This is a genomic window from Paeniglutamicibacter sulfureus (genome assembly GCF_039535115.1).
GTDB lineage: Bacteria > Actinomycetota > Actinomycetes > Actinomycetales > Micrococcaceae > Paeniglutamicibacter > Paeniglutamicibacter sulfureus.
This window is the reverse complement of the sequence record NZ_BAAAWO010000001.1, coordinates 2,571,098-2,626,544: the sequence shown is the minus strand read 5'-3', so window position 1 is coordinate 2,626,544 and position 55,447 is coordinate 2,571,098. Positions and strand designations below refer to the sequence as shown.

General features: G+C 63.4%; 54 protein-coding genes (2 of these 54 cut by a window edge). 22 read left to right on the top strand and 32 right to left on the bottom strand.

The genetic code is table 11. The features are described 5' to 3' along the window. A protein-coding gene (locus tag ABD687_RS11995; protein WP_310290907.1) for a PaaX family transcriptional regulator crosses the window boundary here: on the bottom strand, positions 1-792 show its 5' portion. It extends 138 nt beyond the left edge of the window; only the first 792 of its 930 coding nucleotides appear in the window; its start codon is at positions 790-792; the stop codon falls past the left edge of the window. Between ABD687_RS11995 and ABD687_RS11990 the strand changes: the two genes are divergently transcribed. Beyond that, entirely contained in the window at positions 721-1,683 is a 963-nt protein-coding gene (locus ABD687_RS11990; RefSeq protein WP_344760991.1) for a zinc-binding dehydrogenase, read from the top strand. The two genes, ABD687_RS11995 and ABD687_RS11990, sit on opposite strands and share 72 nt — an antisense overlap. Positions 1,684-1,917: 234 nt before the next feature. Here ABD687_RS11990 and ABD687_RS11985 read toward each other — a convergent pair whose 3' ends face one another. The 4 genes from ABD687_RS11985 to ABD687_RS11970 form a co-directional block, all read right to left on the bottom strand. Beyond that, positions 1,918-2,871, bottom strand: a complete 954-nt coding sequence (locus ABD687_RS11985) for a GIY-YIG nuclease family protein (RefSeq protein ID WP_310290911.1) — start codon at positions 2,869-2,871, stop codon at positions 1,918-1,920. A 251-nt stretch (positions 2,872-3,122) separates the two neighbouring features. After that, entirely contained in the window at positions 3,123-6,206 is a 3,084-nt protein-coding gene (locus ABD687_RS11980) for a type I restriction endonuclease subunit R (protein WP_310290914.1), read from the bottom strand. Continuing rightward, the gene (locus tag ABD687_RS11975) at positions 6,193-7,542 is read right to left on the bottom strand and encodes a restriction endonuclease subunit S (protein WP_310290916.1); all 1,350 of its coding nucleotides are present in this window, start codon (positions 7,540-7,542) and stop codon (positions 6,193-6,195) included. Before ABD687_RS11975 ends, ABD687_RS11980 begins: the two co-directional genes overlap by 14 nt. Continuing rightward, positions 7,539-9,500, bottom strand: coding sequence for a type I restriction-modification system subunit M (locus ABD687_RS11970; protein WP_310290919.1), 1,962 nt, complete (start codon positions 9,498-9,500; stop codon positions 7,539-7,541). The genes ABD687_RS11975 and ABD687_RS11970 overlap by 4 nt, the downstream gene beginning before the upstream one ends. A 369-nt stretch (positions 9,501-9,869) precedes the next feature. Between ABD687_RS11970 and ABD687_RS11965 the strand changes: the two genes are divergently transcribed. After that, entirely contained in the window at positions 9,870-10,961 is a 1,092-nt protein-coding gene (locus ABD687_RS11965) for a hypothetical protein (protein ID WP_310290921.1), read from the top strand. Between the two features lie 5 nt (positions 10,962-10,966). After that, positions 10,967-11,509 (top strand): hypothetical protein, encoded by a 543-nt coding sequence (locus tag ABD687_RS11960; RefSeq protein ID WP_310290923.1) that lies wholly within the window; start codon positions 10,967-10,969, stop codon positions 11,507-11,509. 229 nt (positions 11,510-11,738) lie between these two features. Here the strand turns inward: ABD687_RS11960 and ABD687_RS11955 are convergent, their stop codons facing one another. From ABD687_RS11955 to ABD687_RS11935, 5 genes are all read right to left on the bottom strand, one after another. Continuing rightward, positions 11,739-12,644: an AAA family ATPase gene (locus ABD687_RS11955; RefSeq protein ID WP_310290925.1), complete on the bottom strand. Its 906-nt coding sequence runs from the start codon at positions 12,642-12,644 to the stop codon at positions 11,739-11,741. After that, entirely contained in the window at positions 12,631-14,088 is a 1,458-nt protein-coding gene (locus ABD687_RS11950; protein WP_176704954.1) for a Mu transposase C-terminal domain-containing protein, read from the bottom strand. The genes ABD687_RS11955 and ABD687_RS11950 overlap by 14 nt, the downstream gene beginning before the upstream one ends. 3 nt (positions 14,089-14,091) lie before the next feature. Continuing rightward, on the bottom strand, positions 14,092-14,685 hold the full coding sequence (locus ABD687_RS11945) for a recombinase family protein (protein ID WP_176704955.1): 594 nt from the start codon (positions 14,683-14,685) through the stop codon (positions 14,092-14,094). 366 nt (positions 14,686-15,051) lie between these two features. Beyond that, positions 15,052-15,450, bottom strand: a complete 399-nt coding sequence (locus tag ABD687_RS11940) for a BlaI/MecI/CopY family transcriptional regulator (protein WP_310290929.1) — start codon at positions 15,448-15,450, stop codon at positions 15,052-15,054. Then, positions 15,447-15,998 carry a hypothetical protein gene (locus ABD687_RS11935; RefSeq protein ID WP_007273053.1) on the bottom strand — a complete coding sequence of 184 codons (552 nt, stop codon included), beginning with the start codon at positions 15,996-15,998 and terminating at the stop codon, positions 15,447-15,449. The genes ABD687_RS11940 and ABD687_RS11935 overlap by 4 nt, the downstream gene beginning before the upstream one ends. A 134-nt stretch (positions 15,999-16,132) precedes the next feature. Here ABD687_RS11935 and ABD687_RS11930 point away from each other — a divergent pair, with 134 nt between their 5' ends. Genes ABD687_RS11930 through ABD687_RS11920 form a run of 3 tightly spaced genes read left to right on the top strand, consistent with a single transcriptional unit; the run spans position 16,133 to position 18,191 of the window. Continuing rightward, positions 16,133-16,936 carry a DsbA family protein gene (locus tag ABD687_RS11930; protein WP_007273054.1) on the top strand — a complete coding sequence of 268 codons (804 nt, stop codon included), beginning with the start codon at positions 16,133-16,135 and terminating at the stop codon, positions 16,934-16,936. Continuing rightward, positions 16,936-17,844, top strand: coding sequence for a cytochrome c biogenesis CcdA family protein (locus ABD687_RS11925; protein WP_007273055.1), 909 nt, complete (start codon positions 16,936-16,938; stop codon positions 17,842-17,844). The genes ABD687_RS11930 and ABD687_RS11925 overlap by 1 nt, the downstream gene beginning before the upstream one ends. Further along, positions 17,841-18,191: a DsrE family protein gene (locus tag ABD687_RS11920; RefSeq protein WP_007273056.1), complete on the top strand. Its 351-nt coding sequence runs from the start codon at positions 17,841-17,843 to the stop codon at positions 18,189-18,191. The genes ABD687_RS11925 and ABD687_RS11920 overlap by 4 nt, the downstream gene beginning before the upstream one ends. A 68-nt stretch (positions 18,192-18,259) precedes the next feature. Here ABD687_RS11920 and ABD687_RS11915 read toward each other — a convergent pair whose 3' ends face one another. The 7 genes from ABD687_RS11915 to ABD687_RS11885 form a co-directional block, all read right to left on the bottom strand. Further along, positions 18,260-18,679 (bottom strand): DUF302 domain-containing protein, encoded by a 420-nt coding sequence (locus ABD687_RS11915; RefSeq protein WP_007273057.1) that lies wholly within the window; start codon positions 18,677-18,679, stop codon positions 18,260-18,262. 86 nt (positions 18,680-18,765) lie between these two features. Beyond that, on the bottom strand, positions 18,766-20,094 hold the full coding sequence (locus ABD687_RS11910; RefSeq protein WP_310290935.1) for an MFS transporter: 1,329 nt from the start codon (positions 20,092-20,094) through the stop codon (positions 18,766-18,768). Between the two features lie 54 nt (positions 20,095-20,148). Continuing rightward, positions 20,149-21,045, bottom strand: coding sequence for a sulfite exporter TauE/SafE family protein (locus tag ABD687_RS11905; protein ID WP_149619545.1), 897 nt, complete (start codon positions 21,043-21,045; stop codon positions 20,149-20,151). A gap of 65 nt (positions 21,046-21,110) precedes the next feature. Beyond that, positions 21,111-21,407, bottom strand: a complete 297-nt coding sequence (locus ABD687_RS11900; RefSeq protein ID WP_047117791.1) for a rhodanese-like domain-containing protein — start codon at positions 21,405-21,407, stop codon at positions 21,111-21,113. A gap of 90 nt (positions 21,408-21,497) precedes the next feature. After that, the gene (locus ABD687_RS11895) at positions 21,498-22,082 is read right to left on the bottom strand and encodes a rhodanese-like domain-containing protein (protein WP_071214387.1); all 585 of its coding nucleotides are present in this window, start codon (positions 22,080-22,082) and stop codon (positions 21,498-21,500) included. Between the two features lie 114 nt (positions 22,083-22,196). Further along, entirely contained in the window at positions 22,197-23,594 is a 1,398-nt protein-coding gene (locus ABD687_RS11890; protein ID WP_310290943.1) for an MBL fold metallo-hydrolase, read from the bottom strand. Between the two features lie 190 nt (positions 23,595-23,784). Continuing rightward, positions 23,785-23,961 (bottom strand): hypothetical protein, encoded by a 177-nt coding sequence (locus ABD687_RS11885; protein ID WP_310290946.1) that lies wholly within the window; start codon positions 23,959-23,961, stop codon positions 23,785-23,787. Positions 23,962-24,125: 164 nt separating this feature from the next. On the opposite strand from ABD687_RS11885, the gene ABD687_RS11880 reads away from it, so the two are divergent. Next, on the top strand, positions 24,126-24,383 hold the full coding sequence (locus ABD687_RS11880; RefSeq protein WP_022876876.1) for a metal-sensitive transcriptional regulator: 258 nt from the start codon (positions 24,126-24,128) through the stop codon (positions 24,381-24,383). Positions 24,384-24,750: 367 nt separating this feature from the next. Here the strand turns inward: ABD687_RS11880 and ABD687_RS11875 are convergent, their stop codons facing one another. Continuing rightward, positions 24,751-25,143, bottom strand: a complete 393-nt coding sequence (locus ABD687_RS11875) for a MerR family transcriptional regulator (RefSeq protein ID WP_071214385.1) — start codon at positions 25,141-25,143, stop codon at positions 24,751-24,753. A 186-nt stretch (positions 25,144-25,329) separates the two neighbouring features. Between ABD687_RS11875 and ABD687_RS11870 the strand changes: the two genes are divergently transcribed. Continuing rightward, a complete protein-coding gene (locus tag ABD687_RS11870) occupies positions 25,330-26,853 on the top strand; it encodes a SulP family inorganic anion transporter (protein WP_071214384.1) in 1,524 nt (507 codons plus the stop codon). Positions 26,854-26,976: 123 nt separating this feature from the next. On the opposite strand, the gene ABD687_RS11865 is transcribed toward ABD687_RS11870, so the two are convergent. Further along, positions 26,977-28,374, bottom strand: coding sequence for a hypothetical protein (locus tag ABD687_RS11865; protein WP_310290956.1), 1,398 nt, complete (start codon positions 28,372-28,374; stop codon positions 26,977-26,979). Positions 28,375-29,273: 899 nt separating this feature from the next. On the opposite strand from ABD687_RS11865, the gene ABD687_RS11860 reads away from it, so the two are divergent. Then, entirely contained in the window at positions 29,274-30,449 is a 1,176-nt protein-coding gene (locus ABD687_RS11860; RefSeq protein ID WP_425566782.1) for an IS30 family transposase, read from the top strand. A gap of 29 nt (positions 30,450-30,478) precedes the next feature. Here ABD687_RS11860 and ABD687_RS11855 read toward each other — a convergent pair whose 3' ends face one another. The 3 genes from ABD687_RS11855 to ABD687_RS11845 are packed head-to-tail and all read right to left on the bottom strand — an operon-like array spanning position 30,479 to position 32,096. After that, a complete protein-coding gene (locus tag ABD687_RS11855) occupies positions 30,479-30,661 on the bottom strand; it encodes a hypothetical protein (RefSeq protein WP_310290958.1) in 183 nt (60 codons plus the stop codon). Beyond that, positions 30,658-31,002 (bottom strand): helix-turn-helix domain-containing protein, encoded by a 345-nt coding sequence (locus ABD687_RS11850; RefSeq protein WP_302263505.1) that lies wholly within the window; start codon positions 31,000-31,002, stop codon positions 30,658-30,660. Before ABD687_RS11850 ends, ABD687_RS11855 begins: the two co-directional genes overlap by 4 nt. Beyond that, entirely contained in the window at positions 30,999-32,096 is a 1,098-nt protein-coding gene (locus ABD687_RS11845; protein WP_310290961.1) for a tyrosine-type recombinase/integrase, read from the bottom strand. The genes ABD687_RS11850 and ABD687_RS11845 overlap by 4 nt, the downstream gene beginning before the upstream one ends. 168 nt (positions 32,097-32,264) lie before the next feature. Between ABD687_RS11845 and ABD687_RS11840 the strand changes: the two genes are divergently transcribed. The 3 genes from ABD687_RS11840 (at position 32,265) to ABD687_RS11830 (ending at position 35,564) form a co-directional block, all read left to right on the top strand. Further along, positions 32,265-33,113: a DinB/UmuC family translesion DNA polymerase gene (locus ABD687_RS11840; RefSeq protein ID WP_310290964.1), complete on the top strand. Its 849-nt coding sequence runs from the start codon at positions 32,265-32,267 to the stop codon at positions 33,111-33,113. Positions 33,114-33,446: 333 nt separating this feature from the next. After that, on the top strand, positions 33,447-34,442 hold the full coding sequence (locus tag ABD687_RS11835; RefSeq protein ID WP_310290969.1) for an arsenic resistance protein: 996 nt from the start codon (positions 33,447-33,449) through the stop codon (positions 34,440-34,442). A gap of 447 nt (positions 34,443-34,889) precedes the next feature. Then, on the top strand, positions 34,890-35,564 hold the full coding sequence (locus ABD687_RS11830) for a helix-turn-helix domain-containing protein (protein ID WP_310290971.1): 675 nt from the start codon (positions 34,890-34,892) through the stop codon (positions 35,562-35,564). A 348-nt stretch (positions 35,565-35,912) separates the two neighbouring features. Here ABD687_RS11830 and ABD687_RS11825 read toward each other — a convergent pair whose 3' ends face one another. From ABD687_RS11825 to ABD687_RS11810, 4 genes are read right to left on the bottom strand one after another with little or no spacing between them, the layout of a single operon-like run. Further along, entirely contained in the window at positions 35,913-37,169 is a 1,257-nt protein-coding gene (locus ABD687_RS11825; RefSeq protein WP_310290973.1) for an MFS transporter, read from the bottom strand. A gap of 2 nt (positions 37,170-37,171) precedes the next feature. Next, entirely contained in the window at positions 37,172-38,161 is a 990-nt protein-coding gene (gene trxB, locus ABD687_RS11820; protein ID WP_310290975.1) for a thioredoxin-disulfide reductase, read from the bottom strand. Positions 38,162-38,204: 43 nt separating this feature from the next. After that, a complete protein-coding gene (locus tag ABD687_RS11815; protein ID WP_310290976.1) occupies positions 38,205-38,636 on the bottom strand; it encodes an arsenate-mycothiol transferase ArsC in 432 nt (143 codons plus the stop codon). A 3-nt stretch (positions 38,637-38,639) separates the two neighbouring features. Continuing rightward, positions 38,640-39,026 (bottom strand): ArsR/SmtB family transcription factor, encoded by a 387-nt coding sequence (locus ABD687_RS11810; protein WP_310290978.1) that lies wholly within the window; start codon positions 39,024-39,026, stop codon positions 38,640-38,642. Between the two features lie 118 nt (positions 39,027-39,144). Between ABD687_RS11810 and arsB the strand changes: the two genes are divergently transcribed. The 4 genes from arsB to pstS all read left to right on the top strand — a co-directional run bounded on the left by arsB (position 39,145) and on the right by pstS (position 43,439). Further along, the gene (arsB, locus tag ABD687_RS11805) at positions 39,145-40,236 is read left to right on the top strand and encodes an ACR3 family arsenite efflux transporter (RefSeq protein WP_310290980.1); all 1,092 of its coding nucleotides are present in this window, start codon (positions 39,145-39,147) and stop codon (positions 40,234-40,236) included. Then, on the top strand, positions 40,233-40,649 hold the full coding sequence (locus ABD687_RS11800) for an arsenate reductase ArsC (RefSeq protein WP_310290983.1): 417 nt from the start codon (positions 40,233-40,235) through the stop codon (positions 40,647-40,649). The genes arsB and ABD687_RS11800 overlap by 4 nt, the downstream gene beginning before the upstream one ends. Positions 40,650-40,673: 24 nt before the next feature. Further along, positions 40,674-42,149, top strand: coding sequence for an FAD-dependent oxidoreductase (locus ABD687_RS11795; protein ID WP_310290986.1), 1,476 nt, complete (start codon positions 40,674-40,676; stop codon positions 42,147-42,149). Between the two features lie 135 nt (positions 42,150-42,284). Beyond that, the gene (pstS, locus tag ABD687_RS11790; protein ID WP_310290989.1) at positions 42,285-43,439 is read left to right on the top strand and encodes a phosphate ABC transporter substrate-binding protein PstS; all 1,155 of its coding nucleotides are present in this window, start codon (positions 42,285-42,287) and stop codon (positions 43,437-43,439) included. Positions 43,440-43,579: 140 nt separating this feature from the next. Here pstS and ABD687_RS11785 read toward each other — a convergent pair whose 3' ends face one another. The 4 genes from ABD687_RS11785 to ABD687_RS11770 all read right to left on the bottom strand — a co-directional run bounded on the left by ABD687_RS11785 (position 43,580) and on the right by ABD687_RS11770 (position 47,446). Continuing rightward, the gene (locus tag ABD687_RS11785) at positions 43,580-44,194 is read right to left on the bottom strand and encodes a metal ABC transporter substrate-binding protein (protein WP_310290991.1); all 615 of its coding nucleotides are present in this window, start codon (positions 44,192-44,194) and stop codon (positions 43,580-43,582) included. Positions 44,195-44,269: 75 nt separating this feature from the next. Continuing rightward, complete coding sequence (locus tag ABD687_RS11780; protein WP_310290993.1) at positions 44,270-45,622, bottom strand: YibE/F family protein; 1,353 nt, start codon at positions 45,620-45,622, stop codon at positions 44,270-44,272. A gap of 145 nt (positions 45,623-45,767) precedes the next feature. Continuing rightward, the gene (locus tag ABD687_RS11775) at positions 45,768-46,577 is read right to left on the bottom strand and encodes a GNAT family N-acetyltransferase (RefSeq protein ID WP_310290995.1); all 810 of its coding nucleotides are present in this window, start codon (positions 46,575-46,577) and stop codon (positions 45,768-45,770) included. Next, the gene (locus ABD687_RS11770) at positions 46,574-47,446 is read right to left on the bottom strand and encodes a F510_1955 family glycosylhydrolase (protein WP_310290997.1); all 873 of its coding nucleotides are present in this window, start codon (positions 47,444-47,446) and stop codon (positions 46,574-46,576) included. The genes ABD687_RS11775 and ABD687_RS11770 overlap by 4 nt, the downstream gene beginning before the upstream one ends. Positions 47,447-49,094: 1,648 nt before the next feature. Here ABD687_RS11770 and ABD687_RS11765 point away from each other — a divergent pair. After that, entirely contained in the window at positions 49,095-49,517 is a 423-nt protein-coding gene (locus ABD687_RS11765; RefSeq protein ID WP_310290998.1) for a four-helix bundle copper-binding protein, read from the top strand. A gap of 243 nt (positions 49,518-49,760) precedes the next feature. Here the strand turns inward: ABD687_RS11765 and ABD687_RS11760 are convergent, their stop codons facing one another. Beyond that, the gene (locus ABD687_RS11760; protein WP_310290999.1) at positions 49,761-50,081 is read right to left on the bottom strand and encodes an ArsR family transcriptional regulator; all 321 of its coding nucleotides are present in this window, start codon (positions 50,079-50,081) and stop codon (positions 49,761-49,763) included. A 110-nt stretch (positions 50,082-50,191) separates the two neighbouring features. On the opposite strand from ABD687_RS11760, the gene ABD687_RS11755 reads away from it, so the two are divergent. The 5 genes from ABD687_RS11755 (at position 50,192) to ABD687_RS11735 (ending at position 54,627) form a co-directional block, all read left to right on the top strand. Continuing rightward, positions 50,192-51,310, top strand: coding sequence for a DUF418 domain-containing protein (locus tag ABD687_RS11755; protein ID WP_310291001.1), 1,119 nt, complete (start codon positions 50,192-50,194; stop codon positions 51,308-51,310). Continuing rightward, on the top strand, positions 51,303-51,695 hold the full coding sequence (locus tag ABD687_RS11750; protein WP_310291003.1) for a hypothetical protein: 393 nt from the start codon (positions 51,303-51,305) through the stop codon (positions 51,693-51,695). Before ABD687_RS11755 ends, ABD687_RS11750 begins: the two co-directional genes overlap by 8 nt. A gap of 188 nt (positions 51,696-51,883) precedes the next feature. After that, a complete protein-coding gene (locus ABD687_RS11745) occupies positions 51,884-53,416 on the top strand; it encodes a gamma-glutamyltransferase (RefSeq protein ID WP_310291005.1) in 1,533 nt (510 codons plus the stop codon). A 204-nt stretch (positions 53,417-53,620) separates the two neighbouring features. Then, positions 53,621-54,178, top strand: coding sequence for a Chromate resistance protein ChrB (locus ABD687_RS11740; protein ID WP_310291007.1), 558 nt, complete (start codon positions 53,621-53,623; stop codon positions 54,176-54,178). Positions 54,179-54,183: 5 nt separating this feature from the next. Then, a complete protein-coding gene (locus ABD687_RS11735) occupies positions 54,184-54,627 on the top strand; it encodes a YkvA family protein (protein ID WP_310291009.1) in 444 nt (147 codons plus the stop codon). A gap of 384 nt (positions 54,628-55,011) precedes the next feature. Here the strand turns inward: ABD687_RS11735 and ABD687_RS11730 are convergent, their stop codons facing one another. After that, a protein-coding gene (locus ABD687_RS11730; protein ID WP_310291010.1) for a multicopper oxidase family protein crosses the window boundary here: on the bottom strand, positions 55,012-55,447 show its 3' portion. The gene runs 1,091 nt beyond the window's last position; the window shows 436 of its 1,527 coding nt (coding positions 1,092-1,527); its start codon lies beyond the right edge, outside the window — the gene reads right to left on this strand; its stop codon occupies positions 55,012-55,014.

Sequence of the window (55,447 nt, the reverse complement as noted above, 5' to 3'; positions counted from 1 at the left end):
GCGGGCAGCTCCTCCTTTCCACGAATTGGGAAGGGCTTCCAGGGGAAGCCCCGGATCGAGGTACGGAAGGGTCCGCCAGTCGGTCACCATGCGGATATAGTCGACGAAGGCTTCCCGGGAGCCTTCCTCCGTTTGCTGGGCGTGTTTGCCCCACCGGGCGAGCAGCGGCGAATACTTGTCTATGAATTCCTGGTAGTGCGCCTCCAAGGTGTCCAGATCCCACCACTGGGCGACCTTGGCGCGAAGTTCTTCCGGGCCACCATGGTTGGCGTGGAAAAAATCGACAAATTGCAACAGGTCATTGTCTTGGAGGTATTCGAGGGCCTCGTCATAGACGTGCCCGGGTGCAACACAGAGTCCCGCGCTGACGGTGCCGAATCCCATGCGAGAGAGTCCGCTGCGGATTTTGTGTCGCTGGCCGCGTTGGGTTTCCGGGACCGAAAAGGAAACCAACAACCAAGGATCGGACGCGCGGGCAGGGTGGGGTGAAAAGATTCGTTCGTCTCCGACGCGCATGTGTTCTTCGAGCTCGGCCGAAAGTGCATAGCCGGCCTCGCCATTAATGCGTTCGCTGGTGAGCACTTCCCGCTTCTTGAGCCGGGAAATGGATGATCGAACGCTGGCTGGCTCGGCGCCCAGGTCCTGGAGAAGGTGCACAATTGCGGCCACCGCTATCGGCACGCCGGCAGGACGGGCATACAGCCCAAACACCGTCAGGATATGGCGATGGTGGGCGGCTTGCCCGCTTTCCCCGGTCAGACGGCCGGCGATGATTTCTTCAATTGCACGCATGCACTGAGCGTATCAACCAGGAGGCTACCAAGAGACGAGCGCCTTCGAGATGAACCCACCATCTCTGGACCAGCAAGCTGGAATTTTTGCTCGGTAGCGGCTGTCGGGGTCGGCACGATCACCACGGTTGAAGAGACGGAAGCAGCCATTGCCGGAGGTGCGGGCTTCATTGTCACCCTGATCACCGACACCGACACCGGCATCGTTGCCGCCGCGGTAGCGGCGGGCATCCCGGTCTACCCGGGCGGCATGACCCCCACCGAGCTGTTCGCCGGCTGGAAAGCCGGGGCCACCGCGGTGAAGATCTCCCCTGCATCCCAGGTGGGCCAGGGGTTCCTCAATGACCTGCGCGGTCTCTTCCCGAACATCCAGGCAGTCCCCTCGGGAGGCGTCGGCGTTGCCGAGGCAGTTGAATGGATTCGCGCCGGCGCGCTTGCTGTCAGCGTCGGCTGCCCGCTCCTTGGAGACGCATTCAAGGGCGTGGCCGATTCCGTAGGTGTTGACGAGACTTTCAATATCCTGCAAGGGGCAGGTCCGGGATCGCTCGGCCATGACGTGAGCGTGGAGGCGGCCGGAGCCGCAGCGAGCTTGCAGACGGTGCTGGATGCGACCCGTCGTGGCGGAACAGTTGTGCAGCGGGAGATCCTGCCCAAAGACAAGGTTTCGATCTCGCTTTCGGAGCTGGGCCTGCGCGAGCTGACCGTCTTCGGTTCGCAGCTCTTCGAGACCGAGCTGGACGAGGCGGTGGAGCTGCTGGCCGGTCACCCGTTCCTAGCGCAAATCATCAGCCACGACTTCCCACTCCACGAGGCGGAGGCAGCCTTCGCCATGGCTTTGGACTCTGCCGCGTCCTCGAAAGTGGTGATCAAGGTAGGCGCACTCGAGGCCTGAAAGCGGCCGGGGTGCGCCTCGTTCGCACAGGCGCATCCAGGCTGCCAATCATCCCTGTAACGACGGGGCTTTCTGAAACAAAACGCCTAACGACGGAGATGCCATATCACAGCGACGTATCCAGCGGATTCTGCCATAGGACTATTTCGAGATTTCATATGTGCGGTTATCGGCGGTTGAAGGGCGAAACCTCCGTAACCGGCCGTTCACAATCTGACGAAAATCATGGTTCGGTCAGTTCCTGTTCAGGCCGAAGGCGCGTGTCATCAGTGCCTCCTTGTAGTGGGACTCGGCGGTGTTCACCTCCGAGGAGGGCGTGCTGGGCCCGAACACGCGCAGGAGACTGAATACGAAGTGCCGGGCATGGTCCGTCTTCGTCCCTGCTGCTTCCCCGTCGGCGCTGTGGTGAGCGAGCTCGCGCAGGGCGACGTTCCCGCCGTGGCCGTCGCGCGCGTAGGCCGTCCATCGGCCAAGGATGCGTTCGGCGCCGTCGGCCTTGCCAACGTACTGCTTGCCGTTGGTGGAGTCCGTGATGAGGTAGATCCCCTGGACCTCGGACAGGGCGGCGCGCCAGTCGGCGTAGCGCGGGTCCTCCACCATGTCGCGCAGTTGGTGGTACGGGAGCAGCACGCCGTCGAACCCCGGGAAGGGCACCTTGTCCCGGTCCGCGATCTCCAGCACGGGCATGCGTGCGGCACTGGCGGAGGCGGCGCTGCGGTGCCAGCTGCGGGGGTTGTCCCATTCGACCACGAGCCGGTCATACAGGGGCGCCAGGAAATCCGTCGGGCGCAGGTCGAAGCACCGGCGCGTCTCGGTGCGCTCCGCGGCCACTTCGCCGTGATTCTCGAAGGTGCCCCAGAGGCGGGAGCGCCGCTGGCCGTCGGCGACGAGGATCACCCAGTACCGGGCAGGGTCCGCGGGGAAGCGGCGGGGCGAGACGAGTTGTTCCCTGGTGTAGGCAAGGACCCGCTCCTGCGTCAGGTCCTGGGGCCCGCGCAGGGCCAAGGGGTCGCTGGGCTTGAAGGCGTGCCGGATGAGATGCATGTCCGCCGACCGGACCCCCGGCCCGTGGTCTGCCCCCATGCCGGTGAGCACATGGCCCAGGGTGAGGGATGCGAGGGAAGCCGCCCGGGCAGGGACCGCCGCCTCAGCAAGCACGTCGAGAACAACGGATGGGGGAGCAGACATGAAAACCACCCTATGCCACAGGCCCAGGCGTTTTCCCCCACCGCGATTGCTGGACCCACTGGTCACCTCCACGTTGACATGACGTCCGACAGCAGCGCAATCTTCCCCCATGGGTAGTCGACGCCACAGCTGCGCCCCAGGACCCTTACGTCCTAGCGGTCGTTGCAACTCCCAAAAATTGGGGTGTTGCAACTGACCGGTGGAACTTCTGCAATCCTCGGGCCATCTTGCCCCGGGACCGGCCGGACCTTCTAATCGTTCACCAAGGCATCCAGTTGCGCCCGTTTCCTGGCACGGTCCTGCAACCCGGCCGCCAGAAGAACCTGGACGATTTTCTCCGGGCCTTCCATCTCCAATAGCGCGTTGATGGCTTTTTGGTGGCCTTCCCCCGCGGTGTAGATGATCTCGTCGATGGCCTCAGGCAAGGTGGGGGAGGAACCGAAGTCGATGGGCCCGTTGGCGATGGCCTCGCGTTGCAGCTGCTCATGGGATTCGGCATGGCGCATGATCGATTCGACCGCGTTGATCTGGTCCTCGTCGCTGATGCCGGTACCCTCGAAGATCTTGTTGATCTGCTCGATCAAGTCCTCGAACGTGCCCAGGGACTTCTCCCGCACCACCCCTGAACCGGCGGCCGTGAGTCCCTTGAGGCCCTTGCCTTCCCCGTCCACGAGTTTGAGGTCCTGGGCTTCCTGCTTCTTCAGCGCATAGTGGGTGAGTACCACGTCGGTGAGGTCCAGGGAATTGCCTGTGGCCGTGGTTTGCAGGGCCTTGGCCAGCAGCTTGAGGTAGATGGCGAGCTTCTCGATGCGGGTGTTGCCGTAGTCGATGATCTGTGAGAAGAAGTCATAGGCCTTGTTGAAGGACCCTGCGGTCTTGCGGAACTCCTCGAGCTGCTCGAGCTCCAAGGTATTGGCAGTCAGCTTGGCCTGCTTGTGCCGGTCGTGGAAGACGTCGATGGCCGGCTGCAGGTGCGAATACAGGCCGTTGTGGTTGCGCTGGGCCACCCATTTGGCCGCGACCAGGTCCACGTCCTTGTCGTTGTAGATCCCCATCGCATCCAGCTTCATGATCATGTTGTGGATGATGTCCGGGTTGGATTCCTGCTGGATGGAAGCTTCAGCGTAGTAGTCCTTGAACGCCTGCAGGATGGTGCCGGGGTCGTTGGCGAAGTCCAGGACGTAGGTTTTGTCCTTGCCGGGGATCACCCGGTTGAGCCGGGACAGGGTCTGCACCGCGGCGATGCCGGAGAGCTTCTTGTCCACATACATGCCCACCAGCAGGGGCTGGTCGAACCCGGTCTGGAACTTGTTGGCCACCAGCATGATCTGGTACTCGTCCGTGCCGAACGCCTTGGCCATGTTCCGGCCCTTGAGCTCGGGGTTCATGGTGTGCTCGGTGAACCCCTCGGGCCCGGACGCCGTGTCGGTGACCTCACCGGAGAAGGCGACCAATGCCGCCACCTCCGTGTCGTAGCCCTTGAGCTGCAGGTACTGGTCGATGGCGAGTTTGTAGCGAACCGCTTCCTTGCGCGAAGAGGTCACGACCATGGCCTTGGCCCGTCCGGCCAGGTGGTGGGCGACGTTGACGCGGAAGTGTTCCACGATGATCGCGACCTTCTGGGCAATGTTGTGCGGGTGCAACCGCACCCACTGCATCAGCGCCTTGGCGCCTTGGTCGCGGTCCACCTCTACCTCTGCGGCATTCCGGTCGGCCTGGGCGATGCGGGCGGCCATCGTGTACGTGGTGTAATTCTGCAGCACATCGAGGATGAAGCCTTCCTCGATGGCCTGCTTCATCGAATACAGGTCAAAGACCTGCGGCTTCCCGTTCGCGTCCGGGCGGCCGAACAGCTCAATGGTCTTCCCCTTCGGGGTGGCGGTGAAGGCGAAGAAGGACAGGTTCATGGTGGCCCCGGCGCGGGCCGCCATCTCGGCGGCGAGCACATCCTCGGTGCTGATGTCTTCGCCTTCCTCCAACCCGATACTGGTGAGGACCTTCTTGAGCGACTTGGCGGCATCCCCGGACTGGGAGGAGTGGGCCTCGTCGGCGATGACAGCATAGTTGCGCCCCGCCAGGCCCTTGTTCACCCGGATCTCCTCCATGGCGTGCGGGAAGGTCTGCAAGGTGACACCGATGATCTGCCGGCCCTTGAGCAGTGCCTCGGCCAGTTGCTTGGACTTGGACCCCTCGGAGCCGTGGGTGATCGGGGCGAACACCCCGGCGACTGTCTCCAGCTGCTCGATGGCCTTTTGCAGCTGCCCGTCCAGGACGGTGCGGTCGGAAATGACGATTACCCCGTCAAAGAGCTTGGACCCGTCCGCGCGGTGCAGGGAGGAAAGCCGGTAGGCGGTCCACGCGATCGAGTCGGTCTTCCCAGACCCTGCCGAATGCTGGATCAGGTAGTTGTGTCCCGGACCTTCGGCCAGGGCGGTGTTGGTGAGGGCGTTGACGGCGCGCCACTGGTGGTAGCGCGGAAACCGGGTCGAGGCCTTGAAGGACTTCTTCCCGGTGATCGGGTGGGAGTCTTCCTCGAAGCGGTAGTGGATGAACTTCCCCAGCACCGTCAGCCACGCCTCGGGCTCCAGCAGCTCTTCCCAGAAATACGCTGTCGGGGAGGTTCCCTCCCGGTTGGCGTTGCCGGCCCCGTTGTTCTTGCCCGCGTTGAACGGAAGGAACCGGGTGGACGGTCCTTCCAGCTTGGTGGTCATGTGCACTTCCTGGTTGGACACGACGAAGTGCACCAGCGCGCCGCGGCCGTGCGTCAGCAGTGGTTCGCCCTTGGGGTTGCGGTCCTGCTTGTACTGCTTCAGCGCCGCTTCTGCGTCCTGCGTCAGGTCCGTCTTCAGCTCGACCGTGGCCACCGGGATCCCGTTGAGGAAGAACACCAGGTCCAGGGACTTGTTGCCGGTCTTGGAGTAGTGGACCTGGCGCATCACCCGCAACCGGTTGAACCCATAGCGCGTCACCGTGGCAGGGTTGAGCCCGTCGGCGGGCTTGGGTTGGAACATCCGCAACGTCGCCGGGGTCACCCCGAGCGGCTTCTTGATCGCGTTCAGTGTCCCACCGCCATTGAACGGGTCCATGCCCATGACCGAGGCGATCCGGTCCAGCACCCGGAGCTTGGCCTTGACCAGCATCGTCGGATTCAACTCCGGTTTCAAAACCTTCGTCAGCTCCTCGGGTGCGGCGTCCTGAAGCCACCCGAACACGTCCTCCGGGAAGAGCGCCCGTTCCCGGTCGTAGCCCTCATCGCTGGGGGAGTAGAGCCACCCGTGGGCGGCCAAATGCTCACAGATGCTGTTCTCGAACTCGATCTCATTATGCAACGCCAACAGACTCAGCCTCCACTTTGTTGGTTGCCTGGACGCTGGTGCTGCGGACGTCGATCTTCCCCGTCACCGCGGCGCTGATCACAGCGGCACGACGCTCCTTCGATAACGCAATAGACGCACGCGCATCCGCAATGGCTTCATCAATCTCGGAAATTTCTCGGTTCAAATACCCGATTATTCGTTGCTGCTGATCTTTACGGGGAACAACGATCGGGATGGACTTGATATCCGGAATCGGCAAATTCTTGACGGTTGATCCGTTTGCTTCAATATCGATGTATCTGCGGACATGTGGCATGTAGATGTTCCATAATAGGAATCGTGAATCCAGCAATTCAGAAGAGGGCTTCAGCAGCACCATACGTTGACCAAGTGCGTAGTGACCAAGGTTATCTACCAATGCGGCTTCACCCGCCGGTGCCTCACGCGTAAAGAACACGTCCCCTGCTTCTGGAGTGCCTTTTGCCGTCCTCTCTCGGAAAGTGGGTTCATCGATTGTTAGCCCCTTTTCCGGGAAGAGTTCACCGTCCCTGATGCAGCTGGTTCGGATACTAATAAACTTTCCTTCATCACTTTTTTCCGGTGTGGAGTGAAGGCAATCGATGACAGCACTCGTGACGTGGCTAAGCCGCTGGACACTCCATCCCTCTGGCACATCGCCGAGCCAATCCACCCCGCTGTCCTTCATCGGCGCATTAGGGTCAAGGCCTTTGGTGACGGCTTGGGTGATGGTCGTTGTACGTCGCTCAGCCAGAAGCGCGATGAGTTCTTCCTGGTCAGCGATGAATGCATCAATCTCAGCCGTCTCGCGATCCAAGTAGTCGACGATTGCGTATTGTTCGTGCTGTGGAGGGAATGGGACGATCACATTTTTAGCGTCAGCCCAGCGAAAATCTGTCGAGCGTTCTCGGATTCCTTTCGACAGGGACTCGATATAGCCAGTGAGGGCTAAATGCCGTAAAGCTAGTGCGAAGAAACGGGCGTTGACTCCGGGCTTGGGTCTACATACGTTGTAGACCGGTGTTGATTTTCCCCGAGAGTCAGAGACGCCGATTGCTCCAGCAAAGGCGTCCATTGCGTGAATTACGAGATCACCCGATTCGATGCCTTGGTAGCCGATCTGTTTGTCGCCCTCTGTGTACCCTCCGAGGCGACGATTCTTCCGAAGGGTTACTTCACCATCGCGAAAAGCGGTAACAATATCCATGTCCGATGCGATGGGTCGTTTTTGCAGGTCGAATCCAAACTTTAATCGCCGGGCTTCCCAGCCCGTAGGAAGGGCCCCTAGCCAATCAAAACCGCTGTCTTTGTACTCGGGGTATGGCTTTGGACTCATGCCTTGACCTGCTCGAGGCGTGCGCGGATACGTCCCAAGACCGCGTCGAGGTCTGCGTCGATCTCCTCGAGTATCCGTGGTGGGGTGTATTGGTAGAAGTGTCGGGTGAAGGGGATTTCGCAGCCGTCCCTAGTTTTGTCTTCGTCGATCCATGCGTCGGGGACGAAGGGTTTGACTTCGCGGTTGAAGTAGGCGTGAATGTCTTCGTTCCAAGGAACATTTTCGGTGTCGCGCAGATCGGCGTCAACCTCGATGTTGCCCTTGGCACCGGTGCAGACGTCCGCGGTGTCGTCGCGTTTGGAGAGCCCGGAGATAAGTGACTTCAGCTGGGGTGCGGATAGTTCGGTGCCGGTCGCCTTGAGCTGTTTCTTCAGGGCCTTGGTGAATTCGTCCCGGTTCTTCCACAGCAAGGTGACGTTCATGGACTCCAGCGCGGTGGGCAAGCTGGCCAGGGTCTCGGGGGTGAGCTTGCCGAAGGCCTTGGCTGCCAGAGCGGCCTCGATGCGGTCAGGCGTCGTGGCGAAGTTCAGCTTGAGCGGGCGTTCGATGGTGATCGTCCGGTAGAAGAAATCGGTGGTGTCAAAGATCTTCGACTGGTCGGTGGCCGCGAAGTCGCCGTACAGATTTACGATTGCCTTGATGTCGTCGGGGCCGAGTTCGTTGCGCTTGGATCCCAGGCCCTTGCGCATCTTTCGGAACAACTTGGAGCCATCGACCAACTGCATCTTGTTGCGGCGCTCCGGGGCCTTGTCCTTGGAGAGCACCCAAACGTAGGTGCTGATGCCGGTGTTGTAGAACATGTCTGTGGGCAGGGCGATGATCGCTTCGAGGTAGTCGCGTTCCAGGATCCATTTGCGGATGTTGGATTCGCCGGACCCGGCGCCACCGGTGAACAAAGGGGATCCGTTCAGGACAATGGCCGCACGGCCCCCGGCTGAATCCGTGGCTGGTTCGCGCATTTTGTAGATCAGGTGCAGCAGGAAGAGCATTGATCCATCGGAAACGCGGGGCAGGCCTGGGCCGAAGCGGCCGGCGAAGCCCCGCTCGGCGTGTTCCTCGCGGACTGTCTTTTCCTGTTTCTTCCAGTCCACGCCGAAGGGCGGGTTGGACAGGCAGTAGTTGAACGTGGTGCCGGCATGCCCGTCATAGAGCAGGGTGTCGTCGTTGACGATGGCATCCACGGACTGGCCCTTGATGACCATGTCGGCCTTGCAAATCGCATAGGACTGGGCGTTGAGTTCCTGGCCGGCCAGGGTGAGGCGGGCCTTGGGGTTCATGGCGGTGAGGTGGTCCTCGGCAACCGAGAGCATGCCGCCGGTGCCGGCTGTCGGGTCGTACACCGAGCGGACAATGTCGCCGTCGCGCAAGGCAGCATCGTCATTTTCGAATAGCAGGTCGACCATGAGTTCGATGACCTCGCGCGGGGTGAAGTGCTCACCGGCGGTTTCATTGGAGGCTTCGGCGAACTTGCGGATGAGTTCCTCGAAAATGTGCCCCATCTGGGCGTTGGAGACATGTTCGGGGTGCAGGTCAACCTCGGCGAAACGTTGCACCACCAGTAGGAGCAGGTTGTTGTCTTCGAGTTCCTCGATTCGGTCTTCGATCTTGTACTTCACGAAGATGTCCCGCACGTTCTCGGAGAACGCATTGATGTAGGCCAGGAGGTTCTCGCGCAGGTTTTCCGCGTCCCCGATGAGGGTGCCCAGGTCGTAGCGGCTGGTGTTGTAGAAGGAATGCTGGTGCCCGGCCTTGGTCTTCAACAGCACCGGACGGACCGGCATGCCCTTGGCCTGGGCCTCCGCGACAACTTCCAGGACCTTGGGCTTGGTATCGGCCAGGACTGAATCCAGGCGGCGCAGGACGGTGAAGGGAAGGATGAAATCGCCGTACTGGTGAGCTTTGAAGTTGCCCCTCAGCAGGTCGGCGATTCCCCAAATGAATGATGCGTGGTTGCTCAAGTCGTCCCAAATTTCTCATGGATATTCCGCACCGGATCGCCAACGAGGGGACCGATAACTCTTACCCTCTATTCAACCCGAATTGGAGACGATTCGCTTTCACCCACAAAAGCCAGATGCCCTAGTACGATCTCCACGATTTTCACGCTTGCGCTTGTGGCCGACCTAGCCGAGGCACTGCCGACCCAGTTGCTTTCGCTGGTGGCATCCACTCGCGTTGACTGAGACAAGAAACGAGCGCTTCGTAGCCTTGCTGGCAGACAGGCCATCCGTTTCCACGGCCAGCGGTGCAGTGCCGCCCGGAAACTCCGAAGCGTGAGGCATTGGATTATTCCGATATTATCATGTTAAAACAATGGAGGAATTATTATGGCATCCACTTATGGATTTAGGGCCTATGTTGTCGAGGCATACCCCAACATGTTCAAAGACAACAAGCCACTGCTATCGCATAGTTCTTCCAATGTACGGGCCAGAATTGTGAGTTTGCTGGAGGCGGTCCACTCCATGTCAACCCAAGAGTTTAAGCCAAAGGAATCCACGGATGGTGAACCCCGGCAGCCGACGGCCACTTTGACGGTGGGTGACCCGGCCATCCTTAGAGACGATTTTATTCACTTGGTTGTTGAAGCCGGAATTGTCGGAAGCCACACCCATGCAACCAAGATTGGGGAGACCCCTCAGGAGCTCTCCGATCGTTCAGCGGAAGCCGCTCACATGTTTGCATTCCTATTTTCCCAACGGGATGACTCCAAATTTGTGGTGATAGCGCAAACCATCAACGGACGCGATCCCATGCGCCGGCTTATTAGCCTTCTTCATAGGACCGGCATCGAACTGAGAAATCATAAATTGGCCCAAGACAAGGCAGAGCGTGCGGCGGCGCGTGAAGCCAAAATGACCGTTCCCAAAGTCAATAAACGTGTACGACTTGCATTCAAATGGCGCCAGGCAAGCGATAGTCAATACCTGCAGGAGATCTTGGGGTCAGCAAAATCTGTCTCGGCGGTATTCAAGGGCCATAGGTCTTCTAGCAGGGGCGGCGCAGACGTGATTAGCCGAACGCTCACTATTTCACTTCGAGAGACACAACAAAACGAGGCTGGGGGCACCATCGCCAAGTTGTGGGAGAGGCGCCAGCGTGCCGGGGAGGCGATTACTAAGGGTGACGGAGTGTCGGAGCTAGCTGCTGTACTTGAGCAACAGGAATTAGTTTATGAAGGAGAGGCTGACCACTATGACGATGCCTCTCTCCGTGTGGTCGCTGAGAACGGAGCCCGAGCAACGATCGCCGTCGATTCGCTGCGGGAGATATTTACGTACCCAGTTCACGAGGGCTCACCGTCACCGTGGTATTTCTACACGAAGGTGTCGGAAAGGCTGCCTGCAATTGCACGTGAAGCTGATGTTCAGATTGCCAATATCAACCCGACGGAGGTTAAGGATTGGCTAGCCGATTAAACCCGATGCAACTGATTCGTGGCGTTCGTGAAGGGCTGCGGCATCGGGAGGAAAATGCTGCCGCTGAGAAGCCAGACTGGACGACACGTATCGTACTGCTGTCCATTCCAATTCTGGTTGCTGGTGGAATGATCTGGTTTGGGCTTGGGGTGCAATCTCCCGACCAACTACTTGCGGGTGCTGCTTTACTGGCAGGTGCCCTTCTCACCGGTTTTTCGCAGGTAGCCGCATGGCGTGAACGCATACTTATGAGAGACGAGCAAGCTCGAACGCGGGCTCTTGACGAAGCAGCTGCACACATTCTCCTAAGTTTGGTTGCTGGAGTTGCTATTACAGTCCTCGTCGTGTCCTTGGTTGTGATACCAAGCGAGGACATTCCAGCATGGGTGGAACAAATCCGAGTGGTGCTCGGGGCGATTTCCGTGGCAGTCCTCAGTTACGTAGGACTCACGCTCCTTATCGTGGCTAATCTGCTATGGGACGCGTTCCAGTTCGAGAAGCAAGATGCGGAACGGGAGAATCTGGAAGATCTTCCGAATGAGGACTAATCAGCAGGCCATCCCGGTAGCTGTATGGATTGGTCGGAACTCGACAGGGCGTTCTCCAAGTACGGAATGTAGCGACGTCGATTCAGAGCCGAAACGGATTCTGCCTTCAGCTGTTTAGATGAAACTGTGTCGCAGCAAAGGATCCTTTGATGCCAATGCGGGGACTTCGATCCCTTGAGGGAAAAGAGACTGTGAATCGCAACGGTAAGTGGCGTGTTTTTCGCGGCGCTTAGTGGCCGATGAGTAGGGCTCGCCGTGCAGTGTCGACAATCTCGGGGGTGAGTCCGGCGAGGGCGTTGACCGTTTGGACGCGTTCGATCTGGGTGGTCAGCCGGTCGACGAGGCGGAAGTTGCCGCCGGTGATGCGGACGATGGTCGCGATGGCTGTTGCGTGTGCGAGACCGCCATCGGCTTCGTCGTTCCCTCGCGGGAAACGTCGGGTCAAAACTGCGGTGAGTTCCTCGGGGGTGAGTTGGCAGTATTCGTGCGCGAAGCCGATGCGGCTATAGAGCTGCGGGTAGCGGGCCAGGCGCTTTTCGATCCCCGGCATTCCGATGAGTATGACGCCCATGGTGTGCCGATCGAAATAGTCGCGGACCTGTTCGAGGCCGGCGGTCTTGAGGCGGTCGGCCTCGTCGATGATGAGCAGTTCGGTGCGGCCGCTGGAGCGTGACTCGCGGTGGATGAAGGGATCCACGACGCCGTGTTCGGCGTAGTCGAGAGCATAGGAAATCTGTTGGCAGACGCGCGGGAGCCCTTGGTCAATTTCCCGGACGCTTGCCGAGACCGTGGGGGTGAAGAATGCGGTGCGGGATTCGAGCACGCGTTCAGGTACGGGATCGAGGTGCTCGGGGAAGGGCATCTGCCATTGTTCCCAATCGTCGGCGCCGGCGTAGTGCCGGGCCGAAAGGGTTTTGCCGACCCCAGGCGATCCCCAGCACAGACCGATGTAGCGGTGGGCGCGGACGGCGTCTGCGAATTCGGTGAAGCGGCGGTGTTCTCGCGTGAGCTGGAATGGCGGCCTCGGGTGCTGCGGCGGCGGGCCGAGGTTCATCTCGCCAGTGTCCGCGGAAAGAAAGCGCCGGCCGTCATCTCCCGGGCCGAGGACGCTATGGGTGCGATCAGTCGGTTTCATAGAGGCGCAATCGGTGTCGTGGCGGGACTTCTTCGATGGTGTCCTGTTTCGCGTCCGTATCTGTATCCGCAGCTGTTCGCGGGACATAGCGGGCATCGGAGGGCAGGGCATCGGCGAGGCTGCGGCGTTGCCGCAATTGTTTTTTGAGGTTTCGTCGTTGTTGCGACCGAGCGGCTTGCAGTTCCTTGAACGAGACGGAGTCCGCTGCCAGCTCGGGTGCGATCGCGCGGCAGAGAAACGCATCGTTGAAGTAGACGCGGATTTCCCCGACGTCGCGGGGATTGAACCGCACGGTGACGTGTTCGCCGACGTAGGCGGCGAGGATGGGTGAGACGTACCGGGTGGCGGCGAACTTGATGCCGTCGCGTTGCACCTTCCGGGTCGCAGTCGCAGTGAGCAAGAGCAAGTCGAGGTCCTCGGGGTGCGCCGGTGCGCGCGGGATGAAACCGGAAGCTCCCCAGCGCTGCACGGGGACCTCGTGCGTCTGGGAATGGGGGCGGCAGTTGTATTCGGTGACGATGAACTGCTCCAGGATCCCATCGAGCTGTTCCAGGGTGAGCGCGGGGGTGGTGACAGGGGCGCCGCGGGTCCCGTGCGGGATGTGGCCGGGCAGGTGGGGCAGGAGCTCGGTGGTGATGGTCCCGTAGAAGCGCTCGATCTTCCCGCGCCCCTGCGGGACGCCGACCCTGGAGTGGATAAGACGGATGTGGGTGTCCAGGCAGACTTGGTTGAGGCGTTCGGAGGTGAAATCAGACCCGTGGTCGCTGTAGAGCACCTCGGGCAAGCCATAGATCGGCCAGGTTGGGTTGGTCTTGGTGTTGACGGCCTGGTGCAGGGCCAGCGCGGTTTGTTCCGCCGACGGGGCCCCGGTGAAGAGGGTGTATCCGGCAACGGCGCGGGAATAGTCATCCAACACGACCGTGAGCCACGGCCGCACCGCGGTCCCTTTCCTGCCCAGGACCATGATGTCCAGCAGTGTATGGTCGGCCTGCCACTGCTCGTTGGGGCGGGCAGTGGCGCGGCGGAACACCAACTCGAAGCGATCCCGGTACGCGGCATCCCCTTCTTGCGCAAGCGTGCGAAGTCCCGGGGCGATGGCACCGATGATCGCACGAACACTGGAGTAACTCGGCGGACTGAGTCCGCGGTCGGCCGCGATGTCGCCCACGCGGCGGTGGATGTAGGCGGCGGTGGGTTCGGGGCGCTGAAGGGCCAGTGCCTCGATGGCCTCGATGAGTTCGGCCCGGATCCGCCGGCGCCCGTGATCGGTACGGCGGGTACGCTGCAAACCCCTGGATGTTGGGTCGGCGCGATACTTCGCGGACCAGCGCGCCAGTGTCCGCAGCGGCACCCCCGACTCGGCGGCGATGCGAGTCCAAGGGGCGCCGCCATCATGTTGGCCCAGCAAGGCGAGTTTCTCCGAAACGCTTCGCGGGGCCATCATCGATCACATGCTCTTGATCGAGCCGGCGTCTTGTCCGAGGTGGCGGTAGAGCGTCGCCCGGCTCCACCCGACCAGGCGTGCCGCGTCCTCGGCGGTGCGTCCCCTCAACCGGGCATCCTTCGCGATCGCGAGCTTGTCGGCGATCACCGCAGGGTCCGAGAGCGGCCGGCCGAAACGAGTGCCGCCTTTCCGTGCGGCGGCGATCCCGGCATTGACGCGCTCCACGATCAGCTCGCGCTCATACTCGGCCAGGGAGGCCAGCAGGTTCAGCATCATGCGCCCGGTCGAGGTGGCCGGGTCGATCCCGTCGGAAATGGAGCGGACATTCACGCCGCGTTCACGCAACAGGTTCACGGTGTTCAGCACATCGACCAGGGACCGGCCGAGCCGGTCGACCCGCCAGACCACCACGGTGTCCCCGGCCTCGGCATACTCCAAGAGCTTCTTCATTCCCGGTCGCTCGATCGCGGACCTGCTTCCGGAGGTGACGTCGGCAAACACGTCCCGCTTTTGCACCCCGTCCTTGAGAAGCGCGTCGAGCTGCAACTGCGCATCCTGGCTCGAAGTGCTCACCCGCGTGTATCCCAAATGTCTCACCTGGCCATTTTGGCTCAAAAACCCCTGGATGCCAACCGCGTAAGACGTTTTACGGTAAGACGACTTTCTGGGGCAAATCGCCTCCCGGGACTTCAAGGAGGCCGATCGTCAAAATAGGCGCGGTTCTGGTGTCTCGAAAAGCTTTAGCTTTTCAAGACATTCAAACGCGTCTATTTCGTTCAGGAACCCTCACACGGCTTCCGCGAGGCGGATTGTCTCGGAACTGTGGGCGAGCTCAGCATGGCCATGCGCCGGGTTATCCCCGAGGGGTCCCTTCTGAGCGGAAGTGGACCTGGACCTGGACCTGGACGAGCCCCACACTGTCCGGCCTCTAATGACCAACGAAATCCGTGAGGATCCGATCAACTAGAGCAGGGACTTGAGGAAGGCGGCGTCCTGGGGGTCGAGCATGCCGGCGAAGCGGGTGAGGCAGCGCCGGCGGTCGTTGGTCTCTCCCAGCGTGCGCACCATGTGCGCGGCGGAGAACTGGCACCCGGTGAGCGTGGCACGGTAGGACCATACGCCGCCGATGAGTTCGCGTTCCGCCAGCGCCTTGTCCACCAGGTGGCCCAAGACGGTGGCGACGGTCGTGTATGCGGGTTTCTGGCCTCCCGGCGCCGTGAGCTCCTGCACCATGCCCCGCGTGGTGTGTGCCTGGCGGGTCTTCCAAAGCACGTCCAAAACACGCCGTTCCAGTGCCCCTACTGGGGGCGCCTCCCGGAGCTTGAAGGGTAGTTCGCCGGTGTCTTCAATGGAGGTCGTCATGAATCCATCCTTTCCCGCTCAGCGGCCTGGCGACCGGGTATCGCGCATTGCTGCTGCCCAGACAGTCGGAACACCAGTGCAAGAACAGTCAGCACCATGGCCAGTGCCGCCAGCCAAGGCTGCAACGGCGCGAAATAGGTCATGGCTCCGGAATATCCCAGCGCCAACAGGGCGATCTTGTTGCAGACCGGGCAGCCGATCGCGAACCAGGCCAGTAGACCGCCGGCCATCCCCCAGCGGGAGGTGCGGTCGGTTGGTTCCGCGGTCCCTGGGGTTGCCGGGGCCGCTGGCCGGATGTAGCTGGCGGCCAGCAGGCCGGTCAGGACGGAGGTGGCCAACCAGACGGGGTAGTTCCACGGCACCGGCGGGATGTCCCGGCTGAAGACGTCGTTGGGGATTAGCACCGTGGCGAAACCCAGCAGCAGCGCCATGGCCAGTGCCGAGGCCACTGCCACCGCCCATTGCCGGGAACCCCACCAGCGCAACGCCGCGCCGGCCAGCGGCAGGCGGCGGCGGAAATCGATCAGCAAGCGTTGCGTGCGGCTCATTGTTCCTCCGTGTGCTTGATGTGTGATCCGTCCCGAGAGCGTCCCCGCTTGCCCTTCGGACCGCTTGTCTACTATAAAGAATAGTAGACCTACTATGCAGCATAGTAGCCAATCGAGCCGAAGGCAGCGAAACCGTGCAGCAAATCCCCGAGAACCGCAAGCCCGCACCGGAGCGGGGGGACAAGCCTGGAACACGGCGCAAGGTTCCGTGGCTGTGGGTCGCACCCATTCCCGTGGCCCTGGCCATCGGCCTGCTCATCGGCGCGCAGCTGCCCGTCGGTGACCGGGCGCCGGGCCCGGAAGCGTCGTCCGCCGCAGTCCAAAATCCCGGCTCACAGACCCCCGGGCAGGACACCGACCCACCGGCACCCGCATTTCCCGATGTGGCGCGACTGGAGGCACAGGATCCCACTGCGCTGGGTGATGTGGATGCCCCGGTGGTCATGGTCGCCTTCACCGACTTCCAGTGCCCATACTGCGCGAAGTGGACGGAGGGCACCCTGCCCGAACTGATCACCAAGTACGTCGACCAGGGGAAGTTGCGCATTGAATGGCGTGACCTTGACCTGTTCGGCGACGCCTCCCTGACCGCCGCTCACGCCGCACAGGCCGCGGCCATGCAGGGAAGCTACGTGCCCTTCCATACGCGCATGGCCGAAGGCGGCACCATCGCCCCCGGATCCGCCTACAGCGCGAAGAGCCTCAGGGCCACCGCCGAGGACCTGGGCCTGGACGGGGAGCAGTTCCTGGCCGACATGGACAGCAAACAGGCCAAGGATGCGGTGAAGCGCAACCTAGACGAGGCCCAGGAGCTGGCCGTCATGAGCACCCCGGTATTCCTGATCAACCAGATGCCGTTCGTCGGCGCGCAGCCCCTGGAGAACTTCGTGGCCGCCATTGACGCCGAATTGCAGCAGGCCGAAGCAGGCCAGCAGTAGTGGAAGCCGGACTGGTCTTCGCCTTTGCCGGCGGTGTGCTCGGACTCTTCAGCCCGTGCAACGCCATGCTGCTGCCCGCGTTCTTCGCCCATGCCGCGACCTCCGGGCACCGGCTGCGGGTACTGGGGATCGCGTTCCTAGCCGGCATGCTGGCCACGCTGGTCCCATTGGGCCTGGGCATCGGATGGCTCGGCGGCGTCCTGGTCATCGACCGCCGCCTCCTGCTGGTCGCTGCCGCCTGGGTCATCGTCGCCCTGGGACTCATCCAGATCTTGGGCGGCGGCTTCGACCTGTCCCGCCTGCTACCCTTGCGTACCCGGCGCCGACGCGCCGCGGCAGGCTCGCCGTGGGGGGCGGTGTTGCTTGGGACGGTGGCCGGCGTTGCGGGGTTCTGCACCGGACCGGTGCTGGGGGCAATCCTGACCCTCATCCTGGCCAACGGCAGCGCACTGGGCGGGGGCATGCTGCTGGCCAGCTACGCGCTGGGTATGGTGCTGCCGGTGCTCGGCGTGGCCGCGGCCATGCGCCGCGCCGGCACCTTCCGAACCGGATGGCTGCGCGGACGCACCGTGACTGTGGGCCGGTTCCGCTTCCACACCAACGCGCTGCTGGCAGGAACCGTAACAATCACCGTCGGGATCCTCATGCTCACCACCGGGGGGCTACTCACCATGCCCGACCTGCTCTCCGCTGGCCTGATGGACCGGATCTCCGACGCGGCGTCCCGGATCGATGCCGTGCTCCCGGACTGGGCATGGCCTTCCATGCTGGGAGCGCTGCTATTGGCCTGGTGGATCGGGCTTGTACGCCGAACCCTGCGCACCAAGGACGCGGCCGTGGCCCCTGAATCACTCGAGGAGGCAATCCTTGGGGATAATACCGGGGTTCCCGCGAAGGCCCGACCATGACCTGGCGGTTGCTGCTGCACCTAGCCGGACCGGGCACCGAACCATTCCCGGATGTGGCCACGGCCCTGCAGGTGGCCCGCAATGCGCACGAACGGATGTCCGACACCATCGTGGAAGTCATCGTGCAGGGCCCGTCGGTGTCCCAGTTGGCCGCGGACGGGAAGCACGCCCCCGACATTGCGGCCCTACACGGCATCCCCGGCATTTGCATTACCGCATGCGCGAACAGTCTGCATGCAGCCGGATTGGCCCCGGATGCGCTGGTCGAGGGTGTCGCGGTCGTCCCCGCGGCCATCGCGCATCTGGCCCAACGCCAGCACGACGGCGCTGCATATGTCCGCCTCTGACCCGAGCTTGGCGCACTGCTCCCGTGCAAAAAGACCGTGCCAGTGACCTTCACCAACCAGGGGAGAACCTAGGAGCCTGCTTTTTCGGAGATTTCCTTCAGCGCCGCCTGAAGGCGGCCATCGGCATCGTTGGCGACCTCGCGTGTCGCGTCACCCGGGCTGAGTTGGACCATGGTTTGCGGGTCGATGGCCTCAATGGTGGTTTCCTTGGCATCGGGGGCGCGACGCACCACGACGTTGCACGGGAGCAGCGCGCCCAACTGTGGTTCGGCGGCGATGCCGCGCTGGGCCAATTGCGGGTTGCAGGCCCCGAGGATGATGTAGTTCCCCACGGCGTCCCCGGCTTCCTGGCCCAGCTTCCGGGCGAAGGTCTCCTTCACGTCAATCTCCGTCAGCACGCCGAATCCCTGTTCCGCCAAGGCGCCGCGGGTCCGGTCGACGGCGTCTTGCCATGACAGCGCGACGGTGATGGCGTGGGTGTACGTCATGGTGTTTCCCCTTGGGTTGTCGTGCGGAGGCCGGCCAGGGCGGCTGCGGGTCCCGCCACGGCGGGACTCTCGGTTCCGTGCCCATGCTACGTGTTGGGCCGATCGCGCGGAAGCATTGCCAAGGTATCGCCGGCATGGAAGGGCGGTGAAAGCCGTTGGTGCGTTTCATACATGCGGACCGCGACAACCAGGGACGCGGCTGCGCTGAGGGCGGCGGCCATCCAAATGGCCGCGTGCAGCCCCATGAGGTCGGCAATGATCCCGCCGGCGATGGCACCGACGGCGTATCCGAGGTCGCGCCAGACCCGGTAGACCCCCACGGCCCGTCCCCTCCAAGCGGGATGGGCGACGTCGCCCACGGAGGCCAGCAGCGTGGGGTAGACCATGGCGGTTCCCGCTCCGAGCAATACGGTTCCCGAGGCCCAGGCACCAAAGCCGTCCCCGAGCGCGATGATCGCAAGGGCTCCGGCCTGGACCAGCATGCCGGTGGTGATGAGGTGTTTGCGTCCGATCCGGTCCGAGAGAGCGCCGGTGGCCATTTGGCTGATGCCCCAGACCCCGGGATACAGGGCGAAAAGCAGGCCGATCTGGCCCGTGCTGAGATCCGCGGTGGCGAACAGGAGGGGGAACAGGCCCCAGGAGAGGCCGAAGTTCAGGTTGTTCATCAGGCCGGCCAGGCTTGCCGAGGACAAGGCAGGTTCGCGGAAGCTGGTCAGGGAGAAGATTTGGCGGTTGGATAGTTTGGCGTCCAGGCCATGCCGGGCGGAGGTGCCCCGGGCGGCAATGTTTCCGGCATCCAGGAGGGCATGTGGGTGGGTCTCCCGGACGAAAAGGCCCGACAGCAGCAGTGCCAAGGCGGTGTAGGCGATTCCCAAGAGGAAGGGCGCCGGACGCAGCCCGTACTGTTCGGCGAGGTATCCGGCCAGCAGGGACGTGGCGGCCACGGCACCGTAGCCCGCGGCCTCGTTCAGTCCCATGGCCAGGCCGCGCTGGGCCGGGCCTACCAGATCGATCTTCATGATGACGGTGGTCGACCAGGTCAGGCCTTGGTTGATGCCCAGCAGAACGTTCGCGGCGACGACCCAGCTCCAGTCCGGGGCGAAAATGAGCATGAGCGGCACCGGGATGGCGAAGAGCCACCCGGCCAGCAGCACGGGCTTGCGTCCGTAGCGGTCCGAGAGGGTCCCGGCGAACCAGTTGGAGGTCGCCTTGGCGATCCCGAAGGCCGCCACGTAGGCAAACAGGAACGTGTATCCGCTCAGGCCGAACTCCGCGTGGGCGAGCAGTGGCAGGACGGTTTGTTGCTGTCCAACCATGCCCCCGACCAGCGCGTTGACCGCGACGAGCAGGGTGAACTGCGCCGCGTTGGCGCGCAAACCCAAGATGGGGAGCGCCCTGGTGGTGGACTGCTTCATGCTCGGTCTCCTGGTGTGCTGGGGCTGAAAGGCCGGACGGCGATGAGCCGGCGGTTAGTGGGCTTCGGTTGCCGTGGTGGTGGCGGGTGAACCCAGGGACTTGCGTCGCAGGGGGCATGCGGGGATGGCAAACCAGCACAGGGCCGCGGCCGCGGCGATTGCGGTGGCCGCGAGGCCCAGGATGAGGTTGGCGGGGGAGGGTAGTTCCTGGACGAGGACGAAGACGCCCATGGCCAGGACGAAGAAGCCAAAGCCCTTGCGCAGGGCCGCTTCGGGGATGCGTCCGGCCAGGCGTGCGCCGAGGAAGGAGCCGAGGATCGCGGCGGCTGTGACTCCGCCGACAAGTGTCCAGTCCAGGGTGACGGTGGTGAGGTAGCCGCCGAGTCCGGCGAAGGACTTCATGGCGATAACCACCAGCGAGGTGCCGACGGCGACGGGCATCGACAGGCCGCCGAGCAGGGCGAGTGCCGGAACGACGAGGAAGCCGCCGCCGGCACCGACGAGCCCGGTGACCAAGCCGACGACCAGGCCCTCGATGATGACCTTGGGCACCGGCAGATCCCCCTGGTGGGGTGCGCCTGCGGGGTTCTTACGGCCGCGGATCATGGCCAGGGAGGTGGCGACCATCATGAGGGCGAAGGCGATCATGAGGATCGTTCCGGGGATGTGTCCGCCCAAGAGGCCGCCGCCGAAGGCCCCGGCCATGCCGGCGGCGCCGAAGACGAGTCCGGTGCGCCATTGCACGCGCTTCTTGCGGGCATGAGTCACGGCGCTGACCGCGGAGGTCGCGCCGACGACGAAGAGCGAGGCGGCGATGGCTTCCTTGGGGTTCATGCCGGCGACGTAGGTGAGGATCGGGACGGTGAGGATGGACCCGCCCCCGCCGAGCAGGCCGAGGGAGATCCCGATCAGCACCGAGAGCAGGAGGGTGAGTGCGAGGGTGAGGGTCATGGAGGTGGCCTTGTCTGGGAAGGAAGGGCAGGGGACGCGGGTGGGGTTGGCGCCGGGGTATGGCTTTAGGTGACGGGCAGGCCGGCACGTTGCCAGGCGGTCATGCCGCCGGCCATGGTGTCGGCGGTGAATCCGGCGCCGGTGAGGGCGTCGGCGACGCGGGCGCTGCGGTTGCCGCTGCGGCAGATGACGATGACGGGGCGGGTCCGGTCGATCTCCCCCAGGCGGGTGTTGAGCTCTCCCATGGGGATGTGGATGGCGCCGGGGATCATTCCCTCGGCGACTTCGAAGTCTTCGCGGACGTCAAGGACCTGGTCCGTGGCACGTCGCTGGTCGGTGTCGGTGATGGTGATTTCGGGCATGGTCTGCTCCTTCGGGGGCGTGTTCAAGCGGTATGTGGGTGCTTTCCGGGCCCGGATCAACGCGACCCGGGCCCGGAAACCGGGTGTGTGCTAGGACTTCTTGGGGGGAAGCTGGGCGAGGACCGATGCACGGGTCGGCTCGTTGCCGGTCTTGTTCCACGGCATCTTGGCCAGGGCCTTGCCCATGGCGCAGGTGTTGGTGGCCGCGGAGAAGGTCAGTCCCGCCCCGATGACCCCGGCAACGGTGCGGATCTGCGGGGACAGGAACTTGCCCCCGGCCAGGCCGGCGATCACCAGGGAACCGGCGGCCATGCGCACCTGGCGTTCCAGGTCCCAGCGCTTGGAACCTTCCACGGTCCGGCCGCCGGCCTGCTTGTAAGCCGGGACGCCGCCGGCCAGGACATGGGCGTTGCCGAATCCCACTGACGCGAGGTTGGTCTTGGCTTCGGTGGCGCGCACGCCGGATTGGCAGACCAGCACCACCTTGGTGTCAAGCTTGGCCGCGAGTTCCTCGGTGTGTTCGGCCAGCAACGGGAGGGGGACGTTGTAGGAGCCCAGGATGTGCAGGGATTCGAATTCGGCGGCTGAGCGCACGTCAAGCACCACAACGTCGGAGCCAGCTGCGATCCAGTCCTTGAGTTCTTCGGGGCTGGTGGTCTGGGGAATGGGGTTCATGGCTTGTGGGCCCTTTCTGCCGGGCATGGCGCCCGGCCGGTCCCGCATCCGGAAAGGGGGATGCGGGACCGGGAATACGTGGAATTTATGGGTGAGGGATGGGTGGTGGAGAACCTAGGCGTTCTGCATTTGCTTCCAGTCTGCCCAGCCGGCGTAGCTGCCCTCGAGCTCGACGACGTCGAACCCGGCCCGGCGCAGGGCGGAGGCGGCCACGGAATTGCGGACCCCGGACTGGCAGTAGCTCACGATCACGCCGTCGGACGGAAGGTTCTCGGTGTGCCAGAGCACGCGTCCGGCGCTGAGCTGTTCGGAACCCGGCACGTGCCCGGCGGCGTGCTCGGTCTTGTTGCGCACATCCAGCAGCAGGGCGGCATCGAACCCTGCCAAGTCGGCCGGGGAGATCGTGCGGGGCACGTAGACCGGCAGGCCGTCCAGGGAAGTGAGGTATCCGGCGACCTTGTCGATGCCCACGCGGATGAGGTGGTCCCACATCTCGGTTGCGCTTTCGCTGTTCGGGGCCAGGAGCACCAGCGGGCGTTGGTCGGTTTCCGGGTCCACGGCCCAGGCGCCGTAGCTTGCGGCCTTGGTGCCGGCCGGGATATTCAGTGCCCCGGCGACGGTGCCCTGATGGACCTCGGTGTGGTGGCGGGTGTCGACCACGCCGATGTCATCCGCGGCCAAGGCGGCCGCGACGTCCCCGGTGGCCAGTTCGGCCAGCGGTGCGCGTTCGCCCAGGATGGCAGGGCCCTGGCGGTTTTCGCGCTTCATCCGGCCAAAGTAGGCGTGCGCGTCGGGCTGCCCGTCAAGCAGTGCCTCGACGAACCCCGCCTCGTCGTTGGCCTCCAGGTACGGACCCCACCAGGCGAAGCTGCGCTCATATCCGACGGTGGAGGACGGGATCGCGCCCAGGGCCTTGCCGCAGGCGCTGCCGGCACCGTGGCCGGGGTAGACCTGTACGTAGTCGGGCAGGGTCAGGAACTTGTTCTTCAGCGAGACGAACAAATCATGCGCCCCGGCGAAGCGGGTGTCGGTGCCGCCGGCGGCCTCATCGAGCAGGTCCGGACGGCCCAGGTCCCCGGAGAAGACGAAGTCACCCGAGAGCAGGAAGCCCGGCTTGTCGCTGAAGGCGCCGTCGGTGACCAGGAAGGAAAGGTGTTCGGGGGTGTGTCCCGGGGTGTGCAGGGCCTTGACAGTGATGTTGCCCAGCGTGATGGTGGACTGGTCGAGGAGGCGTTCTGCCTCGAATTCGTATTGCCAGTCGTCTCCGCCCTCGCCCGAAACGTAAATGGCCGCATCGGTGGCGGCGGCAAGTTCGCGGGTGCCGGAGAGGTAGTCGGCGTGGATGTGCGTCTCGGTGACGGCGGTGATCTTCATTCCGTTTTTCGCTGCAAGGTCCTGGTACACCTGGATGTCGCGGCGGGCGTCCACCACGAGCGCTTCCCCCTTGGCTTGGCAGCCGATGAAGTAGCTGGCCTGTGCGAGGTCCTCGTCATAGATGCGTTCGAGAAGCATGGTCTCTCCTTTGTTTGTCTGTTCATCGTTTATACCCCAGGGGGTATGCGCTTCAACTAAAACGATAATACCCCGGGGGGTATGTGTCAAGAAGTCCATCGACCACACCCAGGGCCGCTTGCCCACAAAAAACGGCGATCGACACCATCCCCCATGGTGTCGATCGCCGGAAAGCATGCAGTGACTCGGCCTAGCGGCCAAAGAGGCGCGCGAAGAATCCGCCTTCCCTGCCGGCCTTCTTCGGGGCATCGGGGTGGCAGGAGCAGCGTTCGCTGCGCGGCACCTGGGCCATGACCTGCTTGACGTGCTGGCCGCATCCGGCCCAGGTGGTTTTCTGGCATTTGCGGCATGTGGTGGCGCGGCACATAGGGTGATTCCTCGGGTCTCGGGTTATCGATGGGGCTCGGGTGCCCCTCTGTGTTTGAGTATGACACATACCCCATGGGGTATTCAGAATCTCGGCCGATGACATGTCACAGAAACCCCCGGGGGTATATGATTGAGGCAACCTACACCCGGGAGGGACCCACCATGGAACTTGAAGCGGACACCATGAAACCGGCCATCAACAGGCTCAAACGAGCCCAGGGCCAGCTGAACGCGGTGATACGCATGCTGGAGGAAGGCGGTGACTGCCGCGCGGTGGTCACCCAGCTTTCCGCCGCTTCGAAGGCCATCGACCGCGCGGGGTTCTCCATCATCGCCACCGGGCTCGAACAGTGCCTGAAAAGTGAGGATCCCACCGCCGACCGCGCCGACATGGAAAAGCTCTTCCTCTCGCTGGCCTAACGCACCCACCCGGCGGTCGCCTTCCCCGGGCATTAAGCACAGCACTCCGGCGGTCTGGCAGCGCCCATGCGCGAACTTCGGCATCTCGGCGGCTTGGCAACCGCCAGGGCATCATTCCCCTAAACCCATCAGTCGCTGCGCCCTGAGTGGCGGCATCTAATGTAGTTGCTTCATCCAGCGGCCCGAAGACGCAACAGCAAAGTCCAGAAAACACGGTCACTAAGCGTTGTGTCATGGGCCGAGGGGTCTTCCCGGAAGCGACTGGTTCCGGTGAACGGCAGGTCGAGCGTGGCAGAGGCCTTTCGGTCAGACATGGACTCCCGGGGGCCCGCAACCCGGACTCCTGGACAGGCTTTGGCCGGTGGGGCTACTTGGCCTGCAGGTCCTGGATGAAGGCTTCGGCCCGGCTGAGGTTCAGTGCCAGCTTGTCCAGCTTCGCGTTGGCATGGGCAATGAAGCCTTCAAGCCTGGCCCGGGCCTCCGGATTGTTCGTGTCGTCGGCCAGGGCGTCGACCGTATCGAGCAGCTCGCCCATTTCCTCCAGGCTGAATCCCAGCGGTTTCATGGAGCGGATCACGAGCATGCGCTGCAGGTCGGAGTCGGTATAGATCCGAAAGCCCCCCTCGCTGCGCGTGGTTGCCGGAAGCAGGCCGACCTCGTCGTAGTGGCGGATGGTGCGCTGGGACAGGCCGGTGGCCTCGGCCAGGTCCCCGATGTGCATCGTCTGGCCAGCCTTGATGGGTCGGGTCGTTTCATCCATAGGGGTCTCCTTCTTCCTCGAATTTCAACCTTACCTTTACGTTAAGGTAGATTTGAAATCACTTGATGCGCTGCCACGGCCATTCCTAGTCGCGGCCATGCATTGCACAACGCAATGGCGCACACACCCCACTGATTCTATGTAGCTGAGCGCCAGAGCGCGCCGACCCCCTGAACGGAGCCACCCATGGCCACGAAAACCACCCCAGGACACCCGGTCCTGGCCCCGGAGGAACGCCAGTCCGTCGTACGCACCCTCAGGTCCCCGCGCCTGCTCAAGACCGAGGTCCTGGCCGGGCTGGTCGTGGCGCTGGCCTTGATTCCCGAGGCCATCGCCTTCTCCATCATTGCCGGCGTCGATCCCCGTATCGGGCTGTTTGCCTCCTTCACCATGGCCGTGTCCATCGCCTTCCTCGGCGGGCGGCCGGCCATGATCTCCGCCGCCACCGGCGCCATTGCCCTGGTCATCGCCCCGCTGGTGAAAAGTCATGGCGTGGACTACTTCATCGCCGCAGTCATCCTGGCCGGGATCCTCCAGATCATCCTGGCGCTGCTGGGCGTGGCCAAGCTGATGCGCTTCATCCCCCGGCAGGTGATGGTCGGATTCGTCAACGCCCTGGCAATCCTGATCTTCATGTCCCAGGTCCCCGAACTGCTCGGGGTCCCGTGGTTGGTCTACCCGCTCACGGCCCTGGGCCTGCTGATCGTCTTCGGCCTGCCCAAGATCACCACCGCGGTCCCCGCGCCCCTGGTCGCCATCGTGGTACTCACGCTGATCGCCGTCCTGGCATCCCTGGCCGTGCCGACCGTCGGGGACAAGGGCGAAATGCCCGAAAGCCTGCCCTCGTTGTTTTTGCCCAACGTTCCGTTGGACCTTGAGACCCTGCAGGTCCTGTTCCCCTACGCTTTGGCCATGGCCTTCGTGGGACTGCTTGAATCCCTGATGACTGCAAAACTCGTCGATGACGTCACCGACACCCGGTCCAACAAGACCCGCGAATCCTGGGGCCAGGGCGCGGCAAACATCATCACCGGGTTCTTCGGCGGCATGGGCGGCTGCGCGATGATCGGCCAGACCATGATCAACGTCAAGGCCTCCGGCGCCCGCACCCGCATTTCCACCTTCCTGGCCGGGGCGTTCCTGCTGATCCTGGTCGTCGCCCTGGGGGATGTCGTGGCCTTGATCCCGATGGCAGCACTGGTGGCAGTGATGATCTTCGTGTCCGTGACCACCTTCGACTGGCACAGCATCAAGCCCTCCACGCTGCGCATGATGCCCAAGAGCGAAACCACCGTCATGCTCGTCACCGTCATCTTCACCGTCGCCACCCACAACCTGGCCATCGGCGTCGGCGTCGGGGTCCTGACCGCGATGGTCCTCTTCGCCAACCGGGTCGCTCACCTGGTCACCGTGGAACGGCGCATCGAGGAGCACTTCGGGGAACAAATTGCCAAGTACGAAGTCAACGGGGAACTGTTCTTCGCCTCCTCCAACGACCTCTACACCCAGTTCGACTACGTCGAGGATCCCAACCGCGTGGTCATCGACCTGTACAACTCGCATTTGTGGGACGCATCCACCATCGCTTCCCTAGACGCCATCACCGCCAAATACGCCAAGTACGGCAAGACCGTGGAGATCGAGGGACTGAACGCGGCCAGCCTGAAAATGCGCGAACGCATGGCCGGGAAACTCGGAGCGGGGCACTAAGCGTCTATCCCCTCCGAGCCCGTGCTCATTCGGCCAATTAGCACTGCAAAAACCACGCCATTTATCGCTGCGATTCACAGGCTGGACACCAGGCTGGGGATGTCTGGAATTTGGCATGGAAGCCTAGATAGGTCCTGTCGTGAGGCGTACGCGGGGGTAGTCGGTCCAGTCGTGGCCGCTGTGGGCGCTCCAGCGTTCCGCGGCATAGACGGAGATGCCCAAGAGTTCAGCCAAGACCGAGGGCGGAAGGTCGCGGGCGAGGCTCATGAGTGCAACGTTCCTGGCGGCGCGAAGGCTGATGCCTCTGCGCGCGAGTGGTCCCCTGATCGTCGCGGTCGTGAGGTGGCGGCCTGCTCGCCGACCCTTGAAGATCCAGATGTTGCTCTCCCGGCCCGAGGTGGTTCCGGAGTCCAGAAGCCGCCGTAGCAACGCGCCCAATGCTGAGGGAAGCTTGATCGGTTCGGTTCCCAGCGAGAGATAGATCGTGTCGCCCTCCAACGTGACGGCATCGCGTCGAAGCGAGACGACGCGGGTCAGAGCCGTTCCGTAGATGATGGCAAGCAGCCCGCCGACGCGCACCTCCAACCGAAGGTCCTCGGAGGTGAGCAGATCCTTTGCCCAGGCCCATCGTTCGTCCTCGGTAGCACCCGAGGTTCCCAAGCTGCTTTTCAGGTATTCGCTGCGCAGGCGCGTCAATCCCTGGGCGCCCGCCCAACGGATGAACGGCGTGAGTTGTTTGCCGGCCCTGCCGCGTGTTGCCACATAGTCGTCGAAGGTGCGCTGGGGCACGGTGCCCAGATCGAGACCGCGGTCATTGAGCGTGTCGAGCAGATTACAGACCGCGATCAGGTGGGCCTTGGATTGCCTGTGGCGGAGGCTTTCGTCCGTGGTGCCTAGATGCGCGGCATCGACAAACCGCGGATTGACGATCCACGCGGCATATTGCTTGAGAAGCGATCGGTTGGCTAGGTTGGGCAGGGCGGCGAAGTATTCCTCTTCCCACACTTCGAGCCGAATGCGGTCGAAATTTTCGGTGGGGACGACCCCGGATTCCATGAGCAGGGCGGCGAGATACCCGGTCGCACCCCCTGCTCGGTGTCCGGCTATCGCGCGCAGCGAGATGGGGGCGTGGCCGGTGGCCATGTCGTGGACGACGCGCGCCATCGGGCTGCGTCGGATCCAACTGATCACCGCGTCGGCGTTCTCCGGGTTCCTGAGCAGGTAGTGCTCAAGGGCCGTCAGCTGGGGATGAGTGGTGCCCTCGTCATCGGAGATGAGAATTCGAAGAAGCCGAGGTGCAACGCAAATGGTGCAGTAGTTTCCTTGGAGTGGTCGTTGGTCGTTGCCGCATCCGGCACATTGGCCCAGGTCGAATTGGTTCGCGCAGTGAGGGCAGACGGGTCCCTCTTGGCGGAGGTAGGGGGCGATGCGGTATTCCCCGCAGCGGGAGCAAGTGCGGGGGCGTTTGCGCAGCGACTGGTAGCAACGCATGCACAGTGGTGTGTCTTCCTTCCGTGTCATGGTGGGGCGGATTTCTCCGCAATGGGAGCATGCCGTGGAGGGGGAGGTATAGCATCCCTTGCAGACCGGCCCGGAGGCGCTTCGGACGACGGCGGTTCCGGGTCTTGCGCAGATGCTGCAGATTTCCCGGCTGCGGGGATCACGTCGCCAACAGGGCGCGCAATAGGGTTTGCCATCGATCATTCGGTGTCCGCCGCGGCGCACCTGATGGCAGGAGGTGCAATCCGGGGTGGTGGCGGGACGGTTGCACGATCCGCATCGCTTCCCTCCCTGGCCGTCCCGGTGTGGAAGGTTCTTGGCCAGCCCGCAGGAGGAACAGCGGGGCAGCTGGATGTTTTCGTAGCCTCGCGCGCGCAGGTCCTTGATCAGGCGGTACGCCGTCGGGGAGGCATCCGAGCGGCCCGAGGGGCGAGTTCTAGCGGTCGTTGCAACACCCCAGATCTTTGGGAGTTGCAACGACCGTGTCGTCTTTAACGAAGAAATCACCAACCGATAAGAATCCTTCAACGCCCCGGAAGTACTCGGCCGAGGACCACGACCGATTCCTGAGTGTCTTGGACCGGACCCGGAACGTATCTGCTGCAGCCGCGGAGCTCGGGTTCAATCCAAATAAGTGCTACCAGTGGGCCCGCGAACTCACCCCAGGCATCAAATCCTCAGTCCATGGCGCCCGCGGCAAGAAGAAGGCCAAATACACCCAGGAGCAGAAAGACCAGTTCTTCACCGCGCTGGCGCGACTTGGCAACGTTTCGGTTGCCGCCCGCGAGGTCGGTATCCCCGCAGGCACCTGTTTCCAATGGGCATACAAGTCCGGAGCGGCCGTGAAGGGGACCCATGCCGGGAAACGGGAAGAGTTCCTGCGACTGCGCGGCACCGGTCTATCTCGCCGGGAGGCTGCCATGTCCGTTGGGGTTCACGTAACCACGTCAAAGGAATGGGACGCCGGCATTCGCAAGACCGGCGACCGACGCTATTACCCGGACGGTCGGGTTGTCGACTACAAACAAGGGGTGACTACTTATAATCCAGTCGAGGGTTCGTCCTTCATGGCTCCGTTTCCAGGGCTTGCCGCGCTGGAGAAACCAATCAGCGACCGCTACCTCTCCCTTTCCGAACGCGAGCAGATCCGAGACCTGCTCGCGGTCGACTCCTCGATGCGTGCCATCGCCAGGGCGCTAGGACGGCCGGTCTCGACGGTGAGCCGGGAGATCCGCCGCAACACCGGTCCCAACGGCTACCAGCCCTATGCTGCGCACCGTGCAGCGGCCAAACGCCGACCACGACCCAAGACCAGCAAGCTCTCTTGCGAGGGAACCTTACGAAAATACGTGGGGGCCAAGTTGCTTCTAGGCTGGTCACCGGAGCAAATCAGTAACAGGCTGAGGAAGATGCTCCCCGACAGGTTGGAGTTTCACGTGTGCGCTGAAACGATCTATCAGGCTCTCTACTTCCAGGCCCGTGGCGGTCTCAAGCGAGAGGTGGCCACAGCGTTAAGGACCGGCCGAACTCGCCGCAAGCCACGCACCGATCCGGAGAAGCGCACCAGCCGGTTCCGGGACCCGATGATCAACATCTCCGAGCGTCCCGCCGAAATTGAGGACCGTGCCGTGCCAGGGCACTGGGAAGGGGACCTGATCACGGGGACGCTGAATCAGTCCGCGATTGCGACTCTGGTCGAGCGAACTACCCGTTTTGTCATGCTCGTTCACCTCGACGGTGATCACACCGCCGCAACCGTTCGCGACGGCCTGATCAAGAGCATGGGTGGGCTGCCCGAGCTGCTGAGAGGGTCCCTGACCTGGGACCAGGGCGCCGAGATGGCGACGCACAAGGCTTTCTCCATGGCCACGGACATGGATGTCTACTTCTGCGATCCAGCCAGCCCCTGGCAGCGCGGATCCAACGAGAACACGAACGGGTTGCTGCGCCAATACTTCCCTAAAGGAACTGACCTCGGCGTCCATGGTCCCGAGGAACTCGAGCGGGTCGCTCGCCTGCTCAATGGACGTCCACGCAAAACGCTCGGCTGGGATACCCCGACCGAGCGCCTGCGTGAACTACTGTTGGCAGCCTAGCCACCTGGTGTTGCAACGATCCCTAGAATTCAAGAGGTGAGCAGGTCGGGTTTTAATGCCAGTTCGCGGGCGAAGCGGGTGCGGGCCTTCGCCCCGCCCGCCAGGAGAGCAGCCGAGGCAATGACCGAATCGGGCAACTCCGGCGCCTCTTTCCTGCACGCGTGGACAATCTGGGCAAGGGCCACGTCGGGGTCCACCGGCAGCGAATTCATGCGCCCTGCGGGGCCTGTGGCGGGCGGTGGATCCTGGCAGGCTTCGGCCGCAGGTTTCCGATGGAACCACGGGTCGGTTCACCGGAGACGGCAACGGATTTCTCCTCCACGACGCGGACCTCGATCAGGTCCGAGACCGTGCAGTTCAGCGCGGCACACACCGCGCCGATGAAGCTCAGGTTCGCCCGCTCGGGTGTCTGGGTAACGAGCCGGAACACCTGTTCGCGGGAGAGGCTGACGCCGTACTCCTCAAGCAGGGGGATCAACTCGGTGGTCTTGAAGAGCCCTTGGTCCGCCATGATGCGGCGCAAATTCCAGGTGGTCTCAACATGTTTGGTCATGTCAGCTCCAGGGTGTTGAAGCGGCCCAAGGCGTCCGCCAGGATTCGGTTCTTGTAGTCGCCGCTGACGGAGGTGTAGATGGCCGTCGTTGAGGAGTGCTGGTGGCCGACCTGCTCTTGGACGAATCGATCGGCATAGCCGTATTCGATCAGATGCGTGACATAGGAATGGCGTAGGCAGTGCAGCGTCAGGGCGGGGTCGAGGCCGGCTTCGCGCCGCAGGGCGGTGAACCGCCGGTCAATGTACTCCAGGGAGACACGGGTTTTCCGTTCGGTGGGCCAGAGCGCCGGCAGGTCGCCGGGTGAGAACAGTGCCCTGCCTTCGTCGACCCATTGCCTCATGCCGTCTATCCACCATGACAGTTCCGGGACGAGCAAGACGGTCCGGCGTTTCGGCACGCTTCCCTTGCTCGCCTTGCCCCATCGAACATGCATGGCGGCGTACCGTTCCCACTCGGGGACACGGGCATTGCGGTGAAGGTCGTGGAGGTCCAGGCCCCGAAGTTCGGCCCGTCGCAGTCCGAAGGCATAGGCGGTCTTGAACATCTGAGCGTCCCGCAGTGCTGCCAGCGCGCCCTTCCGTCCTTCACGGATCGAGGATTCAACCCGTGAATCCGCATAGTCGAACAATGTCTGTATCTCATCGAATGTCAGTGCCCGCCGTGCCGGGCGCCCTTCGTAGTCCGCCACGTGTTTCGTCGTGTTCCATGGCAGGCAGATCTGGGAGGGCGTGTTCCCGAATTGGGACTCGCAGATCTCCACCCAGTCATAGTCGGGGCTGATCAGGTAGTTGCAGAAAACCTGCAGGATCCCTTGCCGTTGCCTGATGGTCGAAAGCGCAAGTCTCTTGGAACGCATGGAGCTGGTGTATTCTTCCAGGTCGGAGGCTTGCCACTGCCACGGGTAGGTCCCTGCATACTCGCCGAAGTTCCTGACGGTGGAGGTTCGGCTTTCAATGGTGGCGTCGGCCAGGCTTCGGCTTCGTTGCTGTTGCTCCCAGGAACCGAGCATGGATTCGTAGACCGCTTCATCTGGATGAAGGGCCGCGGTCCCGGAATCGAGGGATAGCACGTTCCGGAGGTTGCTGACGTCCAAGAATTGTTGCATCTAATCGATGACTGTATGAATAGATGCAACAACTGTCAATGGCCAATTCAACAGGTCAATGGTTAGGCTGAAGTCCCCGGCGCTGCTTCCCGAGCTCTTGGGCTATTGGCTACGGGTGAATACGTATCCAGTTGCATTTTATGCAACAGTCCATGCTTGAATACCCTGGCCAAGCTTTCAAACCAATGCGCCAAGAAATTTCGAAACCTGGGCGGGGTCTGCGTGTGGGATGCCGTCACTTTGGAGGACCGCGAACAACTCCTGGGCCGACTGCCCACGGTGGAAATCTGGGGCATCGGCCCCCGCCTGGCCAAGCGGCTGATGGGCCTGGGGATCCGGACCATGAAAGACCTGCGCGACGCCGACGCGGTGATGCTGCGCAACCGCTTCTCGATCGTCATGATGCGCACCGTTCTCGAGCTGCGGGGAACCCCTTGCATCCCCATGGAAGAAGAACACGAAATCAAGGGACAGCTGATATTCAGCCGCTCCTTCTCCACGCCCATCACCGACACACACGGCATGGAGCAAGTCCTGGGGATCTACGCCGAACAGGCCTCCGCCCGCCTGCACAAGCATCAGCGGCAGGCCAAGGTGCTCACTGCCTGGGCCATGACCAGTTACTACAACACCAACGATTCCCACCAGCCCGCAGTGACCGTCGCCCTTCCCGGCCCGACCGCGGACCCGCTGCTGCTGACGCGCGCGGCCAAGGCGCTGCTTCCCAAGATCCTGGACGGGGTGAAGTACGCCCGGGCCGGAATCGTGGTGACCGATATCCGCCCGACCGGCGCCCAAGAGACCTTCGAACCGTTCGTGAATGCCCACGAGGCCAAGGAAATCGGCCCGCTGATCCAGAAGATCAAGCAGCGCCACGGAGTGAACGCGGTCGGGCTCGGCCTGGCGGGAATGAAGACCGGCCCCGAGTGGACGATGCGCCGGGACATGATGTCGCCGCGCTACACCACCCACTGGGACGAGCTGCTGACCGTGCACGCCAGCTGAAACAAGACCAATGCAGGGGTGGCTTGTGAAAAAGCGGAATATCCGACGGTAGCGCGATTTTCCACGAGAAGTATGCAGCCGTTGACCAGCAATCTGTCCCGTTTGAAGCCCTGAGTCCGATCCTCGCAGGCATCGAGTATCGCAAAGCCCGGAGGCCATTACATTGGCGCGTACACGGCAAGCGTTCAAAATGGCCAGCGTGATTACGCGGTTCCAAGAACCGAGCTCATAGTGTCTCGCTAACGATCGTTTTCGCTACCACCCAAGACCGCCGCCAGCAACCGGGCGGGGAGCCAGGTACCGATTCATCGGTGGCGGGCCACCTCGCCTAGCATGGGCAGGGTGAATACCCGGAAGCTCATTGCACGGATGGAACACCATCAGATCGGTCTGTACCTCGTGGCCATCCTGATCGGTGGTGCTGTCGGATTCCTGGCACCCGGTTCGGCCGGAGCCCTGGAACATTCGATCAACCCCGTCCTGGGGCTGCTGCTCTTCGCGACGTTCCTGGGCATTCCCTTTGCCGCCATCGGGAAGGCCGCCAGGGACTGGCGGTTCATGGGCACCGTGCTGGTGCTGAATTTCGTCATTGTTCCGCTGGTGGTCTTTGGCCTGACGCGTTTCATCGCCGGGGACCAAGCCCTGCTCCTCGGGGTCCTGCTGGTGCTGTTGACCCCCTGCATCGACTACGTCATTGTATTCACCGGGCTGGCAGGCGGGGCCAGCGACAGGTTGCTGGCCGCCGCACCGGTCCTGATGCTGCTCCAGATGCTCCTGCTGCCCCTCTACCTGCTACTTTTCGTCGGCCCCGACGTGGTGTCGGTGATCGACCCGGCACCCTTCGTCGAGGCCCTGGTCGTCCTGATCCTCATTCCCCTGGCTGCGGCAGCACTCACGCAAGCACTGGCACGCAAGGCAGCGGCGGGCAGGATCATCATGAAACTCATGCAGGCCTTGATGGTTCCCCTGATGATGGCAACCCTGGCGGTGGTCGTCGGTTCACAGATCACCGAAGTCGGCCAGGAACTCGGCTCGCTGCTGGCAGTGGTTCCCCTCTATGCAGCATTCCTGCTGGTGATGGTGCCGCTGGGGATGCTAGCGGCCAGGCCCGCCCGCCTCGATGCCGCCGCCACTCGTGCTGTCGTTTTTAGCGGCGCGACCCGCAATTCACTGGTCGTGCTCCCACTGGCCCTGGCGCTGCCCGAACCCCTGGCCCTGGCCGCACTGGTCGTGGTCACCCAGACGCTCGTCGAACTCATCGGCATGGTCCTCTACGTCAGGTTCCTGCCACGGATCATTCGCACCGAACACCGCCACCAACCGGCCTGACCTCCGCTTAACCGCCGAGCCGGGCATCATTGCCGGGCTCGGCGGTTTGGCGGAGGGCACGGTACCTGACGGATCTCCGGTGCCGACACATCCCGTCCGCGCGTTGCCCCCTTGGGCCTACCGGAATCCGGGGGCGGGGAACCGGCCTGTGGAGCCCGTACCTGACCATGGCCGAAGGGATCAAGATGGCCGCCCAGTCCTTCACCACCGACATCTCAAAGCTCTCCTGCTTCGCCGCCTGACTTAGCCCCTTTTTGCACCGGAAGAACCCCCGTCATGGCCAACGGCGCCATCCGGCTCACCGGGCGTCCGTCTCCTCATGATCAAGGAAAGCCTGCCATTTACCGCGGCGATTCACAGGGAACGGGGCGGCGCCACAGCGGCAGCTGGGGGTGAAGCCGTAGCTTCAATTTGACCGTCAAACGTATCTCAGTAACGATTGAACCAATGAACAATGAGTCAGAAATTGCCTTTCAGGCGCGGATCACCAAGCATGGGGCACTCGCGGATCCCGCACGGTTGCGCATCGTGGACCTGCTGACTCTGGGCGACTCTTCACCGACCGAGCTGCGGGCGGAGTTGGGGTTGCCCTCGAACCTGCTCTCCCACCACCTGCGCGCACTGGAAGCATCAGGTTTGGTGACGAGCCACCGCTCCGAGGCGGACAAGCGGCGGAGCTACTTCCGGCTCGCCGCCGGTGCCCTCGACGGGCTGGTGCCCGGGGGCGAACGCGCGGCCCGCCGGGTCCTATTCGTCGGCGTGCGGAACAGTGCGAGGTCGCAACTGGCCGCCGCCCTGTGGCAACGGGCCAGTTCCATCCCCTCGGCGTCCGCGGGAATGGACCCGGCAAACGGCATCGCCCAAGGGGCCGTGGACGTCGCCCGCAGCCACGGACTGGACCTCGAGGAGAGTCGGCCCCGGCGCTTGGACCAAGTGGCGGACGGCGAGGACTTTGTCGTAACGGTTTGCGACATTGCCCACGAGAAACTCCCCGCCCTGGGGGATATCCACTGGTCCGTGACTGACCCGCTCTGGCTGGACACCGAGGCCGCGTTCGAGAACGCCTTCGCCGACCTCTCTCGTCGCATCAACGTCCTCGCACCCCGCCTGCGCGCAGCATAGCCCGCCCGGGGTCCGCTAGCGGAATAAGCCCCCCTCTGACCTGCGTTTTAAGAGTTATCAGGTCACGGGAATGTTCCGCACAGGCGACGGGAAAAGTCACAGTGTATGGCGGCACCGGGAATCCGGCCGCGGTGCGATTCCCTTGACGCCACACGGTGCGGTTGTGCCCGTGCGCCAGCCAATCAGCTACGAAGACTCGCCGGCACGGGTCCTTGCGCCTCCTGGCGGGCGAACCGTGGAAGGCCCTGGCTCCCCCTGTCATCCGAGTCCCGAGGGTCGGTGATCATTGCGGGGACCAGGAAACCCGGTGTGGGGGCGCAGGTGTCCGAGTGGTGGTGCCCCGCGTTCCTACGAATGGTAAGAGCTGAGGCCGGAGGGCTCGGATGCTGCCGCAGGGGCGGCGGGGTTGGGCTTGCCGTGGTGCAGGAGCATTAGCCAGAGGGCCAGGACAAGGGCCAGCAACGCCACCCACCCCAGCACGATCATCGTGTTTTGTTGCCCCAGGTCCCGGATGAGCACGGACCCGATGAGGGGTGCCGCTGCCTGGGCCAGCAGCGAGGGCAGGGCGATGCGGCCCATGAGCCGTGCGTAGTGCTCCTGGCCGAAGAGCGCCAGCGGCACGGTTCCGTTGGCAATCGAACTCAGCCCGATCCCCACCCCGTAAACCACCATGAGGAGCGTGGGAGCCAGGAATCCGGACCCGAGGAACCCGATGGCCACCGCCATGGCCAGGGTCGCTGCCAGCATGGTCCACAAGGAGTGGTGTTTGCGCCCGATGACCAATTCGATGAACCGGGCGCCCACCTGGGAAGGGCCGATGGTTGCCGCCAGGAGGACTGCAGCGGTTCCGGCGATCCCGATGCCCGCCAGCAGGGAAAACATGTGGATCGACATCAATGCGGCAATGGAGGTGCCCAGGGTGGAAACCAGGGCCACCAGGGCGAACAGCAACCAGCGGGGGCCGGAGGGCATCGGGACAGCATGGTTCCGATCCGGTGGTTCACTGTTGGGTGTTGGAGCCACGGGCCGGCGCGGAATGGTGATCGCATACAAGGGGGCGGTGATCAGCAGGTGCGCCCCGGCATAGGCCAGGGCCGTCCACCTCCATCCCAGCTCGTTGACCAGTACGGTGCTCAGCGGCCAGCAGATGGTGCTGGCGAACCCGCCGAAAAGCGTCAGGAGGGTAATGGCCGAGCGTGCGGAGGAACCATAGGTGTGTCCCAGGACCGCGAACGCCCCGCTGTAGAGGCCGCCGCTCATGCCCGCCCCGAGGATCGCCCAGGCCCCGAGGTACCACCACTGGTTCGGTGCCACACCGAGGACGGCCAGGCCCAGGGCGAGCAACAGGGCGCTGGCCACCAGGACGGTGCGCCCGTGGTTGCCGGCCACCAGGGTACCGACACGTGGCGAGCCCAGGCCCGCGATGACCAGCCCCACCGAGACGCCGGCGACCACCAGGGAAACCGGCCATCCGGTGTCCGTGGCGATGGGTCCGGCCAGGACCGCGAGCAGGTAAAAGGTCGAACCCCACGACAGGATCTGGCCCACTCCCAGGCCGGCGACGACGCAGCCGCGCCGCGTGGTCAACCGCCGGATGGGGGACATGATCAGGCCGGCTGGAAGGAGGCGCTTGCCAGCTGAGCTTCGGAGTCTTCGCCTGCGGCCAGGAAGTGGGTGACATCCAGGGCCGCCACGCAACCGGATCCGGCGGCGGTGATGGCCTGTCGGTAGGTCGCATCGATGACGTCCCCGGCGGCGAAAACCCCGGGAAGCGAGGTCTGGGAGGTGCGGTCCTTCACGGCGATCGTGCCGGCGGCGGTGAGTTCCACTTGGTCGTTGACCAGGTCGGTGCGCGGATCGTTGCCGATGGCCACGAACACCCCGGTCACCGGGAGGCTGCTGGTTTCCCCGGTGAGCAGGTTTTCCAGCTGCAGGCCGGTGGCTTTTTCCTCGCCCTCGATGTCGGTCACGGCACTGTTCCAGATGAAGTCGATCTTCGGGTGCGCCAGCGCACGGTCGGCCATGATCTTGGAGGCACGCAGGGTGTCGCGGCGGTGGACGACGGTGACCTTGGAGGCGAACTTGGTCAGGAAGAGGGCTTCCTCCATGGCCGAGTCCCCGCCGCCGATCACGGCAATGTCCTGTCCGCGGAAGAAGAATCCGTCGCAGGTCGCGCAGGAGGACACCCCGTGGCCGGTCAGCCGCTTTTCGTTGGGCACCCCGAGGGTGCGGTAGGCCGAGCCGGTGGAGAGGATGACGGTGTGTGCCAGGTAGGTGGTCCCGTTTCCCGCGGTGACCTTCTTGATGTCGCCGGCCAGCTCCACGTGGGTGACATCGTCGAAGAGGATTTCGGCGCCGAAGCGTTCGGCTTGCTTCTGCATGTTCTCCATCAGGTCCGGGCCCATGATGCCCTCGGTAAAGCCGGGGAAGTTCTCGACCTCGGTGGTGTTCATCAGTTCCCCGCCGGCGGTGACCGAGCCGGCGATGACCAGAGGGGCCAAATCCGCGCGGGCGGTATAGATGGCGGCGGTGTATCCGGCGGGGCCGGATCCGATGATGATGACGTTGCGGATGGTGTCGGAGATGCCAGAGCTCATGGGAAAGCCTTTCAAGACGGGGTAAAACTCGATGGTGGGGGTGTTAGTGCGAGGCCAGGAGGCGGTTTTTCAGGTCCTTGACCCGTCCGTGGATGTCGTCGCGGACCAGTTCCATGCGTTCCCGGCCTTCGACGCCGCGCAGGGATGGTTCGTCCGTTTCCCAGATTTCCACGCTCACGCCTTCCACCGCGGGGACGTGGGCCTCGGTGCCCAGGACCACCACCAGCCCGGCTGTACGCATGTTCTCCTCGGTCAACGCCTTGGGCTGCTCCGCGCCGATGTCGATGCCGAGGTCCTGCAGGACCTCGGCCGAGAGCGCATTGATGGCCTTCCCCGGATGGGTGCCGGCCGAGGTGACGGTGACCTCGGACCCGGCCTCGAATTTCATCAGGCCGGCGGCCATCTGAGACTTGCCGCCGTTCTTGACGCAGACGAACAGGACGGCGGGACGGGCTGCCGGTGACGTGGTGCTCATGGGTTAGGCCTTCGGGATCAGGGTTGCGGCCAGGGAATCCAGTGCCCCGGGAACCAGCGAGTAGTAGGCCCAGACCCCGCGCTTCTCGCGGTTCAACAGGCCGGCTTCCACCATGATCTTCAGATGGTGCGAGACGGTGGGCTGGCCCAGGTTCAGCGGCTCGGACAAGTCACAGACGCAGGTCTCGGCATCCGGGGACGAGGAAACGATCGACAGGATGCGCAACCGGTTCGGGTCGGACAGCGCCTTGAATCGCGCCGCCAGGGCCTCGGCCTCGACGGCAAGCAAGGAATCCTCCCCGTGGGAGGGAACGCAGCACGGGGCTTCGGTTTCCTGTTCGGGAACCACGGGGGTTTCCTGACGGGTTTGGGTGGCAACAGGGGTGGGCATCTGCCTCGCCTCGCTTTCCTTACGTCTCCCGGGCGGGAGATTGACAATCGTCGATATAAGCAAGCATACTCGATACATCGACGCTCGTCGATGCCTAGTCTTTTGGAGTGAACTCGACGTGACATCGCATGCCCCGCCCGCTGAAACCCGGCACCTGAGCGCCAAGCTCTCCACCCTGGACCGCTACCTGGCCGTGTGGATCCTGGCCGCCATGGCCCTCGGGCTGGCCCTGGGTCGACTCATTCCCGGACTCGGCTCGGTCCTGGACTCCCTCCAGGTCGCCGGCATCTCCCTGCCCATCGCAGTGGGCCTGCTGGTGATGATGTACCCGGTGCTGGCCAAGGTCCGCTACAACGAGACCGGGCGCGTGCTCAGCGACAAGAAACTCATGATCACCTCCCTGGTGATCAACTGGGTCCTGGCCCCGGCGTTCATGTTTGTCCTGGCCTGGATCTTCCTGGCGGATTTGCCCGAGTACCGGACCGGGTTGATCATCGTCGGGCTGGCCCGCTGCATCGCCATGGTGTTCATCTGGAACGACCTGGCCTGTGGGGACCGCGAGGCCGCCGCGGTGCTGGTGGCCATCAACTCCGTCTTCCAGGTCTTCGCCTTCGGTGCCCTGGGCTGGTTCTACCTGCAGGCGCTCCCGTCCTGGCTGGGCCTGCCCACCACCAGCGCCGAATTCTCGATCTGGACCATCACCCTTTCGGTGCTCGTGTTCCTGGGTATCCCGCTGGTCGCCGGGTACCTCACCCGCACCTTTGGCGAAAAGGCCAAGGGCCGGGACTGGTACGAAAACAAGTTCCTGCCGAAGATCGGCCCCTGGGCACTTTACGGCCTGCTGTTCACCATCGTGCTGCTCTTCGCCCTGCAGGGCGACACCATCATCGCCAAGCCCCTGGACGTCGCACGCATCGCCCTGCCCCTGCTGGTCTACTTCATTGTGGTCTTCGGTGCCTCCATGCTCATCGGCCATGCCCTGCGCATGGGCTATGCCCGCACCACCACGTTGGCGTTCACCGCCGCGGGCAACAACTTCGAGCTCGCCATCGCCGTGGCCATCGCCACCTTCGGCGTCACCAGCGGCCAGGCCCTGGCCGGGGTCGTCGGCCCGCTCATCGAGGTGCCGCTGCTCGTGGCCCTGGTCTACGTCGCCCTCTGGTCCCGCAAATTCTTCCCTTCCTTCAACCCCGCAAAGGCAAACGCATGAACACCACCACCAAGCCTTCCGTCCTGTTCGTCTGCGTCCACAACGCCGGACGCTCCCAAATGGCCGCAGCCTTCCTGAGCAACTTGTCCGCCGGGCAGATCGAGGTCCGCTCCGCCGGTTCGCAGCCGGCCGACACCGTGAACCCGGCAGCCGTGGCCGCGATGAACGAGGTGGGCATCGACATGGCTGGCGAAACCCCCAAGATCCTCACCACCGAGGCCGTGAAGGAATCCGACGTCGTCATCACCATGGGCTGTGGGGACACCTGCCCGATCTTCCCGGGCAAGCGCTACGAGGACTGGAAGCTCGATGACCCGGCGGGCCAGGGCGTGGAGGCCGTCCGCCCGATCCGCGACGACATCAGGGCACGCATCGAGGCGCTCATCTCCGAACTGCTGCCCGCCACCAAGTAGCACCCATACCAGGAGGAGAAGAGCATGAACCAGAATTACCCCGTGATCGTCATCGGCGCCGGTCCCATCGGGCTGGCCGCCGCGGCACACCTGAACGAACGCCACCAGGATGTCCGCATCCTCGAAGCCGGAACCAGCGCCGGGGCCGCCATGACCGCTTGGGGCCACATCAAGCTCTTCTCCACCTGGAAATACAACATCGACGCCGCCTCCCGCCGCCTGCTGGAAACCCCGACGGACACCTACGCCGGTGACTGGGAAGCCCCCCGCGAAACCCGCCTGCCCAGCGGTGCGGACATGGTCAGCGAATACCTCGAACCGCTGGCCGCACACCCGGCATTGGCCCCGAACATCAGCTACGGCCACCGCGTCACCCACGTCACCCGCATCCAGGCCGACGGCAAGAGCGTGGACAAGACACGCACCAATGGCCGCGAAGATGCCCTTTTCCTGGTGCGCACCCAAACCGCAACGGGCACCGAGGATCTGCTGGGCCGGGCCGTCATCGACGCCTCCGGAACCTGGAACACCTCCAATCCGGTGGGCCGCTCCGGCATCGAGGCCATCGGCGAAACCCAAGCCCGAAGCGCAGGCTTCATCACCTCCCCGCTTCCCGATCCGCTGGGAACGGACAAGGAAGCCTTCGCCGGGAAGACCATCCTGGTCCTGGGCGCCGGACACTCCGCGGCCAACACGCTGATCAGCCTGGGTCGGTTGCGCCAACAACACCCCGACACCACCATCCTCTGGGGCCTGCGCGGGGTAGCCAACCCGGTCAAGCTCTACGGCGGCGGGGCGGCGGACGAATTGCCGGCCCGCGGGCAGCTGGGCACGTCCCTGCGCCGCTTCGTCGAAAACGGCGACATCACCATCCTGGAAAACCTCTCCGTCACCTCCCTGGAATCGGACGAGCGCTTGACGGTGAACCTCTCCGACGGACGCAACCTCGTGATTGACCTCCTGGTTCCGGCCACCGGCTTCCGCCCGGACCTGGCCATGCTCTCCGAGCTGCGCCTGGACCTGGATGCGATCGTCGAAGCACCCAGCGCCCTGGGCCCACTGATCGATCCGGAGTTCCACAGCTGCGGCACCGTCACCGCCCACGGCGAACGGGTCCTCGCCCACCCGGAAACCGACTTCTACATCGTGGGGATGAAGAGCTACGGCCGGGCCCCGACGTTCCTCATGGCCACCGGCTACGAGCAGGTCCGCTCCATCGCCGCGTCCCTGGCCGGGGACCGCGCGGCAGCAGACCTGGTCGAACTGGAACTACCGGAAACCGGGGTCTGCTCCACCGACCTGGGCGGTTCCTGCGACGCCCCTGCCGTGGGCGAACCGGCGGCCGCCTGCGGCACAACGGAACCCGCAGCAGATTCTTGCTGCAGCACTCCTGAACCGGCAGCCGATGCCTGCTGCGGTCCGCAGCCGGTCACCATCGGATTCGTCACCGGAACCCTGCACGGCCACGCCGAACTGCTGGGCGAGCCGGCCTCGCGCTAAAGAACACGCGCTCAAGAACACGGGGGTCCCGCCCGACGGGACCCCCGTGGCCGCGCACCACACGGCTACCCACCACCTCGTCCAGGGAAGCCGCTTACCGCTGTACCCACCACCTCTCATTCCCAGGAGTACGCCATGCATGGTGGCCCGCACCATTCCCTTGCCCCGAAGCGCGCCCGCTCAGGTATCCGCATGGGTTCGATCGCCTCGGTGCTTGGATTGACGTTGCTGCTGGCCGGCTGCGGTTCCGACTACCCCCTGGGGGAGGCACAGAAGGAAGCCGCGCAACGGAACCCGTCAACCATGAGTGGAACCCTCACCGGAGGCGGGTCGACGGCGCAGAACTCGGCCATGAATGCCTGGACCAACGGGTTCGCCTTCCTGCATCCACGCGTCCAAGTGCAATACGCCTCCGTGGGTTCCGGGGCAGGACGTGCGGGCCTGCTGGCCGGAGCCACGCAATTCGCCGGGTCCGATGCCTTCCTGAAGGAAGAGGAAGTCGCCAAGTCCCAAGAGGCGTGCGGCCCGCAAGGAGCAATCAACATCCCCGCCTACATCTCGCCGATCAGCATCGCCTTCAACCTCCCCGGCATCAAGGAACTGAACTTCGACGCGCAGACGATTGCCGGGATCTTTGCCGGCAACATCACCAGTTGGCAGGATCCGGCCATCAAGGCCCTGAACCCGGACGTGGCCCTGCCGGATATACCGATGACGGAGGTCGCACGATCCGATGATTCGGGAACGACCGAGAACTTCACCGAATACCTGCATGCCGCCGCCCCCGAACAGTGGCCCCACGAACCCGACGGCAGCTGGCCCACGGGCCTGGCCACCGAACAAGCCCAAGGCAACTCCGGGGTCGTGACAACCGTTGCCCGCACACCCGGCGCCCTGACCTATGCGGATGATTCCCTGGTGGACCAGACCCTGGGCAAGGGCAAACTCCGGGTGGGGGATTCCTTCGTAGAGGTCAGTGGCGAAGCTGCGTCCATCGCGGTGGGTGCCTCGAAGCGTGTGGAGGGACGGCACGAAAACGACATCGCCCTGGAGCTGGACAGAACCACCACCGAACCCGGGGCCTACCCGCTGGTGCTCGTCTCCTACTTCATCGTCTGCAGCGGCTACACCGACCCCACGACCCTGGACCTGGTCAAGACCTTCGGGTACTACGTCGTCAGCGACGAGGGGCAACAGGTTGCCTCCGATTCGGCCAAGAGCGCACCCATGCCCGACAGCCTCGCGCGGGAAGCCCGACAGGCCATCGATTCGATTTCCCTTCGCCCTTGAGTTGACACGGCCACGGACAAACGCCGCAGCGGGCTACTTCCAGCCAAGTCACGATCGTACTACTGGCACCACACGAACTACATCAAGCTCGACAGATACCGGCCACTGCGGCGCCCGGCAAGACCTTAGCGTCGGATATTTCACTTTTTCACAAGCCGCCCCGTGAAGGTCGTGGCGGCCTCGGGCCTCAGTTCCGCCAGCCTCTGGGAGATCTCTTCGGTGAGCAGGCGCATTGATTCGACGTCGTACCAAACGTGCTCGTTGCAGGAAGCGTCGCCGTGCTCCGCGTGCTCGTCCTTCACGGCGGAATCCTCCGCATGGTCTTCGTCGACCACTGCACCGTCGTCCGCGACCGGCGAGGTGTCGACGGCGTTGATGACCGTGGATTCGGACGGCTTGAGGTCCTTGGCCAGCACATCCATGAAGACGTCGTATCCGCCGCAGTTGCCATCACCAGTGTCGTATCCGCCGCCGTTGGCCACCACCAGCTGGGCCTTGGAAAGTGCGAGCTTGTCGCGCGAGGTCGCCTCGTAGGAGTGCGGATCTTGCGACACCGAGTTGATGACCGGGTTTGCCTCCACCAGGTCTCCGCCGATCCGGCTGACCAGGTCGGCGTAGACGGTGGTGCTGGTGACCACTTGAACTTGGTCCTGCTCGGCTGCGGAATCCTGGCCTGAAGCATTTCCGCCGCAGGCCGCCAGGGCAAGGGTGCCGGCAGGGGCCAGGGGGACGAGGCGTAGTGTTCGACGATTCATGGGTGAAGCGATCCTTGAGAGCCGGTTGTATGAACGCTCAAGCACTCATTCTAACGTAAATAAGAATCATTAGCGTTAAGTGGGATCATGGCGTCTTGCGGAAACGGCCATTTCAGGAGTCCAGTCCGCAGCATGGATTTGCTCCACCGCGTCCGGCTGCAGGGCGCGTCGACCCGACAGCCTGGAACCACTTTGGCTGGCTATGGAGCCGTTTTCCGTGGCCTTGGCACCCGACCCCGTGGCCTTGACCACTGCCACCGCGATGGCAGTGGTCACCGGGATGGCCAATACCAACCCGATGGAACCCACCAGGATTCGAATGACCTCCTCGGCCATTTGGCCGGTGGTGAGGGTGTCCATCAGGGGTCGGTCGTACAAGCTCACCAACACCAGGATCGGCAGTGCCGCGCCGGCGTAGGCGAAGGCAATGGTGTAGACGGTCGAGGCGATGTGGTCCCGGCCGATGCGCATCCCCGAGGTGAAAAGCTGCCGGGCAGTGGAATGCGGCGCGATTTCCGCCAGCTCCCAGACCGCGGAGGACTGGGTGATGGTCACATCGTTGAGCACGCCCATGCCGGCGATGAGCAGGCCGCACAGCAGCAAGCCGGAGAGGCTGAGTTCGGGCACCACCGTGCTCAGCGTCATGGCCGAGTCCTCGGTGGCCCCGGTCAGGGCCGCCGCATCGGTGGCCCAAACGGCTATGGCCGCGGTAACACCCAACCCGAACAGCGTCCCCAACAGTGCAGTGGAGGTCCTGGCCGAGAATCCGTGGGCAAAATACAGCGCGGCAAACATGACGATGGTTGACGTGGTTAGCCCAACCAGCATGGGTGACTTGCCCTCCAGCAGCGCCGGGATCATGAATCCGACGATGAAGAACAGCCCGCCGGCGAGCCCGGCCAAGGCACGCAGCCCGCGCCACCGCGCAACCCAGCACACCACCACCGCATAGGCGATGCCCAGCAGGGCAAGCGGGGTCGAACGAACGAAGTCAACGAAGACGTAGGGCGCCGAGGTATCGGTGGTGTGCGAGAGGTCGAGGTACTTGATCTTGTCCCCTGCCACCAAGGGCCGGGACTGGGTGGTTTCCGGCGGAACTTCCAGGGCGAAGGAGGCACCGCCCGCCTCGGGAGTGACATAGGAAATCTCGCACAACAGTTCCTGGCCGCCGGTCCCCTCCATCCCCTGGGTGGAGGGACAGGTTTCATTGACCGTCCGGGTGACGGTTCCGGTGGAAAGCTCCACCCCGCTTGCGGTATCAAAGACATCGTTGAGCGGGGACTTGGTGATGCCGCCGCTGGGCCAGAGCACGATGGTCGCCACGAACGCCAGCACCCCCACCGGGGCGAGAAGGATCCACAGGATGAGGTTGGCGCGTCGGCGCCGGGCCGGGTCAACGAGTACGTCGGCGTGGTGGTGTCCACCCATAAAAGGTTCAGCTCCAGACTGATTGAATGAGCGCGGTATGGGGAGATGCGGGAACATGTCGGGCCATAGCGAACAGGGAAGAAATGTGGTCGGTGGTGGATCCGCATTTCCGCGGATCCACCACCACAAAAAGGGTCAGGACTCGCTACAGGGTGGAGAGCAGGCCTTCCCTGTCCTTGAATTCGGATTCCTGGGAAGAGGCGATGCTCTTGGTCAGGTGTCGTTGGATATCGGACTGCAGGCACGCCACTTTGTCGCCCACCTCCGTCTCCGTCAGGGGATGGCGATAGGTTTGAATCTGTGTGCCGTCCTTGGAATACCGCTCCTCAGCGCAGACCCAGCCGATCTTTTCGTAGAAGACTCCTGCCCCAGCAGCCCCGGCCGTGGTTACCAGTTCTGCCCGGAACGAACCTTCTCGTTGGGCCTGCGCGAGGAATTCATCCACCAGAAGACTTCCCACACCCCCGCCCCGCACCGTTGGCAGCACCACGAGCGAGGTAATGACCGCCGTTGCCGGCTCGGACTTGGTGGCAGTGGCACTTGGGCTGGACGTGCGTCCCGCTATGCGACGCAGGTACGGGCGGGCCCGGGTGCGCAGGAAGTGCAGAAGCACCCGCGGCCGGATGGAAAGCGCTGCAGTTCCCGAGAGCAGGAGACTCCACTTGTGGTTGTTGAGAACATCCGCGACGTGACGGACTTGGTGGGTTGAACCAATCAGGAAACCAACTTGTTGCTGCGCGACATCGTTCGTTACAGCGACAAGGGCAACCCCCTGTTGTTGGGTGAGAAAGGTACTCATCCACCGCTTGACGAAGCGTTGTCCCAGGCGTGGGAACAGCCCGTCAGGCAAATATCGGATCATGTCAGAAGCCATTAATCGCAGGTCTTGATCCGTGGCATCCCTGACGATCACCATGGATCGCGCGCTGGGGAACATCGGGAAAATCTGGCTCATCGGGTTTCCTCGGTAAGAGTGATGCCGTCGTATGCGAACTTGACCAGGCCACGTTCCATGGCCATCCAGATGGAGAGGCGCCCATCTGCGTCACTGGTGGCCCCAATGGCCGACGTTTGGTCTACCTCGGCGTCGGTTCTTTGCCAGGAAAGACCGGCATCGTCGCTGAGATACACGCTTCCTTCCGGTGAGATACCAACGGCGGTCTTCTGATCCGCAAATGCGGCGGTGAGGAGTTGCGGTCCGCCACCCGGAGCCGACCAGGTTCGTCCGCCATCGATGGATCGCCACACACCTTCCTCGGTGGTGGCCAGAACCACCGTGTCGTCGGGGCTTCCCGCCAACGCATACGGGGAAGGTGACATCGGCCCGACGTCCGACCATTCCTTGCCGTCCACCGTCGATCGAAGAATCCCGTCGAATCCGACCAACTGGTCACTCGTCGCCGTCATGGCATGGAAATCGGATTCACCCTGCCGCGAGAGGGGTATCCAGGATTCCCCGCCATCGGTCGATTTCATCAGGCCAAGGGGGTTGGGCAAATCCACGCTCGGCCCTGGATGCCCGGAAGCATAGAAGGTTCCGTCTGATGAGATGGTGAATCCCATCAGGTCGATCGGTGGGCCGACCGGTCGTGGAACGGTTTCTGTGGCGTCGAAGAGGCCGTTGTGGGTTGCGAGCAGGACCCGTTGGGTTGATTCTTCGACGCTGATGGCATGGATATGGCCATACGGATTGGCCGGTGGTTGTTCGTCTGCATTCGACTTCTGGGTCTCGCCGCACGCGGCAAGCCCCAAGGTGGCGAGTAAGGCAATGGACATCGCAGTCCACTTTCGGGAACGAGAAAATATGGGCAGGGTGGAAGACATGGTTCTCCAGGGATAACGGAGCAGGAACGGGCCTGCTGGAGTGGGCTTCGGAGGTGCCGCAGCCCACTCAAAATTCGTGGATGATGGCAGCGTGCCGTGGACGGAACATGTCAGTCGGCAGGCAGATCTTATTGGCCGACCAGAAGTAGTTCTTCTATGGCCGACAGCTCTGCATTGTGGCGGGGGATCCCCAGCTGAGCGATGTTCGCTTCGCCAAGGTGATGCCAGGCCACAGGAAAGGGGTTTGCCGAGTTATGGTCCACGCGGTCCAGGTGCTCGATGCCGGGCACGGAACAAGGAATGGTGCCGTGAGGGTGGCTGCCGACTGACAGGGTGGTACGCCCGATTCGACAACGCGGCAAAAGGGCAGCGGGGACCGTGAAACACTGTGATCCCTGGATTGTATCCATTGCGGACAGGAGCCTTGCTCATGATCCCGCATAGCCATCGAAAAAGGGCACGACAAAAGATGGTTGGCCTCGAGGCCTCACCACTGCTTTACGTGCGACTGATCGATAGCTGAATTAGCGAAGGCGTTGTGTGTGCATGAACCCGGGGAATCCAGAAAACAGGCGGGGCAGGCAATCCCCAACCCGGTACGGATCGGCATGCCCTCGAAACACGATGGAAAAAAAGTCCGCCGATGGATAGGGCAAGAACACATATGCCGATCAAGGCTGACTCCACACCGCCAACCGAATCCCCCGCAAACGAAGCAGGGGTATCGTCGGCAGGGGCGTGCTGAGTCAGTACTGAGAATAGGTCCGGGCCATGAGCGGAATCCAGGATGGCTTCCTGACCGATAACTCCGACCGGGGGATTATGAGTCGCATGCGAAACATGGTGATCCACACCAACAACGTGCATCCCGAGTAGGCCAAGGAACAGTGCGATCAGAATAAAAGCAGGACGAAACACCAACGGCAAGAATGCTCGGTTTTTTATCATGGCGGGCTTCCTTCCCTGAAAGTGTTTCGGACAAGCTCATATGCAACACTCTGGCAAACAGTTCGGACTATGCCATTGGGTCGCATGCCCCGGTGCCGATATGTGCCCAGAGCCGCCCGGTCCGGTGTTGTAGCCGGAAACATCGCAACACCGGCAAGATCGAAAATAGTGAGTCAGTCCGACACCGATGCCCCTGAGTCCCGTTGCCCAGGCTGGGTTCGATCCATTTTACGATAGCTTGCGTGAGAAACGGCAATCGCCGAGACCACCGGGGGAAGAACGCTGCCCCCGTAAATCACACCACCTTATGACCTGAAGATCGCTTCCGGCGGCACAGCACCTCAATGGATGGGCACCTTGTGGCCCTTCGGGTTCTGAAGGCTTCAACGTACGGGTCTCTACACTTTTATGCAGCCGGATATCAAGCGTCCGCCCGCGCCCGAGCCTGAGGTGGATCTGGCTGGACCAGGGCAACGCCGAGGTCAGGAACCCAATGGGCAAGCATGGACGTGCTGGGGGAACTGGCGGGAATGCCGTCGCCTGGACCGAGGATGACCGGGGTGAAAGGTGAACGTCTTCGTTTGGTTCTCGCATTCCGGTAAGGAAGGGGGATGGCCACGCCGGAATGGCAAGGCTACGGTTGTTATGAGGGGCGGCGGCCCGCCGGTTCTCTTTGCGTCCATGGAGTAGGAGCAGAATGATGAGTCATATCACCTCAATGCTGGAGACCTATCCGAAAGATCTCGGTGGTATTGACCGCCAAAAACTTGCCGAGTGCATCGCTGCCTGTTTTGAATGCGCGCAGACCTGTACCGCCTGCGCCGATGCCTGCTTGAGTGAAGACATGGTCGCTGAGCTGACCAAGTGCATCCGCACCAATCTGGACTGCGCGGACATCTGCGCCACCACCGGAAACATCCTTTCCCGTCACACCGGGTATGACGCCAATATCACCCAAGCCGTATTGGCAGCCTGCGCGGCAGCCTGCAAAAGGTGCGCCGATGAATGTGAACGCCACGCCGATATGCACGCACATTGCCGCGTCTGTGCCGAGGCGTGCCGCCGCTGCGAAAACGCCTGCAACGAACTGCTTGAATCCCTCGGACGCGGAACCACCGAGTAGAACCACAATGGCAGCCCTCCCGGAGGCGCGGGGGGAGCATTCCAGGAATCGATGCGGGTGATTTGGGCCTCTATCCGGGCAAGAATCGGGGGCAACGAAAAGACCGAAGGACGATATCAGAACACGACGCAGCGCAACCGCGGCCTAAGCCACATTGCCGGCCCCGCGGCCGAACCGCCGGAGCAAAACTCGGGGTCAGGCTTGGGCGGCGTGAGGCGGGGGGATCTGGTTTCCGGGGGGCGATCATGTGATCAGCCTGCCGGATGGCCTTGCGGATGACCAGCGTGGGGTGGCGGGCGATGAGAGTGTAAAACACTTTCGCTCCGTCCCGGCGCGCGTGGTCACCATGCGCGCCATGCGCAGCCGGGCCAGGTGCTGGGAGACTCCCGAGGGCGACTTCTCGACAATCTTGGCCGGCTCGCCCACCGCGAGTTCCTCACCGTGTTCGAGAGCAAGGAGAATAAGGATGAGGTTGGGATTCCAAAGCAGGCCCAGGACCTCCCCGGCCAGCTCAATGAACCCGGGTTTGACCGGAGGGGTGGCCTCAAAGCTGTCCCCGTGCATGCGCATATACTGTCTTGGGTGTCGGTCATAGCTGTCGGTTCCCCCGGACTCCGACGCGCTTACGTACCGCCGGGGACTGCCCTCCCCACGCAGACAGGACCTGACGCTTCGTGAATACGCAAACGCCAACGCCCCTCCATTCACCCCCTTCCGCCCCGCCGAAACGGTCCGCCGCCCTGGATGTTGCCCGGGCGTTGGCCGTCATCGGGATGATCGCCGTGAACGTCGGGCCGCAGGAGGCGGACGACCTGCTCGAACGCATCTTCATGCTTCCCTTTGGCCGGGCCTCCTTGCTCTTCGTGTTCCTGGCCGGGATCGGGCTCGGAATGCTGACGCATCCGGCCAAGCATCGCCCGTGGCGCCAACAGTGGACCATGCTGGTGTGGCGGGCGCTTCTGCTGCTCGGGTTCGGCCTGGCCCTGCAACCCATCAACCACGGGGTCAGTGTCATCCTGGCTGTCTACGGGGTGTTGTTCCTCGTGGGGATACCGCTCACCCGCCTGCGCACCACGGTTCTCGCCTGGCTCACCGGCATCCTCATGCTTGCCGCACCCATGCTCTGGATGGGCCTGTTGGTCCTGCGCGGCGAGGGGTTCAGCCGAACCCCGATCCTGCTCTCCGGCAATCCGCTGGGGATCCTCGATGGAATCCTGGTGACAGGACCCTACCCGGCGCTCGTGTGGATCGTCCCGCTGGTGGCCGGACTGACCCTGAGCCGGTTGGACCTGAGTCATCGCCGGCTCCAGCTGATTCTTTTGTTCGGCGGGATGGCCGCCGCGGCCGGCGGAATCGTGCTCTCGCGCCTGCTGGCCGGGGTGACGGGGATCGATCCCACCAGCGGCGGTTTCGCGCGGCTTTTGGCCAGCTACGACCATTCCCAGGCGCCCCTGTGGCTGCTGTCGGGGATTGGTTCTGCCGCCGCTGTCATCGGGATGTTGCTGCTGGTGGAGCCCTGGCTTGAGCGGCATGCGCTACCGCTCGTTCACCTGGGACGGCTCTCGTTCACGATGTATGTCATGCACCTGGTGCTGCTGGCGATCTTCGTGCGGCCCGATCCGCACAGCACCCTCGAAGGCATTGCCTTCGCCGCACTCATCACCACGTTCTGCATCATCTGCGCACATCTGTGGGTTCCGGCCCGGGGACAGGGCCCCCTGGAACGCCTCCTGCGGCTCCCGGCCGGCTTGACCCGCAGCCCCGCCACCAACCCGTCAGGACACCATGGATAATCCCGCCCGCCCGATGCGGGGGTACCGCCGTCCGTTGGCCCGGGCCGCCACCATCGCCATGGCCACAGTGCTCCTTTTTCTGGGCCTGGGCACCACGGGGGGCCACGCACATGCGGGGCTTCTCGGCGGACCGGCCACCCAAGTAGCAGCGCTGAAAACAACACCGCGGGAAACGGCGGTGCAACTCCACGTTGCGGCGCCAGGATCCGAAAACCCAGAGACAACAAACGACGGAAACGACGAGGATTCCGGTGAAGAGCATCGTTTCCTGTCGCCGGGGCTGCTCGGGCTCGCCGGACTCGTGGCCGTGACGGCACTCGTGGGCACGATCCTCATGATCCGTTCGCGGCGCCGCCCGCCACCAAGCCAGGAGACCGAACGATGAAACAAAATATCCGTACGCCTTCCAATCGCCCAGGATTCGGCACCACGCGGAAACGCTGGGGCTCCAGGCAAACGATTGTCGGAATATTGTCCGTCGGCCTGCTCCTGGCGGGCTGTTCAAGCCAGCCGCTCGCAGAGAGGTTCTCCGCCCCCATCGGGACGGGTCCCAGTCCGGAAACCGCCCCTGCGGTGACGGCGCCAGCGGGGACCGTGCTGGCGCAGGAGGGCATCGCCGCCGGGCATCCCGAGGCGGTGGAGGTCGGGATGGAGATCCTGGAGCGGGGCGGCAATGCCGCCGATGCGGCCATCGCCACGGCCTTTGCCGTGTCGGTGGTCGAGCCCCATGCCTCGGGGATCGGCGGTGGAGGAGTCACCCTCATCGCGGAGCCGGAGAAGGAGGTCGCCGCCTTCGACTACCGCGAGGTCGTGGGCACCAGCGGGAAGATCCCTGCCTCCGGGACCGGCGTGCCCGGCTTCGTCGACGGCATGGCGACCCTGCATGCAACCTATGGCTCGATGCCGTGGGACGAATTGCTGCAGCCGGCAGTGGAGCTCGCCCGCGACGGCTTTGTGATCACCCAGTTCCTGGGTGAGCGCATGAACGACGGGATCGGATCGAGCATCGTTTCGGAGCACCGGCAATTCCGCACCAAGGACGGCAGCCGCGTCCTGCGCGAGGGCGAAACACTCAAACAAGCAGAACTGGCAGAGACGATCCAGACGCTGGCGACAGGGGGGCGTGACGAATTCTATGAAGGTTCGATCTCGAAGCAGCTGACACAGGTCAAGGGCCTCGATGCAGCCACGCTTGCCGATTACCAGACCGAAAAGTTCGAACCCGTCGACGGGAAGGTGGGCGAGTACACGGTGGTCACCGCGCCGCCGGCCCTCCCCGGGGCCGGACTGATCCAGATGCTCCAGCAAGCCGAAGGCGCCGCCATCGCCTCCGACGCTCCCGGGTCCTCGCCCTACGTGGACAAACTCATGGCAGCATGGTCAAACGCCAGCGACACCGTCACGGAGAATTTCGGGGACCAGCGCTTTGTCGAGGTGGACCTCTCGGAGGTCCTTGACCGCGAACGGAACCTCAAGATCGGCAGCCAACTCGAGGAGAGGGCCTCCAAGGATTCCCCCGCCGGAGCCATCGACCCGGGAAACACCACCCACCTCTCCGTCGTGGATCGCGACGGTATGGCCGTGTCGATGACAAACACCATCACCAGCTTCTGGGGAGGCACCAAGAGCGAAGTCGTCGGGGGATTTTTCCTGAACAATCAGCTCAGCAGGTTCGAAAGCATCGACTCGCCGGCGAATCGCCCGGAACCAGGCCGGAAGTCCGTCACCTGGTCCAACCCCGCCATGGTCCTGGATGCCCAGGGCCGCGTGGTCATGGGAATCGGCACCCCCGGCGGCCAGCAAATCCCCAACATCCTGGCCTCCGTACTGGTCCCCGTCCTGTTGCAGGACCAGCCCGTCCAGGAGGCTGTGGACGGGCCACGCTTCCACCTGCAAGGCGGTATCCTCGCCGTGGAAGGCAAAGCCACCAAGAGCATGAAGGCCTTGGCACGGGCCAATGAATGGAAAATCCGGGAAACCACCCGATCCGACGGCGTCTTTGGATCGATCCAGGCGCTCTGGGTCGACTACGACACCGGGACCATCGACGGGGCCACCGATGTGCGCCGCGATGGCGACCACGCTGTCATCAAAACCGACCAGTAAGGCAGCTGATTCAAAGGGTACGTGTCACATCGCCCCGCCAACGCGGATTGGCGGTATTATCGCAAACCGACCGCGGGGACTGCCGTCACTGCTCGTGGCCAATTCGGTTCAGGGGTCACGAGCATCGTCTACAGTGAAACCAAACGCTCATTCTGTGATGTAACAGTTGTTACTTTAGTCGTGTATCAATGTACGATGCTTCATATGAACTGGTTAGTACTTGTTGTCCGAATGACCGGAGACACCTCCAAGAACCGAGTGGCCGTCTGGCGCGAATTGAGGAAAATCGGTGCGGCCCCGGTCACCTCGGGAGTCTGGACCGTTCCCGACACCCCACACTTCACGAAGGCCGTGGCGAAGGTCACTGAACTGGCCGGTCGAGGGTCCGGAGACGTGTTGGTGCTGCCCACGACCTCGCAGGCCCCCGGTGTGGATGCGTTGCGCGCGGCTTTCGTGGCCTTGCGGTTGGATGAATGGCGCGAATTTTCCGGCGACTGCGCCAAGTTCGAGGCCGAGATCGCCAAGGAAATCCGCATCGAAAAGTTCACGTTGGCCGAACTCGAAGAGGAAGAGCAAAGCCTGGAGCGGCTACGCCGCTGGCACCGTGAACTCAAAAGCCGAGATGTCCTTGAATTGCCCGAAGCCGAGGCTTCCGAGGATCTGCTGCGCCAGTGTGTGGGTTCCCTCGAGGGTTACGCGGAGCAGGTCTATGCCACTCTCCATGCCCCGACCGAACCTGAAGCTTCGGACACCGGAGACTAGTCCCAATGTATTGGTGGCAGGCCCTATTGGGGACACTGGCCGGCTTGGCTGGCGTCTATGCGATCCTGCTGGCGGCCTTGTGGATTTATGCGCGAAGGTACCCCGGCACCGTAGGCATGCGCGATGCCCTGCAGTTGCTGCCGGATCTGCTGCGCTTGTTGCAAGGACTGATCACCGACAAGGCAGTGCCGCGTGGAGTACGGGTCAAGCTGGCGCTGCTACTCGTTTATTTGCTCATCCCGGTGGATCTGGTGCCGGATTTCCTACCGGTGATCGGGTATGCCGATGACCTCATTATCCTCGCTGTCGCCCTGCGCTCCGCCGTTCGTTCGGCCGGATCGGAGCCGTTGCGTCGCCATTGGCAGGGTACTCCCGCCGGGCTTGCTTTCATCGAAAAGCTTGCCGGTCTCCGCTCCGGCGGTGTTTCTTCCTTGCCGGGCGCGCGGTGATTTGAACGCGTTCAAATCACCGTTTGCCCGGCAGAAGCTTTTCTTTATGGCGGATGTCCGGCCGCCCCTGTTTCAACGAGTGCATCGAAGGCACTTGCTGGGGCAACGACCACGTGCGTCCTCTCGACCACCGGGTGTGCCTGTGGCGCGGGGCCGACTCACCACCCAACCTCGAAGGTTGCGCCGAACACCAGCCGGACGCCCTCGGTGTCATTGACGCGGACCGGTATCCCTTCGGGGCTGCTCGCCGCCCAAGAACCAGAGGATGAACTCATGGACACCGCTTCGGTCCTGGGAGGAAAGACCCCGGCATGGATCACCACTCTTGCTGAAGACCTTGGCCACCTATGCCGCCCGTATCAATGCGGCACAGGTGGCTTGGTTCTACCTGAGGTAGGAGAAGACTCCCATCATGCCGCGTTCGGCGTGGAAGGCGTTGTGGCAATGGGTGAGCCATTGCCCGGGGTTATCGGCGTCGAACTGGACCGTGACCGTTTCCTTGGGCAGGACAATGACGGTGTCCTTGCGTGCCCCGGTTTCCCCGATCTGGAAGGTGTGGCCGTGGATATGCATCGGGTGCCACATCTCGGTGTCGTTGACGAACTTCACCTCCACCCGTTCACCGGCCTGGATGTCAAAGGCCTTCTCGAAGGGTTTGGCCATGTCGAAGCGGTGGCCGTTGATACCCCAGTCATAGTTCGCCATCCCGCCGGTCAGCCGCAGCTCGTGGACCCGGTCCGGCGCCTTGGCGGCCAGCAGCACGGCCGGGTCCGCGGTGAGCTGGCCACCGTGGACGACCTTGCCCGTCAAGGTCTTCGGG

What these genes read in the sequence shown, in the direction of transcription:
- ABD687_RS11960 (WP_310290923.1), top strand. Translation starts at nt 10,967, where the DNA reads ATGCAACTGATTCGTGGCGTTCGTGAAGGGCTGCGGCATCGGGAGGAA.
- ABD687_RS11740 (WP_310291007.1), top strand. Translation starts at nt 53,621, where the DNA reads ATGAACTGGTTAGTACTTGTTGTCCGAATGACCGGAGACACCTCCAAG.
- ABD687_RS11875 (WP_071214385.1), bottom strand. Translation starts at nt 25,143, where the DNA reads ATGGATGAAACGACCCGACCCATCAAGGCTGGCCAGACGATGCACATC.
- ABD687_RS11800 (WP_310290983.1), top strand. Translation starts at nt 40,233, where the DNA reads ATGAACACCACCACCAAGCCTTCCGTCCTGTTCGTCTGCGTCCACAAC.
- ABD687_RS11780 (WP_310290993.1), bottom strand. Translation starts at nt 45,622, where the DNA reads ATGGGTGGACACCACCACGCCGACGTACTCGTTGACCCGGCCCGGCGC.
- ABD687_RS11965 (WP_310290921.1), top strand. Translation starts at nt 9,870, where the DNA reads ATGGCATCCACTTATGGATTTAGGGCCTATGTTGTCGAGGCATACCCC.
- ABD687_RS11765 (WP_310290998.1), top strand. Translation starts at nt 49,095, where the DNA reads ATGAGTCATATCACCTCAATGCTGGAGACCTATCCGAAAGATCTCGGT.
- ABD687_RS11940 (WP_310290929.1), bottom strand. Translation starts at nt 15,450, where the DNA reads ATGACGACCTCCATTGAAGACACCGGCGAACTACCCTTCAAGCTCCGG.
- ABD687_RS11810 (WP_310290978.1), bottom strand. Translation starts at nt 39,026, where the DNA reads ATGCCCACCCCTGTTGCCACCCAAACCCGTCAGGAAACCCCCGTGGTT.
- ABD687_RS11975 (WP_310290916.1), bottom strand. Translation starts at nt 7,542, where the DNA reads ATGAGTCCAAAGCCATACCCCGAGTACAAAGACAGCGGTTTTGATTGG.
- ABD687_RS11935 (WP_007273053.1), bottom strand. Translation starts at nt 15,998, where the DNA reads ATGAGCCGCACGCAACGCTTGCTGATCGATTTCCGCCGCCGCCTGCCG.
- ABD687_RS11950 (WP_176704954.1), bottom strand. Translation starts at nt 14,088, where the DNA reads ATGATGGCCCCGCGAAGCGTTTCGGAGAAACTCGCCTTGCTGGGCCAA.
- ABD687_RS11770 (WP_310290997.1), bottom strand. Translation starts at nt 47,446, where the DNA reads ATGTCTTCCACCCTGCCCATATTTTCTCGTTCCCGAAAGTGGACTGCG.
- ABD687_RS11865 (WP_310290956.1), bottom strand. Translation starts at nt 28,374, where the DNA reads ATGACACGGAAGGAAGACACACCACTGTGCATGCGTTGCTACCAGTCG.
- ABD687_RS11815 (WP_310290976.1), bottom strand. Translation starts at nt 38,636, where the DNA reads ATGAGCACCACGTCACCGGCAGCCCGTCCCGCCGTCCTGTTCGTCTGC.
- ABD687_RS11915 (WP_007273057.1), bottom strand. Translation starts at nt 18,679, where the DNA reads ATGACGTACACCCACGCCATCACCGTCGCGCTGTCATGGCAAGACGCC.
- ABD687_RS11850 (WP_302263505.1), bottom strand. Translation starts at nt 31,002, where the DNA reads ATGACCAAACATGTTGAGACCACCTGGAATTTGCGCCGCATCATGGCG.
- ABD687_RS11955 (WP_310290925.1), bottom strand. Translation starts at nt 12,644, where the DNA reads ATGAAACCGACTGATCGCACCCATAGCGTCCTCGGCCCGGGAGATGAC.
- ABD687_RS11885 (WP_310290946.1), bottom strand. Translation starts at nt 23,961, where the DNA reads ATGTGCCGCGCCACCACATGCCGCAAATGCCAGAAAACCACCTGGGCC.
- ABD687_RS11825 (WP_310290973.1), bottom strand. Translation starts at nt 37,169, where the DNA reads ATGTCCCCCATCCGGCGGTTGACCACGCGGCGCGGCTGCGTCGTCGCC.
- ABD687_RS11760 (WP_310290999.1), bottom strand. Translation starts at nt 50,081, where the DNA reads ATGCACGGGGACAGCTTTGAGGCCACCCCTCCGGTCAAACCCGGGTTC.
- ABD687_RS11910 (WP_310290935.1), bottom strand. Translation starts at nt 20,094, where the DNA reads ATGAAGCAGTCCACCACCAGGGCGCTCCCCATCTTGGGTTTGCGCGCC.
- ABD687_RS11985 (WP_310290911.1), bottom strand. Translation starts at nt 2,871, where the DNA reads ATGTCTGCTCCCCCATCCGTTGTTCTCGACGTGCTTGCTGAGGCGGCG.
- ABD687_RS11905 (WP_149619545.1), bottom strand. Translation starts at nt 21,045, where the DNA reads ATGACCCTCACCCTCGCACTCACCCTCCTGCTCTCGGTGCTGATCGGG.
- ABD687_RS11830 (WP_310290971.1), top strand. Translation starts at nt 34,890, where the DNA reads ATGAACAATGAGTCAGAAATTGCCTTTCAGGCGCGGATCACCAAGCAT.
- ABD687_RS11880 (WP_022876876.1), top strand. Translation starts at nt 24,126, where the DNA reads ATGGAACTTGAAGCGGACACCATGAAACCGGCCATCAACAGGCTCAAA.
- ABD687_RS11900 (WP_047117791.1), bottom strand. Translation starts at nt 21,407, where the DNA reads ATGCCCGAAATCACCATCACCGACACCGACCAGCGACGTGCCACGGAC.
- ABD687_RS11895 (WP_071214387.1), bottom strand. Translation starts at nt 22,082, where the DNA reads ATGAACCCCATTCCCCAGACCACCAGCCCCGAAGAACTCAAGGACTGG.
- pstS (WP_310290989.1), top strand. Translation starts at nt 42,285, where the DNA reads ATGCATGGTGGCCCGCACCATTCCCTTGCCCCGAAGCGCGCCCGCTCA.
- ABD687_RS11860 (WP_425566782.1), top strand. Translation starts at nt 29,274, where the DNA reads ATGTCCGTTGGGGTTCACGTAACCACGTCAAAGGAATGGGACGCCGGC.
- ABD687_RS11735 (WP_310291009.1), top strand. Translation starts at nt 54,184, where the DNA reads ATGTATTGGTGGCAGGCCCTATTGGGGACACTGGCCGGCTTGGCTGGC.
- ABD687_RS11785 (WP_310290991.1), bottom strand. Translation starts at nt 44,194, where the DNA reads ATGAATCGTCGAACACTACGCCTCGTCCCCCTGGCCCCTGCCGGCACC.
- ABD687_RS11795 (WP_310290986.1), top strand. Translation starts at nt 40,674, where the DNA reads ATGAACCAGAATTACCCCGTGATCGTCATCGGCGCCGGTCCCATCGGG.
- trxB (WP_310290975.1), bottom strand. Translation starts at nt 38,161, where the DNA reads ATGAGCTCTGGCATCTCCGACACCATCCGCAACGTCATCATCATCGGA.
- ABD687_RS11890 (WP_310290943.1), bottom strand. Translation starts at nt 23,594, where the DNA reads ATGCTTCTCGAACGCATCTATGACGAGGACCTCGCACAGGCCAGCTAC.
- ABD687_RS11855 (WP_310290958.1), bottom strand. Translation starts at nt 30,661, where the DNA reads ATGAATTCGCTGCCGGTGGACCCCGACGTGGCCCTTGCCCAGATTGTC.
- ABD687_RS11920 (WP_007273056.1), top strand. Translation starts at nt 17,841, where the DNA reads ATGACCTGGCGGTTGCTGCTGCACCTAGCCGGACCGGGCACCGAACCA.
- ABD687_RS11870 (WP_071214384.1), top strand. Translation starts at nt 25,330, where the DNA reads ATGGCCACGAAAACCACCCCAGGACACCCGGTCCTGGCCCCGGAGGAA.
- ABD687_RS11775 (WP_310290995.1), bottom strand. Translation starts at nt 46,577, where the DNA reads ATGAGCCAGATTTTCCCGATGTTCCCCAGCGCGCGATCCATGGTGATC.
- ABD687_RS11990 (WP_344760991.1), top strand. Translation starts at nt 721, where the DNA reads ATGGCGATGGTGGGCGGCTTGCCCGCTTTCCCCGGTCAGACGGCCGGC.
- ABD687_RS11750 (WP_310291003.1), top strand. Translation starts at nt 51,303, where the DNA reads ATGGATAATCCCGCCCGCCCGATGCGGGGGTACCGCCGTCCGTTGGCC.
- ABD687_RS11835 (WP_310290969.1), top strand. Translation starts at nt 33,447, where the DNA reads ATGGGCAGGGTGAATACCCGGAAGCTCATTGCACGGATGGAACACCAT.